At 36.9% G+C, this 57,269-nt stretch carries 47 protein-coding genes; 37 read left to right on the top strand and 10 right to left on the bottom strand.

The genetic code is table 11. The features are described 5' to 3' along the window. Positions 1-44: 44 nt before the first annotated feature. The 6 genes from HMPREF2810_RS09300 (at position 45) to HMPREF2810_RS09275 (ending at position 7,133) form a co-directional block, all read left to right on the top strand. Positions 45-1,055, top strand: coding sequence for a sugar kinase (locus tag HMPREF2810_RS09300; RefSeq protein ID WP_002379155.1), 1,011 nt, complete (start codon positions 45-47; stop codon positions 1,053-1,055). 93 nt (positions 1,056-1,148) lie between these two features. Beyond that, positions 1,149-2,177: a DNA topoisomerase IV subunit B family protein gene (locus tag HMPREF2810_RS09295; protein ID WP_002363239.1), complete on the top strand. Its 1,029-nt coding sequence runs from the start codon at positions 1,149-1,151 to the stop codon at positions 2,175-2,177. Beyond that, complete coding sequence (locus HMPREF2810_RS09290) at positions 2,174-2,620, top strand: YaiI/YqxD family protein (protein WP_002379156.1); 447 nt, start codon at positions 2,174-2,176, stop codon at positions 2,618-2,620. Before HMPREF2810_RS09295 ends, HMPREF2810_RS09290 begins: the two co-directional genes overlap by 4 nt. A gap of 140 nt (positions 2,621-2,760) precedes the next feature. Beyond that, entirely contained in the window at positions 2,761-3,831 is a 1,071-nt protein-coding gene (locus HMPREF2810_RS09285; protein WP_002379157.1) for a D-alanine--D-alanine ligase, read from the top strand. A 78-nt stretch (positions 3,832-3,909) separates the two neighbouring features. Further along, the gene (murF, locus tag HMPREF2810_RS09280) at positions 3,910-5,283 is read left to right on the top strand and encodes a UDP-N-acetylmuramoyl-tripeptide--D-alanyl-D-alanine ligase (RefSeq protein ID WP_002355722.1); all 1,374 of its coding nucleotides are present in this window, start codon (positions 3,910-3,912) and stop codon (positions 5,281-5,283) included. Between the two features lie 302 nt (positions 5,284-5,585). Beyond that, on the top strand, positions 5,586-7,133 hold the full coding sequence (locus HMPREF2810_RS09275) for a degradosome RNA helicase CshA (protein ID WP_002355724.1): 1,548 nt from the start codon (positions 5,586-5,588) through the stop codon (positions 7,131-7,133). A 60-nt stretch (positions 7,134-7,193) separates the two neighbouring features. Here HMPREF2810_RS09275 and HMPREF2810_RS16245 read toward each other — a convergent pair whose 3' ends face one another. Further along, positions 7,194-7,460 carry a hypothetical protein gene (locus HMPREF2810_RS16245; RefSeq protein WP_002379158.1) on the bottom strand — a complete coding sequence of 89 codons (267 nt, stop codon included), beginning with the start codon at positions 7,458-7,460 and terminating at the stop codon, positions 7,194-7,196. Positions 7,461-7,764: 304 nt separating this feature from the next. Between HMPREF2810_RS16245 and acpS the strand changes: the two genes are divergently transcribed. From acpS to lepB, 7 genes are all read left to right on the top strand, one after another. Further along, entirely contained in the window at positions 7,765-8,118 is a 354-nt protein-coding gene (gene acpS, locus HMPREF2810_RS09265) for a holo-ACP synthase (RefSeq protein ID WP_002379159.1), read from the top strand. Between the two features lie 29 nt (positions 8,119-8,147). After that, positions 8,148-9,263: an alanine racemase gene (gene alr / locus HMPREF2810_RS09260; protein WP_002355728.1), complete on the top strand. Its 1,116-nt coding sequence runs from the start codon at positions 8,148-8,150 to the stop codon at positions 9,261-9,263. A 15-nt stretch (positions 9,264-9,278) separates the two neighbouring features. After that, positions 9,279-9,656: a type II toxin-antitoxin system PemK/MazF family toxin gene (locus tag HMPREF2810_RS09255; protein ID WP_002355729.1), complete on the top strand. Its 378-nt coding sequence runs from the start codon at positions 9,279-9,281 to the stop codon at positions 9,654-9,656. A 319-nt stretch (positions 9,657-9,975) separates the two neighbouring features. After that, on the top strand, positions 9,976-10,671 hold the full coding sequence (locus tag HMPREF2810_RS09250) for a hypothetical protein (protein WP_002378072.1): 696 nt from the start codon (positions 9,976-9,978) through the stop codon (positions 10,669-10,671). 24 nt (positions 10,672-10,695) lie between these two features. Next, a complete protein-coding gene (locus tag HMPREF2810_RS09245) occupies positions 10,696-11,991 on the top strand; it encodes a coiled-coil domain-containing protein (RefSeq protein ID WP_002386995.1) in 1,296 nt (431 codons plus the stop codon). After that, positions 11,972-12,298 (top strand): hypothetical protein, encoded by a 327-nt coding sequence (locus HMPREF2810_RS16240; RefSeq protein ID WP_002364740.1) that lies wholly within the window; start codon positions 11,972-11,974, stop codon positions 12,296-12,298. The genes HMPREF2810_RS09245 and HMPREF2810_RS16240 overlap by 20 nt, the downstream gene beginning before the upstream one ends. 57 nt (positions 12,299-12,355) lie before the next feature. Beyond that, positions 12,356-13,105: a signal peptidase I gene (lepB, locus tag HMPREF2810_RS09235; RefSeq protein ID WP_002385011.1), complete on the top strand. Its 750-nt coding sequence runs from the start codon at positions 12,356-12,358 to the stop codon at positions 13,103-13,105. A gap of 54 nt (positions 13,106-13,159) precedes the next feature. Here the strand turns inward: lepB and HMPREF2810_RS09230 are convergent, their stop codons facing one another. Continuing rightward, a complete protein-coding gene (locus HMPREF2810_RS09230) occupies positions 13,160-14,638 on the bottom strand; it encodes a helix-turn-helix domain-containing protein (RefSeq protein WP_002386996.1) in 1,479 nt (492 codons plus the stop codon). A 173-nt stretch (positions 14,639-14,811) separates the two neighbouring features. On the opposite strand from HMPREF2810_RS09230, the gene HMPREF2810_RS09225 reads away from it, so the two are divergent. The 5 genes from HMPREF2810_RS09225 to HMPREF2810_RS09205 all read left to right on the top strand — a co-directional run bounded on the left by HMPREF2810_RS09225 (position 14,812) and on the right by HMPREF2810_RS09205 (position 22,171). After that, positions 14,812-15,564: a tyrosine-protein phosphatase gene (locus HMPREF2810_RS09225; protein WP_002386997.1), complete on the top strand. Its 753-nt coding sequence runs from the start codon at positions 14,812-14,814 to the stop codon at positions 15,562-15,564. A 78-nt stretch (positions 15,565-15,642) separates the two neighbouring features. Continuing rightward, a complete protein-coding gene (locus HMPREF2810_RS09220) occupies positions 15,643-15,873 on the top strand; it encodes a hypothetical protein (protein WP_002355737.1) in 231 nt (76 codons plus the stop codon). A gap of 120 nt (positions 15,874-15,993) precedes the next feature. Beyond that, positions 15,994-18,660, top strand: a complete 2,667-nt coding sequence (locus HMPREF2810_RS09215) for a YhgE/Pip domain-containing protein (RefSeq protein ID WP_002379165.1) — start codon at positions 15,994-15,996, stop codon at positions 18,658-18,660. A gap of 220 nt (positions 18,661-18,880) precedes the next feature. Beyond that, positions 18,881-20,050, top strand: a complete 1,170-nt coding sequence (locus tag HMPREF2810_RS09210) for a cation diffusion facilitator family transporter (protein WP_002386999.1) — start codon at positions 18,881-18,883, stop codon at positions 20,048-20,050. Between the two features lie 297 nt (positions 20,051-20,347). After that, complete coding sequence (locus HMPREF2810_RS09205; protein WP_002379167.1) at positions 20,348-22,171, top strand: APC family permease; 1,824 nt, start codon at positions 20,348-20,350, stop codon at positions 22,169-22,171. Between the two features lie 36 nt (positions 22,172-22,207). On the opposite strand, the gene HMPREF2810_RS09200 is transcribed toward HMPREF2810_RS09205, so the two are convergent. The 6 genes from HMPREF2810_RS09200 to HMPREF2810_RS09175 form a co-directional block, all read right to left on the bottom strand. Further along, on the bottom strand, positions 22,208-22,672 hold the full coding sequence (locus tag HMPREF2810_RS09200; RefSeq protein ID WP_002361333.1) for a GNAT family N-acetyltransferase: 465 nt from the start codon (positions 22,670-22,672) through the stop codon (positions 22,208-22,210). A gap of 71 nt (positions 22,673-22,743) precedes the next feature. Beyond that, positions 22,744-23,406: an ABC transporter permease gene (locus HMPREF2810_RS09195; RefSeq protein ID WP_002363261.1), complete on the bottom strand. Its 663-nt coding sequence runs from the start codon at positions 23,404-23,406 to the stop codon at positions 22,744-22,746. A gap of 3 nt (positions 23,407-23,409) precedes the next feature. Further along, positions 23,410-24,330, bottom strand: a complete 921-nt coding sequence (locus HMPREF2810_RS09190; RefSeq protein WP_002355743.1) for an osmoprotectant ABC transporter substrate-binding protein — start codon at positions 24,328-24,330, stop codon at positions 23,410-23,412. Between the two features lie 2 nt (positions 24,331-24,332). Beyond that, positions 24,333-24,968 carry an ABC transporter permease gene (locus HMPREF2810_RS09185; RefSeq protein WP_048942140.1) on the bottom strand — a complete coding sequence of 212 codons (636 nt, stop codon included), beginning with the start codon at positions 24,966-24,968 and terminating at the stop codon, positions 24,333-24,335. Positions 24,969-24,971: 3 nt separating this feature from the next. Then, entirely contained in the window at positions 24,972-26,165 is a 1,194-nt protein-coding gene (locus HMPREF2810_RS09180) for a betaine/proline/choline family ABC transporter ATP-binding protein (protein ID WP_002355745.1), read from the bottom strand. Between the two features lie 626 nt (positions 26,166-26,791). Beyond that, entirely contained in the window at positions 26,792-27,682 is an 891-nt protein-coding gene (locus HMPREF2810_RS09175) for a ring-cleaving dioxygenase (RefSeq protein ID WP_002355746.1), read from the bottom strand. A gap of 165 nt (positions 27,683-27,847) precedes the next feature. Between HMPREF2810_RS09175 and queA the strand changes: the two genes are divergently transcribed. Then, positions 27,848-28,879, top strand: coding sequence for a tRNA preQ1(34) S-adenosylmethionine ribosyltransferase-isomerase QueA (queA, locus tag HMPREF2810_RS09170; RefSeq protein ID WP_002355747.1), 1,032 nt, complete (start codon positions 27,848-27,850; stop codon positions 28,877-28,879). Between the two features lie 343 nt (positions 28,880-29,222). On the opposite strand, the gene HMPREF2810_RS09165 is transcribed toward queA, so the two are convergent. After that, complete coding sequence (locus tag HMPREF2810_RS09165; protein ID WP_002355748.1) at positions 29,223-29,528, bottom strand: helix-turn-helix transcriptional regulator; 306 nt, start codon at positions 29,526-29,528, stop codon at positions 29,223-29,225. Positions 29,529-30,350: 822 nt separating this feature from the next. On the opposite strand from HMPREF2810_RS09165, the gene HMPREF2810_RS09160 reads away from it, so the two are divergent. Both HMPREF2810_RS09160 and HMPREF2810_RS09155 read left to right on the top strand, forming a co-directional pair. Further along, on the top strand, positions 30,351-32,996 hold the full coding sequence (locus HMPREF2810_RS09160) for a calcium-translocating P-type ATPase, PMCA-type (protein WP_002355749.1): 2,646 nt from the start codon (positions 30,351-30,353) through the stop codon (positions 32,994-32,996). A gap of 333 nt (positions 32,997-33,329) precedes the next feature. Continuing rightward, positions 33,330-35,336: a KUP/HAK/KT family potassium transporter gene (locus tag HMPREF2810_RS09155; protein WP_002387003.1), complete on the top strand. Its 2,007-nt coding sequence runs from the start codon at positions 33,330-33,332 to the stop codon at positions 35,334-35,336. A gap of 69 nt (positions 35,337-35,405) precedes the next feature. On the opposite strand, the gene HMPREF2810_RS09150 is transcribed toward HMPREF2810_RS09155, so the two are convergent. Then, entirely contained in the window at positions 35,406-36,104 is a 699-nt protein-coding gene (locus tag HMPREF2810_RS09150) for a helix-turn-helix domain-containing protein (protein ID WP_002381295.1), read from the bottom strand. A 124-nt stretch (positions 36,105-36,228) separates the two neighbouring features. Here HMPREF2810_RS09150 and HMPREF2810_RS09145 point away from each other — a divergent pair, with 124 nt between their 5' ends. The 16 genes from HMPREF2810_RS09145 (at position 36,229) to HMPREF2810_RS09070 (ending at position 57,205) form a co-directional block, all read left to right on the top strand. After that, on the top strand, positions 36,229-38,373 hold the full coding sequence (locus HMPREF2810_RS09145; RefSeq protein ID WP_002379171.1) for a heavy metal translocating P-type ATPase: 2,145 nt from the start codon (positions 36,229-36,231) through the stop codon (positions 38,371-38,373). 123 nt (positions 38,374-38,496) lie between these two features. Next, the gene (locus HMPREF2810_RS09140) at positions 38,497-39,921 is read left to right on the top strand and encodes a helix-turn-helix domain-containing protein (protein WP_002399733.1); all 1,425 of its coding nucleotides are present in this window, start codon (positions 38,497-38,499) and stop codon (positions 39,919-39,921) included. Positions 39,922-39,989: 68 nt separating this feature from the next. Continuing rightward, on the top strand, positions 39,990-40,901 hold the full coding sequence (locus HMPREF2810_RS09135; RefSeq protein ID WP_002355754.1) for an aldo/keto reductase: 912 nt from the start codon (positions 39,990-39,992) through the stop codon (positions 40,899-40,901). A 187-nt stretch (positions 40,902-41,088) separates the two neighbouring features. Further along, the gene (polA, locus tag HMPREF2810_RS09130; protein WP_002355755.1) at positions 41,089-43,737 is read left to right on the top strand and encodes a DNA polymerase I; all 2,649 of its coding nucleotides are present in this window, start codon (positions 41,089-41,091) and stop codon (positions 43,735-43,737) included. Positions 43,738-43,836: 99 nt separating this feature from the next. Next, on the top strand, positions 43,837-44,679 hold the full coding sequence (gene mutM / locus HMPREF2810_RS09125; RefSeq protein ID WP_010715060.1) for a DNA-formamidopyrimidine glycosylase: 843 nt from the start codon (positions 43,837-43,839) through the stop codon (positions 44,677-44,679). Beyond that, positions 44,676-45,275: a dephospho-CoA kinase gene (coaE, locus tag HMPREF2810_RS09120; protein WP_048942139.1), complete on the top strand. Its 600-nt coding sequence runs from the start codon at positions 44,676-44,678 to the stop codon at positions 45,273-45,275. Before mutM ends, coaE begins: the two co-directional genes overlap by 4 nt. 179 nt (positions 45,276-45,454) lie before the next feature. Then, a complete protein-coding gene (gene nrdR / locus HMPREF2810_RS09115) occupies positions 45,455-45,937 on the top strand; it encodes a transcriptional regulator NrdR (RefSeq protein WP_002381296.1) in 483 nt (160 codons plus the stop codon). Between the two features lie 15 nt (positions 45,938-45,952). Further along, positions 45,953-47,362 carry a replication initiation and membrane attachment family protein gene (locus HMPREF2810_RS09110; protein WP_002415915.1) on the top strand — a complete coding sequence of 470 codons (1,410 nt, stop codon included), beginning with the start codon at positions 45,953-45,955 and terminating at the stop codon, positions 47,360-47,362. Beyond that, on the top strand, positions 47,362-48,291 hold the full coding sequence (gene dnaI / locus HMPREF2810_RS09105) for a primosomal protein DnaI (protein WP_002355760.1): 930 nt from the start codon (positions 47,362-47,364) through the stop codon (positions 48,289-48,291). Before HMPREF2810_RS09110 ends, dnaI begins: the two co-directional genes overlap by 1 nt. Positions 48,292-48,372: 81 nt before the next feature. Further along, positions 48,373-49,581, top strand: coding sequence for a hypothetical protein (locus HMPREF2810_RS09100; RefSeq protein WP_002415916.1), 1,209 nt, complete (start codon positions 48,373-48,375; stop codon positions 49,579-49,581). A 13-nt stretch (positions 49,582-49,594) separates the two neighbouring features. Further along, complete coding sequence (locus HMPREF2810_RS09095) at positions 49,595-51,115, top strand: glycan biosynthesis hexose transferase WsfD (RefSeq protein ID WP_002415917.1); 1,521 nt, start codon at positions 49,595-49,597, stop codon at positions 51,113-51,115. Beyond that, positions 51,105-52,688: a hypothetical protein gene (locus HMPREF2810_RS09090; RefSeq protein ID WP_002415918.1), complete on the top strand. Its 1,584-nt coding sequence runs from the start codon at positions 51,105-51,107 to the stop codon at positions 52,686-52,688. Before HMPREF2810_RS09095 ends, HMPREF2810_RS09090 begins: the two co-directional genes overlap by 11 nt. Next, positions 52,685-53,947: a glycosyltransferase family 2 protein gene (locus tag HMPREF2810_RS09085; RefSeq protein WP_002415919.1), complete on the top strand. Its 1,263-nt coding sequence runs from the start codon at positions 52,685-52,687 to the stop codon at positions 53,945-53,947. The genes HMPREF2810_RS09090 and HMPREF2810_RS09085 overlap by 4 nt, the downstream gene beginning before the upstream one ends. 14 nt (positions 53,948-53,961) lie before the next feature. Beyond that, complete coding sequence (locus HMPREF2810_RS09080) at positions 53,962-56,028, top strand: cellulose biosynthesis cyclic di-GMP-binding regulatory protein BcsB (RefSeq protein ID WP_002355765.1); 2,067 nt, start codon at positions 53,962-53,964, stop codon at positions 56,026-56,028. After that, positions 56,018-56,878, top strand: a complete 861-nt coding sequence (locus HMPREF2810_RS09075; protein ID WP_002415921.1) for a hypothetical protein — start codon at positions 56,018-56,020, stop codon at positions 56,876-56,878. Before HMPREF2810_RS09080 ends, HMPREF2810_RS09075 begins: the two co-directional genes overlap by 11 nt. Before the next feature lie 15 nt (positions 56,879-56,893). Continuing rightward, positions 56,894-57,205 (top strand): hypothetical protein, encoded by a 312-nt coding sequence (locus HMPREF2810_RS09070; RefSeq protein WP_002366283.1) that lies wholly within the window; start codon positions 56,894-56,896, stop codon positions 57,203-57,205. The last annotated feature ends 64 nt before the right edge of the window (positions 57,206-57,269 follow it).

Here is a 57,269-nt window from a genome sequence, read left to right as displayed (position 1 = left end):
TACTAACCATGATGAAAAACACATTGAATAAGTAGGTGGCAAAGATGAAAATTGCTGCGTTTGGTGAAGTCATGCTTCGTTTCACTCCGCCAGAGTATCTAATGTTAGAACAAACAGAGCAGTTAAGAATGAACTTTGTAGGGACTGGCGTAAATCTCTTAGCAAATTTGGCTCATTTTCAACTAGAAACAGCATTGATTACGAAATTACCTGCCAATCGTCTTGGTGAAGCTGGCAAAGCAGCGCTAAGGAAGTTAGGAATTTCAGATCAATGGGTAGGAGAAAAGGGCGATCATATTGGTAGTTTTTTTGCAGAAATGGGTTATGGAATCCGCCCCACACAAGTAACTTATCAAAATCGCCATCAGAGTGCTTTTGGCATCAGCGAGGCGAAGGACTACGATTTTGAGGCCTTTTTAGCGGAAGTAGATATGGTGCATATTTGTGGTATTTCGTTAAGTTTAACTGAAAAAACTCGTGATGCTGCTTTGATACTTGCTCAAAAGGCGCATGCCTATCAAAAGAAAGTTTGTTTTGACTTTAATTATCGACCTAGTTTGAATACAGCAAATAGCGCACTCTTTATGCGTCAACAGTACGAACGCATTTTACCTTATTGTGATATTGTTTTTGGCAGTCGACGTGATTTGGTCGAGCTATTGGGTTTCATTCCGCGAGAAGATTTAGAAGGTGAGGCACAAGAAACTGAACTGATTCAGCGTTTCATGTCTCAATACAATTTGGAATGGTTTGCTGGGACAACGAGAAGTCATTCCCAAAATCAAAACTACTTAAGTGGGTATTTATATACCCAAAATGAGTACCAACAGAGTGAAAAAAGACCGCTTCTTAATCTTGATCGAATTGGTGCTGGTGATGCTTATGCGGCGGGGATTTTATATGGCTATAGCCAAAATTGGTCGTTAGAAAAGGCAGTTACCTTTGCCACAGTCAATGGGGTCCTTGCACATACGATTCAAGGAGATATTCCTTTGACAACGGTCAAACAAGTGAATCACGTTCTTGAGCATCCGAATATTGATTTAATTCGTTAAAGAAGAAAACCAGAAGAAAAGTCGTGTGTGGCTTTTCTTCTGGTCTTTTTTTCATTATAATTAAAAGAAACAGATTGCAAAGGAGGCAGCAGGATGAGTGTTGCACATCTTTTAACAGTTTTAGAAAATGATGAATTTATTGAACGGATTCAAAAACGACCAGAAGCGTTCATTGGAACGACTGGCTTAGTCGGCTTAGAGAATTTACTTGTTCAGACAATTAACGGTTTATTAGAGTTTTTCATTGAAAAGAATCAAGGGAAAATTGCTATACAGTTATCGCGTCAACAAATCTCTTTTCAGGTATCTTCCACACGACCGCTTGTTTTTGAACAAAAGCAAGTCGATTTAGAACCACCTTTTCTGTATTTATCTGTTTTACAAGCCTTCTCAAAACAAGTAGGGATCAGTATCGATCAAGAAAAACAGCGAACTATTTTTATTTACCATCAAGGGCAATTGAAAAAACGATTATTATTACCTATTGAAGAAACCCAGGAACGAATTGAAGTCTTGTTTTGGCCAGATACGCAAATTTTTGGTACAGAATCACTTTCTTATATGCGTGTTTTACAACAATGTCAACAGATTGCCATGTTGAATCCAGGCTTAAAGATTCTCTTAACACAAGAAGAGGAACAAAAAAATCTTTGTTATTACCCTAAAGGTTTAAGTAATTATTTATTTGAAAAAGATAACCCATTAACTAGAAAAGCTGCACCGATTATTCAAGCCAAGCAAACAGAATTGGCCCTTGTTCAATTTATTTTGAGTAAAAATCATGCGCCGCAAGTGCAAAAAACATTTGTTAATGGGCATTATCCCAGTCTTGGTGGAACCCACTATGAGGGCTTTCTTGATGGTGTAGTGGCCGCCTTTAATCAATTTTTAGAGGAGCAACATTATTCATTATCTGTGACAGCAGATAGTTTTTTAGCAGAATTTGATTTTGTTTTAGCCATTACGATACCAAAGCCCCGCTACACTGATGCAACGAAAACCATTTTAAGAAATACAGAGTTATATGAAGTGGTTAAAGAAGTCGTTTTTGACGAATTACAACACTATTTTCAACGTCATCCCAAATGGTTAGAGCAAGGAAGAATCGAGGGAAATGAATGAAAATTTTTGTCGATGGCGATGGTTCACCTGTGAAAGAGACGGTTATTGAAGTCGCTGTAGAGAAAGCTTTGGATGTGGTGATTGTTACTAGTGTAGATCATTATTCCTTAAAAGATTATCCAGAAAATGTCTCTTTTGTGTATGTTGATAAAGGAGCGGATGCTGCTGATTTTAAAATTGTGCAGTTAATAAAAAAAGGGGATCTTTTAATTACACAAGATTATGGCTTAGCTTCCTTGGTTTTGCCAAAAGGAGTGTTGGTTTTACATCAACTGGGTTATCAATATACGAAAGAAAATATTGATGGCTTGTTAGAACAACGCTATTTTAGTGGCCAAATTCGGCGAAAAGGTGGCCGAACGAAAGGACCTAAACCTTTTACAGACCAAGATAGAACAACGTTTAAACAAGCCCTTATTGAGCTGGTGAAACGGAGTCTTTAGCAAGGAAAAGGCAAGCAAAGAATTTTTCCTTCACTAAATTTGCTTCTATTATGAAACTGGGTTTTATGCTAAAATAAGTAAGGATAATTTGAAAAATAATTTTTTCTAAAAGACAGGAAAGAAACTAGGAGGACAAGCATTTGAAGATTATTTTGTTGTATGGCGGCAGAAGTGAAGAGCACGATGTGTCTGTTTTGTCTGCATATTCCGTTTTAAATGCAATCTATTATAAATATTATCAAGTACAGTTAGTCTTTATTAGTAAAGACGGTCAATGGGTAAAAGGCCCTCTTTTATCTGAACGACCACAAAATAAAGAAGTTTTACATTTAACTTGGGCACAAACACCTGAAGAAACAGGCGAATTTTCAGGAAAACGAATCAGTCCTTCGGAAATTTATGAAGAAGAAGCGATTGTTTTCCCTGTTTTACATGGGCCAAATGGTGAAGATGGAACAATTCAAGGATTCATGGAAACCATTAATATGCCTTATGTAGGCGCGGGTGTCTTAGCTAGTGCTAACGCAATGGACAAAATCATGACGAAATATCTTTTACAAACTGTTGGCATTCCACAAGTACCATTCGTGCCAGTTTTAAGAAGTGACTGGAAAGGAAATCCAAAAGAAGTCTTTGAAAAATGTGAAGGTTCTTTAATTTATCCGGTCTTTGTTAAACCTGCCAATATGGGTTCTAGTGTCGGAATTAGCAAAGTGGAAAATCGTGAAGAATTGCAAGAAGCATTGGAAGAAGCTTTCCGTTATGATGCCCGAGCAATTGTTGAACAAGGGATCGAAGCACGTGAAATTGAAGTAGCCATTTTAGGAAATGAAGATGTCCGTACGACTTTACCTGGTGAAGTGGTGAAAGATGTCGCTTTCTATGATTATGATGCAAAATACATCAATAACACGATTGAAATGCAAATCCCAGCGCATGTTCCAGAAGAAGTAGCTCATCAAGCGCAAGAATACGCTAAAAAAGCGTATATTATGTTAGATGGAAGTGGCTTAAGTCGCTGTGATTTCTTCTTAACAAGCAAAAACGAATTATTCCTGAATGAATTGAACACCATGCCTGGTTTTACTGACTTTAGTATGTATCCTTTACTGTGGGAAAATATGGGCTTGAAATACAGTGATTTAATTGAGGAACTGATTCAGTTAGCTTTGAATCGTTTTAAACAACGCCAAGAATTTTATAATAACTAAGAAGAAAAAATCACACAAGACTGGGACATGACAAGACTTTGGCATGTCCCAGTCCCTGTGTCAGAGGAGCAAAACATAATGAAATTAACCTTCTGGGAAGTAGCGCAAGCGGTTGAAGCCAGTAATGATTGGCAACAATGGCCTGATTTTCCTTTAACAGGCATTGAATTTGATAGTCGTAAAATTGTGAAAGGAAATCTCTTTGTTCCTTTACAAGGTGAAAATGATGGTCATCGTTTTATTGAGAGTGCCATGGCTAATGGCTGTCAGGCCGCTTTTTGGGGACAGGATTTAGTCGATGCGCCGCAACAATTGCCTGTTTTGCATGTTACTGATCCACTGGTTGCTATGCAAAAATTAGCTACCTATTATTTAAATAAAATGCAACCGAATGTCATCGCTGTGACTGGCAGTAATGGAAAAACTACCACTAAAGATTTAATTGCTGCTGTGTTATCTGAAAAGTTTGTGACTTACAAAACGCAAGGCAATTACAATAATCAAATTGGCTTACCCTATACTATTTTACACATGCCTGATGAAACAGAAAAACTGATTTTAGAAATGGGCATGGATCATGCTCAGGAAATTTCTTTCCTTTCCAATCTGGCTCAGCCAGAAGTTGCTGCCATCACAATGATTGGCGAAGCCCATGTGGAAAATTTAGGCTCACGAGCAGGCATTGCACAAGCAAAAATGGAAATCGTAGATGGTTTAGCCAAAGACGGTAGTTTATTTGTGCCAAGCGATGAACCTTTGCTAGAACCATTGGTGGAAAAAGTCACGCAACAAGTGATTACTTTTGGTTTTAGCCAGGAAAGTCAACTTCAAGGAATCGTCACAAATGAAGCCAAAGAGCAAACCTCATTCAAAATCAGTGATACACAAATGACGTTTACGATTCCAGTGCCAGGAACCTATAATGTCACCAATGCATTAATCGCAATTGGCATTGGTCGTTATTTCCAATTAACGGATAGTGAGATTCAAAAAGGCTTGGCTACAGCGGAACTAACAAAGAATCGGACAGAATGGCTGAAAGCAGCGAATGGTGCCGAAATTTTAAGTGATGTGTACAATGCCAATCCGACAGCTATGGGTCTTGTTCTGGACAGTTTTAGCAAAATGTCCAAAGTAGGAAAACGAATTGCTGTTTTAGGAGACATGCTGGAATTAGGTCCTGATTCTGCTGCCATGCATCAAGCAATGGCGCAGCATTTAGCCCCAGATGCGATTGAAGAAGTCTTTTTATATGGTTCTGAAATGGCTTATTTAGCTGATAAATTGCAAGAAACCTATGCACCAGCTAACATTCATTCTTTTAAAAAAGAAGAAAAAAATGAGTTGATTGAAGCTGTCAAAAAAGTCTTACAGCCAGAAGACATGGTGGTTTTAAAGGGAAGTAACGGGATGGGACTTCGTGAAGTCATCGATGCACTTTTGGAAAAGTAAATAAGTTTCATAAAACTTGCTGAAAATGGGATTCTATGATAGAATGACCTATTGCCGGAAGATGACGAGAAAAATTGAATCGTAGTAAATAAAATAGATCTATTTCTATGTTTAATAATAAATGTGAAGCTGAACGACCACGTTTGGCTTTTCTAATGCCATAAGGTGAATTTTTCGGTGAAATCAGGAAAGAAGAAATAGTTGGCACACTATAATGGATTTCTTTTTAACAACTGAAAGTGAAGACACCTGAAACTAGGAAGAAATCGTTCTTTCCGAAACAAAATCTAGGAGGATATCATTTGAAATTTAAAGAACTTGGTTTAGCGCCAGAATTATTATCAGCGGTAGAACGCGCAGGCTTCGAGGAAGCAACCCCTATTCAATCAGAAACAATTCCGTTAGCGTTAGCAGGAAAAGACGTAATCGGACAAGCACAAACAGGAACAGGGAAAACCGCTGCTTTTGGCTTACCAATGCTTAACAAAATTGACGCAGACAATCGCGTTATTCAAGGATTAGTCATTGCACCAACCCGTGAGTTGGCTATCCAAACACAAGAAGAGTTATTCCGTTTAGGCCGCGATAAAAAGATTCGCGTCCAAGCCGTTTACGGTGGGGCTGATATCGGTCGCCAAATCCGTGGACTAAAAGATCGTCCACATATCGTTGTAGGTACACCAGGACGTTTACTAGATCATATTAATCGTCGTACCTTGAAATTAGAAACTGTTGAAACATTAGTTTTAGACGAAGCAGATGAAATGTTAAACATGGGCTTCTTGGAAGACATTGAAAAAATCATCTCACAAGTGCCAGAACAACGTCAAACACTTCTATTTTCAGCAACTATGCCGCCAGCAATCAAGAATATTGGCGTGAAATTCATGAAACAACCAGAACATGTGAAGATTAAAGCCAAAGAAATGACGGCTGATTTAATTGATCAATATTATGTACGTTCAAAAGACTTTGAAAAATTTGACATTATGACACGTTTACTAGACGTGCAAACCCCAGAATTGACCATTGTCTTTGGTCGGACAAAACGCCGTGTTGATGAACTTGCCCGCGGGTTAGAAGCGCGTGGTTACAAAGCAGAAGGCATCCATGGCGACCTATCACAACAAAAACGGATGAGCGTTTTACGTTCATTCAAAAATGGTAACTTAGATATCTTAGTGGCAACAGATGTAGCAGCACGTGGGTTAGATATTTCAGGTGTCACTCATGTCTATAACTACGATATTCCACAAGATCCAGAAAGTTATGTTCACCGTATTGGTCGGACAGGTCGTGCTGGTAAAGGCGGTATGTCTGTGACGTTTGTAACACCAAACGAAATGGGTTACTTACATGTCATCGAAAACCTAACGAAAAAACGGATGACACCATTACGTCCACCAACCGAAAAAGAAGCATTTAAAGGACAATTAAGTGCAGCTGTTGAAACCATCGAAAGTGATCTAGAAGAAAATGGTTTAGACAAATATCTAGAATCTGCTGAAGCGTTATTAGAAAAATATTCAGCGACAGACTTAGCTGCGTTATTATTAAAAACAGTAGCGAAAGATCCAGCAGATGCGGTTCCTGTAAAAATTACCCCAGAACGACCATTGCCTTCAAATAAAAAAGGCTTTAACAAAAATGGCCGTGGTGGTGGCGGTGGGAACAACCGTAATCGCAACCGTGGTGGCAATGGTAAAGGTGGCAGCTATCGTGGCAACAAAAACCATAAAGATGGCGACCGTAATTACAAAAATAGCGACCGCAAAAATAAAGATCAACGTGGCGGCAAACGTCATAACGATAAAAAACGTGGTTTCGTCATTCGCGAAAACGCCAAATAATCAAAAGAGCGAGTGTTCCGTCTATGAACGGAACACTCGCTCTTTTTTGGTAGATAATCGTTAAATAGAAAAACTTAAAAAAAGTAAAAAAGGCATCAAAATGATATAGAAAAAGAAAAACGCCAAAATTATCCAAGTTTTCAACGGGGAAGTTAGATTGAAAAGCTTCAGTTTTTGTTGTAGCAAATGAATGGTTAGAATCCAAACCAGTTGCAAGAGAAAAAATAGGCTGGGATTTTTAAAGAAGATTGGAAATATGTAGAGCAACAAAGTAAAAATAAATAGGGCGCAACGAAGTAACTTTTTTTGCCGAGAAGTTAAAGTCATACATTTTTCTCCTTTTTCTTTTTATTCTCCCATAAGTAGCCAAAATTTGCTATAAAATATCAGAACATCCGCTTAGTTTCCTGATTTTTTTCCGATACTTCTTAGTTGTTGTCTTACTTTTATAAAAATTCAGAAAAATTTTATAAAAATGTAAATAGGAAGAAAACGTATGGTACTTCAATTTGTGTGAGGATCTTGTAAAACATTCTTTATTTTTTTAGCGAATCAGTGGAAAAATTTTGAAATTTTGTTAAAATGAAAGGTAATTCGGAGTAACTATATTAAATAGGAAGTAAGGCGGAAAATGATAAAGGGAATTGGTATTGACGCAGTAGAATTAAGTCGGATAAAACCGATTGTTGAAAAACAAGGATCGTTTATTCAACGGGTTTTAACACCTAACGAATTGACCCTTTTTGAAAAGTTATCTACAAAACGTCAAATAGAATTTTTAGCTGGTCGTTTTGCTTGTAAAGAAGCGTTTTCTAAAGCATGGGGCACAGGGATTGGCAAGGTTGGTTTACAAGATATTGAGGTGCTGACTGAAAAAACAGGTGCACCATACGTAGCAAACTCGCCCCATAATGGTAAAGTGTTTGTCTCGATTACGCACACAGAAACTATGGCGATTGCACAAATTGTTTTAGAAAGCGAATAATAGAAGCAACGAAGAAAGAAGGATGTACAATGGTCGTTGGATGGCATCGTCCTACACGGTTACATATCGATACGCAAGCAATTACTGAAAATGTCCAAAAGGAATGTCAACGTTTGCCAGAAGGAACCGCTTTATTTGCGGTTGTAAAAGCGAACGGCTATGGGCATGGCGCCGTAGAATCCGCCAAAGCGGCGAAAAAAGGTGGCGCGACAGGTTTTTGTGTCGCCTTATTGGATGAAGCAATTGAATTGAGAGAAGCAGGTGTTCAGGACCCCATTTTAATTTTGAGTGTGGTAGACTTAGCTTATGTGCCTTTGTTGATTCAATATGATTTGTCTGTAACGGTAGCTACACAAGAATGGTTAGAAGCTGCTCTTCAACAACTAACGCCTGAGAGTAACACGCCATTACGTGTTCACTTAAAAGTCGATACTGGCATGGGACGGATTGGTTTTTTAACCCCGGAAGAGACTAAGCAAGCAGTGCGGTTTGTTCAATCCCACAAAGAATTTTTATGGGAAGGGATTTTTACTCATTTTTCAACAGCTGATGAAATCGATACAAGCTATTTTGAAAAACAAGCAGGGCGTTTTAAGGCTGTTCTAGCAGTTTTAGAAGAGTTACCTCGGTATGTCCATGTTAGCAATAGTGCGACAGCGTTATGGCATCCTGATGTGCCAGGAAACATGATTCGCTATGGGGTAGCCATGTATGGATTGAACCCTTCAGGTAATAAGCTGGCCCCAAGCTATGCGTTAAAGCCGGCCTTACGGTTGACCAGTGAACTCATCCATGTAAAACGCTTAGCGGCTGGTGAAGGGATTGGCTATGGCGAAACCTACGTAACTGAAGCTGAAGAATGGATTGGGACAGTGCCAATCGGCTATGCAGATGGCTGGTTGCGTCATCTCCAAGGATTTACAGTGCTCGTGAATGGTAAGCGTTGCGAAATCGTCGGACGAGTGTGTATGGATCAATGTATGATTCGTTTAGCAGAAGAAGTTCCTGTCGGCTCAGTCGTTACATTAGTTGGAAAAGATGGCAATGAAGAAAATACGTTACAAATGGTAGCCGAAAAATTAGAAACCATTCATTATGAAGTTGCATGTACTTTCTCACAAAGAATCCCCAGAGAATATAACTAGATAGGAGGTTCCACTATGGTCAAACGCGGAGATATTTATTTTGCAGACCTTTCCCCAGTAGTGGGCTCGGAACAAGGTGGCGTCAGACCTGTCCTTGTTGTCCAAAATAACTTAGGTAATCATTTTAGCCCAACGATTATCGTTGCGGCGATCACAGCCAAAATGGCAAAGCCAAAATTGCCAACACATATCGGGATTAATTCTGATGAAACAGGCATTGAAAAAGATTCAGTGATTCTTTTAGAGCAGATTCGAACAATCGATAAGGGCCGCTTGAAAGAAAAAGTTTGTCATTTGAGACTTGATATTATGGAAGAAGTTGATCGTGCCTTAGGCATCAGTGTTGGACTTAGTAGCGATTCAGCCCCAGCAAAAGCAAATTCAGCTACATAAAGAACGATAGCTACTATGAAATCAACAAAGACTAATTGGATTTTTTAAAAAGCGACTGATCTAGTTCGGTTCGCTAAACATAGTTTGAGTAAAAGCGAGAGAGATGGCCAAGTGGCATCTCTCTTTTTTTTGTTTTATATTTTAAAAATTAAAATATAAATATAAAATATAAAATTTTATCACTGTATTTTAAATAAAGTTGTTGGCAAGGCTCAAACGGAATGTTACAATCAATACTATATAGAGTTTTTAAAGAGCGTAACAGGTGATTTTACAAGTTTTGATTGTCGAGCGATGACATAAAGGAGATTATATTTGTATGATGATTGTTGTACTTTTAATGAGTAGTTGCTTATTTTTATTTGTAAGCTATCAATTGTATTTGCGATTACTTGTCGAAAAACTGGATTCAGAGGACCGGACATTAAAGAGGAAAATAAATTTCTATAAGTATCAGAAAAATAGTCGTTTAATGATTTATTTATTGTTTAGTGTTTGTCTACTTAGCGTATTATTGTTAGGAATTGTTTATACATATTATCAATTAAATCAACGAAATATCCGCATGGAACAACGGATCGAGCGTTTGGCACAGGGCCAAGCTACTCAAGGTGACAAAATAAAAAAACAAGCGATTAAAAAAACAGCCTTAAATCAGTTTCCCTGGAAGCAAGCTGTTTCGGCAGAATCGGCCGCTGTCTTGACTAATTATGAATTACAATTAGCGCGTGAATGGCGTCCTTACCTCGGAGAGACGAGTATCACAATGATTAGAAGTGAAAAAACACAAACCTTGACACTGTCTGTTTTTTCAGTTGGCTTAAGTTACCATGAATTTCAAACAGGCCAAGACAATATTGTAGCACTTATTGCAGCGTTGAATTCAGTTAAAGAAATTACCATGATTGATTTTAATTTTACTTATCGAGATCAAGAGCAAACCCTTGTCAAATCCATTGATACGTATGCTCGTGAGACGTTGGAAACAAATTTGGAGCCTGTCGTGATTAGTTAAAAGGACGAGAGAAAGGACATATAAATGACAAAAAGACGTTTAATCAAAAAAATTAAAGATATTTCGGATGATACGCTTGAAAAAGAAGTCTTTTTTCAGCCAGGATTCGAACCAGAAAAAATAATTAGCGGAATCAAACCAGAACAACAGGAAAAAGAAATGGCGACGTTAAGAGAAAGGCTCACCTACTATCAGAAAAAAGAAACAGCCTTTAAAAAACTTCAAGAAGAAAATGAGCAATTAAAGAACCAACAAGAAACGGAAAAACAAGCGTTAGAAGAAAAAAATCAGGCATTACTTGAAACACTAAATCAAAAGGAACATGAAATTTTTGAATTGGAAGAGCAACTGGAAACGAACAGTGAAACCACGACAGAGGCTACCACTCTTCAAACAAATCTGCAAAATGCAGAAAAACAATTAACCACTGTACATAATCAAATGGAACGTTTAGAAAGTGAATTAACGCAGCAAGTGGCAGAATTAGAAAAAGAATCGGCTGAACAGCAACAACATATCCAGACATTACACAACCAGTTAGCAGAAGAAAAAGGAAAGTTGGAGAAAAAAGGAGATATTACAGGAATGGAAAAGCAAGTAGAAACGTTAACGACAGAATTAGAAGAAAGCACAACGACTCAACAAGCATTGCAGGAACAAATTGAAAAACTAACTGTACAATTACAAAAAGTAGAAGCCGAAAAACAAACCTTACAAGAGGCTGTCCAACAAGAAGTGATTGTGAAACAGCGCATGGAGGAGTTAAAGAATGAGCTTCAAAATAGTTTACAGCAAAAAAATGAAGCAGAAGTAAAACTAGGTCGACTACAAGGTGTCAATGACAAACATCTTGCTGAAAAGCAAGTTTACGAAGGAGAATTAGCTGCTCTAAGAAAAGAAGTAGAGGCCAAAGAAGACAATTTAGAACAAGTTCAAAAAGAATTGAAGACACTACAAGCCGTTTCAAAAAATATTGAACCGAGTAGTGAGCAGTTAACAGAACTGCTACGCGCAAAACAGCAAATTAACGATTTATTAATGAAAAATCAGCAATTACAAGAAGAGGCTTTAAAATCGCAACAAGAAATTGGCGAAGTGATGGTTTCTGCCAAAAAAGAAGCCAATCGGATTGTTAATGAAGCGAAAGTAGAAGCAAAACATCTAATCAATTCTGCAGAATTAGAAATGTTAAATATTGGTAACCGAGCGAAAAGTATTTCGAATGAAGTCGAAGCATCAAAAGTAGAAGTACTTGAGATTTATCGCGAATTAGAGGAACGCTTAACTAAACTGACACGTCTTGAACAAGATAACTATTAATAAAATGGTCAGTAAAAAGTTAACGGGAGCAAGGAAACTACATTGTCTTGGGGTCCTTTTTTTAGCTGTTACATTAAGTAGCTCCGCAGAAAGATTACAGGCTGCTGCTGTCTCAAAGGAAGAGCAGTCGCTAAGGCAACCGCTTATCAGGAAAAACATAGTAACAGAGAAGAGCGAATATCTTGTAGAAGCAAATCAAAGTATTTGGGAGCTGGCACAAGATGCGCAGAAACCATTGAATCAGTTTATGAAGGAAAACCAGTTACGTAGTAGTTATATAAAAAAAGGAACGCAATTAGTTAAATAGAAAAAAGGAGCAAGAAAGGAAAAGTTTATTTAAGAAGCTTTTCCTTTTAAGAAAACGATGGAAGAATGGATAAAGCCCGTTATGCGAACAATTCGCCACATTAAGCGCGCCTTCTTGAAGCAAAAGTTGCCTGCGACATATCAGCTAAAAAAGCAAAAGGCTAACACAGCAATGGAATATTTGCTTGAGCAAACAGATAACCATCAATCAATAAGAGGACCGAAAAGAAAAATGACCGCTGAAGAGATTAAAAAAAAGCGGCAAGCCTACCAAAAGAAACAACGCGTCCAAGTCGTTAAATTTTTTATGCCAGCTATTCTTTTCGCCATTTTTGTGTTCTTTTTTGTGTTAAAGACATCTAGCTACCCAATTGCTGGGCAATCCATGAAGCCGACACTTAACGCAGGGGAACGAGTCTTAGTACAACGGACGAAGCAAGTAGCAAGGTACGATGTGATTGCATTTAAAGCACCGCTAGCTAGCAAAGGTACGTACGTCAAGCGAATCATCGGGGTTCCTGGTGATCGAATTTGGGTAAACGAGGGAAAACTTTATCTTTCAGAAGAACCTATAGCAAGCGATAATGAGGCACTGCCTGAGAATGCCAGTCGTTTTGACTTATCAGAAGAAGCGGCAGCCCAACTTCGCCTGTTTCAGAAGATTCCAGCTGGTCATTACTTTGTCTTAGGGGACAATCGTACGCATTCAAGTGATAGTCGTACGTTCGGCTTTGTCGAGATACAAGCGATTGAAGGAATCGTGGTATTTAAAATGGCGCCGTTTAAGGAAATAGGGAAAGTAAAATAAAAAGCTTAAGTCAGCCATCTGAGAGTAGGGCACTTAAGCTTTTTTTATTAGAGATTATTTGCCCAATAACAATTGAATGATTTTTTCAATTGATTGTAGGTCGTAACGATTACTAATATCCGAAAAAATATAGTAATGGTCATACTGGGCAACGAGCTGTTCATTATTGGTATTCATTAAAAGCAAATCATAATGGTTTTCTGCGTTGTAAGGCTCAATTTTCAGCGGATATTTTCCAGCGATACTCTGTTGTATTTTTTGTGCTACCAACTCGCTATAAGCACTGCTCAGTGAGTGATAAACACCAATCGTTATTTTTTTTTCATTTAATTCAGCAATGTGATTCAAAATAAGTGTATAATTAATTTCAGTAAATTGATTTTGGTACTTAGAAGCAGTGGCTTTTGTGGCAAAGTTCGTTGTAGCGATCTCCACTAATTCGTAAACTTCACTTTCGCTAAAAGGATGACGTAAGACTTTCAAAAGTGACTGAATTGTCCAATAATCAAAGGGTAAAATAAATCCTGAAAAATAATAGAGTTGCGCATGTAATTGGAAAAGTAAATTTTCAATATAAAGTAGCCGAATAGGCAGCACGTAATGGGATAAATAACCACGTGCTTTAAGGTACGTTAAAATGACCCGGTTCATTTCGTTAAGATACGTTTTTTCAATTCGTTGTTGTTTTGCTAAACGAAAGGCGAAAGCAGCATTCGCAGAATAATTATGCATGGAACAAAAAAAGTCATAAAACATATAGGCTTCGTTGATTGTATATGGACGGTCGATTCTTTTCATATATGTATGTATAGATAAATTAATTTCTTCAAATAAAGGTCGATCGAGTTGGACATCATGTGGACTAATCGTTGGCAGGGGTTCTAAAACCATGCGACGAAAAGAAATTTTCATCCAAAGTTTAATTTGGAGAATTTCTGTATGGTCAAAGGTAATTCTGGGGATTTCTTGTAGTATCTCGATTAATCCTAGGTATTGATTGGCCAGTTCTTTTTCTAAATCTGTTTTTTCTTCAAAGATAAACCAGAAAAAATTAAAAAAGAAAAAGCGAATTTGTTTTTCTTCGCCGACAAGTTTTCCTCGTTTGATACGTAAATTAAACTCATTGAGTAAGTCATTTAATTCAACAATTTTTCGATAATAGGTAGCAGAGCTAATGGCATAATTCTGTTGGAAATACCCGCCATTTATTTCATTTTTATGGAAGAGTTGCTGGACCATGTGAAACTTAATAGATTTATCTAAGAACAACATGATCATTGCTTTCATGGAAAAGGTAGGCGCTTTATTTAGATATAGAGTGTCACCTAATACTGTTAAGGTGAGGTTTTCTTGAAGTTGCTCTTCTTTCAAAAATTGCTCTAAAAAAGAAAGATACTCATTCAATGTTGGTAAACTAATATTGAAAAAATCTACTAATTCATTTCGTGTCGCTTGACCTTTATTATTATATAGGAACAATAGAATATCATTCATATAATCATAAGGCTTTTCTAAAAAATCTCGTTTTAGCATCGTTACTCACCTCTCTTTTAAGAATACTGTATCTATGATAAAATGGCAATAAACAACTGATAAAAAGATTGTTTTTTGAGGTGTTTTTTATTATCGTTGAGAAAAAGAAATAAAAAGAAAAAACAAAGTATTTAAATGATAACAAAATAATTAAAATGAAGGAGCGATAGAACATGAACAGCGTGGTGAACTTTAGAGATATTGGAGGATTTCCAACGCAACAAGGCACAGTTGTCAAGACAGGGTATTTTTTTCGGAGTGGTGAACTCGTCAATGTTGCACAAGCGGATCAACAGAAACTGGTAGAGGACTATCAAATTAAACGAATCTATGATTTTAGAAGTGCAGCGGAAACGCAAGAACGACCAGATGATTCAATTCAAGGAACCAACTATCTACATATAGATATTTTGGCCGATATTCAGGCGCAGACTGCTTCATTAGAAGGAATGCTTAAAACGGTTGGTTCACCCGATGAAGCAATGGACATGGCTTATAAAGAAATGGTTCTTTCCAATTCGGGGCGCAAAGGTTATCAAACATTTTTTGAAAACTTTTTAAGTTATCCACAGGAAGCTATTTTATTTCATTGTTTCGCAGGAAAAGATCGAACAGGAATCGGCGCAGCCTTGATATTAAGTGCTTTAGGTGTGGAACATTCTTATATTTTAGAAGATTATTTAAAGACGAACGAGCAAAGAAAAACCGCTAACGAGCAAATTATTGCGCAATATCAAGCAAATGGAACGCCTCTAGCAGAAATTCAACAATTAGAAACGCTGCTTTATGTGAAAAAAGAGTACTTAGCGACCGCTTTACAGGCGATTGAAAAAGAATTTGGTTCGGTAGAGGGCTATTTAAAAGAGGGACTCGGCTTACCTTTATCCGCCAAAAAAGACATGCTAAGTCTGTACACAAAATCATAGATCCTAAAAAAAGGACTATCCTTTCTAAAAAAGAAGTTTTATAATAGAAAAGAATCTGTTTGTAAGGAGGGATAGGGAATGAAAGAAGGACAAGAACAATTCTTAACGTTCATACTAGATCGAACAAAAGAAGATAAAAAAGAAAAAATGCAAGCGCTACTTGCAGAAATGTTTGAACGCCAACAAACAGGCAAATTAGATAAAATGTACTTGATGACAAAAGCACCAAAACTTTTGGCTTATTTAAAACCAGAAGCCATTGATGAAGTTAAACAAGTCGTTTCGGAATTTTCTAAAAATATGAAATAAACAAACTTAGCTTGAACTTACGACATTTTAAAAATGTGTCGTAACATTCAAGCTTTTGTTTGTTATTCTCTTGTATTTTATGCTAAAGTTATTCAGGCACAAAAAAAAGCAGGTGATTTTATGAAACATATAAAAAATACATGGGAACTATTTATTTTAGATTGGAAAAGAATTTTTAAAAACCCAGTAGCAACATTTTTGATTGTTGCCTTAATGATTATTCCATCATTATATGCATGGTTTAACATTAAAGCACTATGGGATCCGTATTCAAATACAGGAGAGTTACCAATAGCGGTCTATAGTGATGACCAAACAGCAACTTTTCAAGATAAATCGGTCAATATTGGTGATGAAGTCTTGAAAAACTTGAAGAAAAACAAGCAATTAGGTTGGCGTTTTGTTGATTCGAAAAAGGAATTAGACAAAGGGGTCCAATCAGGAAAATATTTTGCCGGGATTTATTTACCTAAAGATTTTTCCAAAGATTTGCTAAGTTTTACTTCTGGTGATATCAATAAACCTAAAATTGAATACTCAATTAACGAAAAAATTAATGCAATTGCGCCGAAAATTACGTCAAAAGGCGCTTCTTCCATTCAGTCACAAATTTCGGAAGAATTCATTAAAACGGCAAGTAGTACGTTAATCAAAACATTCAATGATATTGGCTATGATATTGATAAAAACATGGTTAGCATTCAAAAAGTTAAGAGCATGATTTTAGATACAGATGCCAACATTGGAACCATTGATACGTACGCAAAACAAGTCACAGACTTACATGGTAAGATGCCTGAGCTAAAAGAAAAATTAGCGAAAGCCAACGATGCGATGAAATATTTACCTGAAGTTGATGCTTTAGGAGAGAAGATTGTTGAGCTAAATGGTAAAATGCCAAGCATCAAAGAACAAGCTAGTGTTATTTTGACGTTACAAGAAAAAATTCCAGAAATTCAAAACGCTGGCCGACAAATTGCTATGATTGATGAAGACTTTGCCTCTGTGGAACAAACAATGAGCGAAGGAATCCAAGAAGCAAAACAAGGATTAGAAATCATTCAACAAGTTCAAACGGCGTTACCAGATATTCGTAAACTAGGTGATCAAGCCAATGATTTAGGGAATGTCACATTAGATGGCGCCACTCAATTGGAAAAGGCGTTACCTGGAATTACTCAAAGTGTGGGGACGATTTTAAAAGCAATTGGAACAATTAGCGCTGGTGTAAATACAGCACTAGAAGATTTAAAAAATCATCGTTTACCAGTTGAAGAAAGAGAAGCAATTAAGCAACAACTGTCTGAAAGCCTAGGAAAACAACATGAAAATATCCAACAGCTGATTCAACTGTTTACGCAAATACAAGAAGCCACAGGTAACACTGATTTACAAGACACAATAAATAGATTGAATACGATTGATGGTATTGTAGTTAGATTAAAAACTGATGTTGATAACATTGATGTGAATGCGGTAACTGATGCAGATTTAAATGCTATTCAAGCAGAAGCTCAACAAGTAGAAGCAACCGTCAATAGTATTAACCCTGATGCAATTGAAAACACAGTAAAAACGATTTTAGACAAATTAATTGCTACCATCCAAAACGCTCAAGGTCAACTAAACAAAGCGCAACAAATTGACTTTGAAGGTTTATTGAGCTCAACAAGTCAAACGGTCACTAATGCGATTTCTTTATTAGAAAAATATCAAGCCGAAATGCCGGCAATTAAACAAGAAATTCATGATGCGAATACGATGTTGAATGGCAATATGGAAACCATTGTCAATGGCATTAATCGTGGTGCTGATTTGTATAAAAACGATTTACCAGTCATTCAAGATAAAGTCAGCAAAGCGGCAGCTTTTATGCAAAATGACTATCCAGGTATCCGAAAAGATTTAACGAATACCTTGAAAACAGTCAATGAGAAAATGCCAGATGTTGAAGCGGCCTTGGACAAAGCCAACGAGCTAATTATTAATGATTGGCCAAATATCAAAACAGGATTACACAAAGCAGCGAATGCAATCCGTAAAGGTGAAAAAGAAGTTGATTTAGGCGAAATTCTTAAATTACTAAAATTAGATGCCAATAAAGAAAGTGACTTCTTTACACAACCAGTTGAAGTCAAAGAACATGCTGTTTATCCGATTGCTAATAATGGTTCGGCAAGTACGCCATTCTATACAGCTTTGTGTTTATGGGTTGGTGCTGTATTATTCTCAAGTGTTGCGACAACGGATGTTTATCTTGAAGGAAAAGATAAAAAACGCTTCTCTAAACGGGAACAATTTTCAGCACGGATGTTTACCTTCATTGTCATGGGGATTGGTCAAGCACTGATTGTAACCTTAGGTAATTATTTTGCGTTAGGCGTAGATGTTCGTAATCCAGCGTATAGCGTCTGGTTTGCGGTATTGATTGCCATTACGTTTATGATAATGGTTTATGTGCTTGTTGCTCTCTTTGGCAATGTAGGGAAAGGAATTGCGATAATAATCTTGGTACTGTCCATCTCTGGTGGGGGTGGGAACTACCCAATTCAAGTCTCAGGTAAATTCTTCCAAATGATTAATCCGTTCTTGCCGTTTACGCATGCCGTGAACTTGCTAAGGGAATCAGCAGGAGGCATTTACTGGCCAAATGCTTGGTTTGCCATTTGGATTATGGTGGGGATTTCAGTCGTCTTTAGTATTGGCGGTGCAATTCTTTATCCACATCTGGAACACAGATCGAAAAAATTTGCGGCTTTAGCACAAAAGAGCCATTTATTCCATTAAAAAACAAAAAGCTGAAAACGTCTTTAGCGTTTTCGGCTTTTTGTTTTTCTTTATTTTCAAGGCAACCCTAACAAAGAAGTTTTGGGGGCTCTTGCTTTTGACTTTTTGGCAATGCTAAATAATAAAATCTCCCTCAGAAAGTGAGGTTTTTTGTGTACAAATGTATAAAAAGGTTTTATAGTATTTTTTTAAGAAATAAAAAGTGGGTAGGGGTTGTAAAATGATTCAAGCATTGCTTCAACGATATGAGAAAAAAATTGAACGTCGTAAATTGGAAAAACGAACAGCATTCGGTGCTTTTGCCGGGCGGATTGGGCTTGTTTCTAATTTATTTTTATTCGTTAGTAAATTTATGATTGGCTTGCTTTCAGGTAGTGTTTCAATCATGGCAGATGCCATTAATAGCTTGTCCGATACTATTTCTTCAGTTTTAACATTAGTCGGTTTTTATATTGCTGGTAAGCCAGCGGATAAAGAACATCCCTATGGCCATGAACGTTTTGAATATATTAGTGGAATGCTTGTATCATTAGTGATTACGTTTATTGGGTTTGAGTTTCTAACGACCTCCGTGGATCGCATCCTGCATCCAGAATCAATCAAGGTGACACCCATTTTATTTGCTGTTTTAGCTTTATCAATTGGGATTAAAATTTGGCAAGGGCTGTTTTACAAAAAAGTATCAGCAAAAATTGATTCTCAAGCATTAGTTGCTTCTGCTAAGGATAGCTTTAATGATGTTTATACTACATTAGCTGTTTTGATTTCTGCATTTATTGAAGGCGTCACTGGTTTGCGAATTGATGGATATATTGGTTTTTTAATTGCTGCATATATTATTTATAGTGGCTTGCAGTTAATTCGCGAATTTATTAATGAGTTGATGGGCATGCGTCCGAGCCAAACAGAAATTGATGAAATGAAGAATGTCTTATCAAAAATGGAAACAATTGTAGGGTATCACGATTTACTGATTCATAATTATGGTCCCAGCCAAACGTTTGCGTCTGTTCACATTGAAATTGATGATCGCTGGGATTTAAATAAAGCCCATCAGACAATCGATGCGATTGAAGCGAAGTTTAAAGAAGAGTTGGATGTTAATCTTGTTTGTCATATTGATCCAGTGAATTTGTATGACCCAACACAACAATTTGTTCATCAAACAATCAAAAAGATTATTCGTTCTTTTGACGCGTCTTTAAAAGTCCATGATATCCGCTTAGTTACCCATGGCGAAGAGCCGAAGATTTTGTTCGACTTGGTTTTGCCTACAGAATCAAAATTATCTGAATTTGAACTGGGTGTGGAAATTCAACGGCAAGTTTATGAAAAAATTGGTCGTTATAAAGTGGAAATTACCTTCGATCATACGTACTTGTTACAATAAAAGGGAATAATTAACTAAGTTTTCAAGCGTGAGCCAAAAGGTCAAATAGACTTTTAGCTCTCGCTTTTTTGTTTAGAGAATGCAAATCCTTTTGTTATCTGGATTCTCTTGATAAGATAAAGGAAGCGGGGGACTGTAAATGAGTGTCTGATTAAAAAAAGATGGTGATTTTTTTATCTTTTTCAGTAACAAAAATCAATTGACTTTTCATTGTGAGAAGCGTAGCATATGGATTTGTTTGATAAAAAATAATGAAAAAAGTGAGCGGGTCACTCTAGAGAAAAGGAGTAGAAAAAAATGGCGGATTTAAAACGACTGTTCATTGGGAAACCATTGAAATCAGCCGAAAATGATGAACATAAATTAAGCAGATTTGCAGCGCTTGCGTTGTTATCTTCTGATGCACTTTCATCCATTGCGTATGGTACAGAACAAATAGTGGTGGTTCTGGTTACTTTGTCGGCGGCTGCGATTTGGTATTCATTGCCAATTGCTGCATTTGTTATTATTTTACTTATTTCTTTAACATTGTCGTACCGACAAATTATTCATGCGTATCCGCATGGCGGCGGCGCATACGTTGTTAGTAGTGAAAACCTCGGCAGAAATGCAGGTTTATTGGCTGGTGGTTCGTTGTTAGTCGATTATATGCTAACAGTAGCCGTTTCAGTTTCAGCGGGTGCAGAGGCGATTATATCGGCGATTCCAGCGTTATATGGTCATCAAGTAGCAATTTCTATTGGGATTGTGATATTGATTACCTTAATGAACTTGAGGGGCCTGAGAGAATCAGCTTCGTTCTTAATGTTGCCAGTGTATAGTTTTATCGCAATTATTACCTTACTGATTGTTGTTGGGCTATTTAAAATTGTGACTGGCGCACAGCCATTGAATGCGACAGCTTTACCAGGAGCCGTGGTTCCAGGAATTTCTATTGCCTTGGTTTTACGGGCTTTTTCATCTGGTTCTTCTTCCTTAACAGGGGTCGAAGCAATCAGTAATGCAGTGCCATTCTTTAAGAAACCACGAGCAAAAAATGCTGCTGGGACGTTAGCGTTAATGGCAACGATTTTAGGGTTCTTCTTCGTGGGGATTACGTTTATTAACTATTGGTATGGGATTGTGCCAAAAGAAGAAGTGACAGTTCTTTCACAAATTGGGAAAGCGGTCTTTGGTCAAAATATTTTATATTATTTATTACAGTTTGCGACAGCCTTAATTTTAGCGGTTGCCGCTAACACAGGATTCTCAGCCTTTCCAGTTTTGGCTTATAACTTAGCCAAAGATAAGTTTATGCCGCATATGTATATGGATCGTGGCGACCGTTTGGGCTATTCAAATGGTATTTTAACTTTAGCTGCTGGTTCCATTGTTTTATTATTGATTTTCCAAGGTTCCACAGAACGTTTAATCCCATTGTATTCCATTGGTGTGTTTATTCCGTTTGCTTTGTCTCAATCGGGGATGGTTGTAAAATGGCGAAAAGAAACTAAAAATTGGTTGCCAAAATCAATTGCTAATATTGTCGGCGCCTTTATCTCTTTCGCGATTATCGCCATTTTGTTTATTTATCGATTAGGGGACATCTGGCCGTTCTTTATTATTATGCCAGTGTTGATTTATGCATTTTATCGGGTCAATACTCACTATAAAAATGTGGCGGAACAGCTACGTTTAGAAGATGGGGCACAGTTACATGAGTTTGACGGGAATACAGTTATTGTTTTAGTAGGGAACGTAACCAAGGCAAATGTCGGCGCCTTGAATTATGCGCGTTCCATTGGCGATTATGTCGTTGCCATGCATGTCTCAATGGATGAAAATGTTGAGAAGGAAAAAGAAATTCAGGAAGAGTTTAAAAAACACTTCCCGGACGTTCGTCTATCAATTGTCCATTCTTCGTATCGTTCACTGCAAAATCCTATCTTACGTTATGTTGATTTGGTTAGTAAAAATGCCACGAAGCATAACTACAGTACAACGGTTTTAGTGCCACAATTTGTACCAAATAAACGTTGGCAAAATATTTTGCATAACCAAACAAGTTTACGCTTGCGGATTCGTCTAGCGTGGCGGGAAAATATCATCGTGGCTACCTATAGTTATCACTTGAAAAAATAAATAAAAAAATCTGCCATCTTTTGATGGCAGATTTTTTTATTGACGTAATTGTTTTTGATAAATTCTAGCGCAAGACTGCTCTTCGGTGGTTACCATTGTCAAAAATTCCCAGTCATATCTTTCATAAAAAGTAGTATGGTCTGTGAGCAAATAAAGCTTTTTAAATCCAGAATTAGCTAGAAAATCACCAACTGTTGTTAAAAGAATTCCTGCTAAGCCTTGGTGACGAAATGTTGGTTCGACATACAATGCACAAAGGTTTGGCGTAAGGTCTGCACGATTGTGGAAGTCATTATCAATTACGCCCACGCCTGCAACGATGTCCTGCTGTTTATTCAAGCAGACCCACCAATGTGGTACGTGGTTTTCGCTAGTTAGCATTTCCTGCATACTTGCTTGATACGCTTCAGCGGGGATTTGCCACTTTTGGCTAAACCATTGAGCAGCTGACGGAATTAAGTGTGGTTGTTGGTTTAAATCGATAATAGTATAGTTAGACATTATTGATCTCCTAGATAAAAAAACAGATCCCATTGAAAAGAAACAATGTTGGATCTGCTCTGTATTTTTTATTAATTGGAATGTTTGCTAGCTGGGTCTAAACGCCGTTCAATAATCCCTAGAACCCAATCTGTGATAATCGCCATAAAGGCCGTTGGTAAGGCACCGACTAAAATGATAGAAGCACCATCTGTGGCATTGGTTCCACGAATAATAATATCCCCTAAACCACCAGCACCAACGAAAGCACCAATCGCAGTAATCCCGATTGCGACGACTAACGCATTTCGAATACCTGCCATGATTACTGAAACAGATAAAGGTAACTCGACCATATAAAGAAGTTGTACTTTTGTCATACCCATTCCTTTACCAACATCTAAAATATTGCGATCCACTTGAATCATGCCAGTGTACGTATTCTTGATGATTGGTAGGAGAGAATAAAGGAAGACCGTTACAACCACCGTGTTGACGCCTAAGCCCATTCCCAACATTAAAATCGAAAGCATTGCCAAAGCTGGTACTGTTTGGATAATGTTCGCTAAACGGATAATCCAGTTGGCTAAGCTACGTTTACGTGAAATCATAATCCCAATAGGAATCCCGACAATTGCAGCAAAGATTACGCCATAAATCGAAATTAAAAAGTGACGTAAAAATTGTTGAAAGACGTAGCCGCCATTTTGTTGGAAATAGTAGATAAATTGTTGGAATAAATTCATATTATTCATCTGTTACTCCCCCTCAAAATAGTTATTTTCTTTTAAGAAACGTTCGGCTACGACAGCAGGTTCAATTAAATCATTATCTGCTTGATAGTTCAATTCTTGCATTTTTTTGGTAGAAATTTTACCATCTAAGCGATTTAAGACATCTTTAATTTCCGGCGTTTCTTTTAATAATTTGTCACTAACCACAGGAGCGGCATCATAAGGCGGGAAGAAGCGCTTGTCATCTTTTAACATGACTAAATCGTAACTACCAATCCGGCCATCTGTTGAGTAACCTAAGATGACGTCCATTTTTCCAGCGTTGACTGCATCGTACACCAAGCCAATTTGCATTGGTAAAATAGATTTAAATTGGAAGTTGTATTCCTTTTTAAAGCCTTCATAACCGTCGCCTTCACGTGTGATCCACGCAGTATCGACACCAGCAACTAATTTGTCTGCGACTTTCCCTAAATCACTGACTGTTTTTAAATTGTATTTCTCAGCCGTTTCTTTTGTAACTAAGAATACATAAGTATTTTCAAAACCATATGAAGGGAACCAAGTTTGTTGATAACGTTTTTCAAATTCTGATTGAACTAGATTGAACGCTTTTTTAGGGTCTTTTTCCGCTGGTAAGCCAAGCGTAGTAGTCACGTCAGTACCAGTATAACGAGCTGCAGAAATTGAGGCATCTCCGTTTAACATTGCTTGGTGATTGATGGTAGTAGTGGCTAAGTTGTTAATCACATTTGTTTTTTTATCTGTGTAATGCTCCACCATATCCGCTACAATGCTCCCTAAAATCTGCGCTTCTGAAGTAATCCCACCTGTAATGGCAACAGTGTTATCATCAGAAGTTGAAGCGAGACCAGGTAAAGAACAACCTGCCAATAAAAGTAAACTGCTTAAGAAGAGTAAGCTTAACTTGAGTTTCTTTTTCATCATTATTCGCCCTCCCTTAAAGCTTTTGGCGTTAAACGATTTTCTAATAATCCAAGAAGAACATCTGCTAAAAGCGCTAAAATAGTTACCGGAATAGTCCCGCCAAAGATTAATTCTGGCTGATAGTTATTTAATCCACTGAAAATCATATCACCAAGACCCCCTGCACCAATATAAGAAGCCAGTGTAGCCCAAGCAATGACATAGACAGCAGCTAAACGAATGCCGGCCATAATTGTTGGCATGGCAATGGGTAATTCAACACTAAAAATAGACTGTAAATTGGTCATGCCCATACCTTTAGCAACATCTCGGTAATTTTCATCGACATTTTTCATTCCGATATACGTGTTTCTTAAAATAGGTAGAAGGGAATAGATGAATAGCGCGATAATAGCGGGTGTTTTGCCGACACCAAAAATTGGAATCATCAAAGCTAATAAAGCCAACGAAGGAACCGTTTGTAAGGCACTTGTTAAACCAATGACAATATTGGCTACTTTGGGCAAACGTGTTAACCAAACGCCAACGGGCACAGCGATAGCGACCCCTAATAAAAGTGCAAAGAATGAAATATAAATATGTTCAATACTTTTTGAAGTCATTTCTGATCCATATTCTTGAAAGAAGCTACTCATTGCTTACGCCTCCTCTTTATCAGTTTCGGACTCGCTTTGTTTTGCTTCTACAGCTTCACTAATCGTTGTTTCATCGCCCCAGATAACATCATAAACAATGTCAACAAGGGAAGCACGTGTTAAGATGCCCACCACTCGTTTTTGTTCATCAACGACTGGCACATATTTTAAGCCGCGTTTTAAGATTCTTTGTAAAGCATCACGTAAAAGAGCGGTTTTTTGAACAAAGAAGACATCTTTATTCAAGATATCACCGACACTAGAAGCTTTGCCACGTTGCTGATCTAATGTTTCAACATCGATAAAGCCTTTAAGCACATGGGAATTATCAACAACTAATAAGGTATCAACCCGTTTTTCACGCATCAATTTAATCGCTTCTTGTAAAGATTTTTCCGGCGTGATAGTAATAGCTGAATTTAACATGACTTCATCAACAGTGGTGAAATCAGGTTTGGCTTGTAATAGGCGATCTTCTCCGATGAGTTCTTCTACAAATTCATTGGCTGGATGACGTAAGATATTATCTGGTGTGTCAAATTGAATTACTTTGCCTTCGCTCATAATGGCAATTTTATTTGCTAATTTCAACGCTTCATCCATATCATGGGTAACAAAGACAATCGTTTTTCCTAAACGTTCTTGCAAATCTTTCACTAAATCTTGTAATGAATCACGGGTGATAGGATCTAAAGCACCAAAAGGTTCATCCATTAGAATAATATCTTGATTGGCAGCTAAAGCCCGCACAACGCCGATTCTTTGTTGTTGTCCGCCAGAAAGTTCATTGGGATAGCGGTCCAACATTTCTCGTGGTAACTCAACCAAATCAATCATTTTTTCGGCTATCTTATTGCGTTCTTCCACAGGTACTTTTAATAATTTAGGCACTAAAACGATATTTTCACGAATGGTCATGTGAGGCATCAAGCCGATATTTTGAATGACATAGCCAATTTGGCGACGTAGCTCTACAGGATTGATTTTTTGAATATCTTGGCCATCAATTAAAATTTTTCCTTTTGAAGGGTCGGTCATGCGGTTAAGCATCCGCATTGATGTTGTTTTTCCACTACCACTTGTTCCGATGAAGCAGATAAATTCACCTTTATCGAAAGACAAATTAATGTCATCAACGGCGACTTTTCCGCCTTTATAAAATTTTGATACATGCTGAAATTCTATCAACTTACTCACCTCAACTAAATATTTTGAAAATGTATCTTATTACTAGTATGCTATAAAAATGCGATTTCGACAAATGTAATCTATTTTTAATGGGAAAAAGAAGGCGGTAAAATTTTTTTAATTCGTTCTAAAAAAAAGAAAAGATAACTATTGTTTAGTAAAAGTTATCTGAACGAAACAAGATGTTAAAAAGAGTATTCTGAGAAGGAAGAAAAGCCGCTATAACAAAGAAAAGTGTCCTTTGTAGCAAGTTGACGGGAGCTGAGTTTTTCATTAGAATGGAAAGAGAACAAGGGAATAAAATAAAAAAAGGCGCTTCATGATTTAGCGGCAACTAAATCACGAAGCCTTGAATAGTCACCTGTGCAAGTGGACCATCAAGTTGCCCGTTCAATCAATGGAAACCATTGATCACTTTTATTTTACTGAATTTTTGAAAAAATTACCAGTTTTTTTAAGAAGTAAGAAGTGGAAGAACGAAGGATGCTTTTTATGGAATGTGCAATGACGTTTAGAAAAATCTGAAGGTCATTTTTTATTCTCTTGTTCAAACATTCAAACATAGGGGAAGAGAGACGGACGTAATTTTGTCACCGATTATTACGTCCGTCTTCCGTTGTTTTCTAAAGCGTTGGTTACATGTCTTTGTAGAGGTTGGCTTCAATTGCAGTCCGTTTTGGTTCTAAAAAAGGCGGTAAAGCCAATGTTTCTCCTAAATGTTCCAGAGGCTCATCCAATGTAAAACCAGGAGTCAAAGTAGCAAATTCAACCCGATTCCCGCCTGGTTCACGAATGTATAAACTTTTAAAATATCCACGACTTACATACATTTCAATTTCCCAGCCTTGTGCTAAAGCGCGCGTGTGTAGTTCTTGTAATGCTTCATCATCAGCCACAGAAAAAGCAATATGATCCATACTGCCACGCCCCATTCGGCTTGTTTTATCCGACGTTGTTTGATGAACAGAAAAGCTTTCCGTCTCACTTAAAATAATCGTATTGCCAACTGCTTGCCAACCAAGAAATGTTTCAAAAAAGGCCAAGGTTTTTTCAGAATCTGGCACATGAAATTCAGTAGAGGCCAAACCGATAATTTGAACCGCTGCTGGAATGTCGTTAGAAACAACGAGTGTTTCTTTTAATGGATTTTCAGGAACTTCTGTCAGGATAATATGCGTATCATCTGGATCACTGAAATGTAGGCTCTTTTCTTTTTTGTTAAATGGAATTTTGTTTTCTGTTAAACGTTGTTCCCAAAAGGAAAGGCTGTTTTGGGGAATTTTTAAGCCAATCGTGGCTAAATAATTTTTTTCTTCATAGCGGTTGCCTAATAAGGGCACGATAAAAAAAGTTACTAAGCTTCCCGGCGTGCCTTGATAATCGCCATAAAAATAATGAGGCATGCGATTGTTGTCTTGATTTACGGTATTTTTGACAAAACGTAAGCCTAACAATTTTGTATAGAATGATTGGTTTTCTTGACCATGACGCGCTAATAGTGAAACATGATGAAATTGAGCATGCATTTTGAGTTCCTCCTCTAAATAACTATGTATACTTACTTAAAGTAAGTATAGTGCTTCTGACATTTTTTGACAACTATTTAGTTTGATTCAGAAGGCTGACATAGCCAGAAACAAGAAAAAGTGTTAGAATAACCAAGATAAAAACTAGTAGAAAGAGTGACGGAAATGCTAAGTACAGAAGATTTTGATTTTGATTTACCAGAAGAATTAATTGCTCAAACCCCACTAAAAGATCGCGCTAGTTCACGATTATTAGTTGTAAATAAAGAAACAGGGGACATGGAGGATAAACATTTCCATGATATTCTTGATGAATTACAGCCTGGGGATGCATTAGTCATGAATAATACACGGGTACTGCCGGCCCGTTTATATGGAGAAAAACCTGAAACAGGCGGTCATTTGGAAGTTTTACTTTTAACAAATACAGAAGGCGATACATGGGAAACCTTGATTAAACCCGCGAAACGTGCAAAAGTCGGCACGGAAATTCAATTTGGCGATGGTCGCCTAAAAGCGGTGGTTAAAGAAGAGTTGGAACATGGTGGTCGAATCATTGAATTTAAATATGATGGTATTTTCTTAGAAATTTTAGAATCGTTAGGAGAAATGCCATTGCCGCCATATATCAAAGAACGTCTAGATGACCCAGATCGTTATCAAACGGTTTATGCTGAAGAAAATGGTTCAGCTGCAGCACCAACAGCGGGTTTGCATTTTACAAAAGAACTATTAGAAGAGATCAAAGCAAAAGGTGTTCATCTCGTTTATTTAACTTTACATGTCGGTTTAGGAACATTCCGTCCCGTGAGCGTTGATAATATAGAAGAACATCATATGCATAGCGAATTCTATCGTTTAACTGAAGAAGCGGCTAAGCAATTAAATGAAGTACGCCAAGCAGGCGGTCGGATTGTTGCGGTTGGAACAACTTCTATTCGTACGTTGGAAACAATTGGCACAAAATTTAATGGTGAAATTCAGGCTGACAGTGGCTGGACCGATATTTTTATCACACCAGGGTATCAATTTAAAGTCGTAGAGGCTTTTTCAACGAACTTCCATTTACCAAAATCTACGTTAGTGATGCTTGTGAGTGCTTTTGCAGGAAAAGACTTAACATTGGCTGCTTACCAACATGCTATTGAGGAAAAATATCGTTTCTTTAGTTTTGGCGATGCAATGTTTATTAAATAAGCGACACTTTGTGAGCAGAATACTTGGGATTGAAACAAAAATATATTATGATAAACACGTGATTTTTGGAATCACAGTAAAGGTGTGCTTTATTTTTTCTTCCCCTGTAAATAATAAAGTTAGAAACCAAAACGCTACTAGGACAAAAGTGCTTAGTAGACAATCTTAGAATAAAAAGAACGGCGCAACCACGGTTGCGCCGTTCTTTTTTATGTAAGCAAAGATTAATTATTGAAACAACAATACGAAGAAGGGCTTTCTTCGTATTGCCGGTACTAAGTTGTACCTCGGCAACTCCAAGTACAATCAGAAAAATTGTCTTGTTAAGTACAGCTTATACTGTTCAGGCTTCTTGTTCTACATCGTCATTCAGTGTTTCTTTGAAGGTGAACACATCATCAATGGTTACGCCAAAGACGTTCGCGATGTCATGCGCAAGAAGTAATGAAGGATTGTACTTGTTTCGTTCCAGTTGAATAATTGTTTGTCGAGAGACACCGACTCGATTGGCCAAATCTTGCTGGGTCATACGAGCCATAGCACGATAAACATGAATTGAACTTTCAAACGAAGATTTTTTCTTTTTTCGCATAGCATTCCCTCCTTTAAAAGAAGATAAAATAGAATGTGCACCTTGAATATAACACATATGATTATTTGATACAAATATATTTTATTGCTTAAAAGAAAAAACCGAGCTTAAATTTAAGCTCGGCCTTGTTAACGGGAAGACATCAATTGGTTGAATAAGTGTTTACATTTCGCGATACATGTAAAGCAAAAGGTGAACGTGATGTGGTGAAACTAAAACCTTGTTTTCATACAGTTTCGACGCTTGGATGGTGGATAACTTGCGTTAGGTGATAACAGATAGGGTAAATGCTTTATAGAAACTCCATCCTTCTATAACCTTTCCCTATTTTCCGATACGAGTTATCACTAACAATTACTCTACACGTATTGTTTACAGGTGAATCTTGCAATTCTAACAACTTTGAGTTTACCGATTTTTATCTACTGAGAAAATCTTCAACCAATTGATTTGCATGTCCTCCTTACACTTAAAGAATAGCACTTTTTGGAAACGTTTGCAAATTATAACACTTATTAATAAGATTAAATATAATATTTTTCTGGTTATTTTATAACATGTAAAATAAATAATTGTGCGAACTAAATAACATTGTATTTTTTGTTGTTTTTGTGTTGAATATATAGAAATAAACTATTTTTTTATCAGACAAAATGAAAAAAATGTCCATTGCTTTTTGGCTGAATTCGTTTCCTTTTTCATAAAATTCCCATAATTAAATAGAAACATTGCTGTAGCAACAACGAAAATACCAGTTTTTTTCATACATATGAGAGAACGCTAAGCCAAAGATGAAAAAAGTTGCGTGTTCAAAAAAAATCATGTTATATTTAATAGAGACACTATTATATAGGAAGAAAAAATTAGAGGGGGAATAGGATGGAAGCTTACAAGCAATCTGTCGATACTGTCACAAAAGAAGTTTCAGTCAATACTGAAACTGGTTTAACACAACAAGAGGCCCAACAACGGCTGAAAGAAAATGGCCGCAATCAATTTGAAGAGGCTAAGAAGGATTCTGTGTTAAAGAAATTTATTCACAGTTTATCTGATTTTACAACGATTATTTTATTAGTTGCTGCGGCAATTTCGTTTTATACAGCAATCGTAACAGAACATGGCGAATATTTTGAAGGAATCTTAATTATTGCAATTGTGATTATCAATGCTGTTTTAGCCATTGTTCAAGAAGGAAATGCTGAAAAATCTCTGGCGGCTTTACAAGACATGAACAAGCAAAGTAGTGCAGTCTTACGAGATGGCAAGGTAATCGAAGTCGATGCTGAAGAACTAGTAGTAGGAGATGTTCTAGTTCTTGAAGCTGGTTCTATGATTACAGCCGATGCACGACTTATTCAAGCTTCTCAAATGCGCGTAGAAGAGTCAGCACTAACAGGTGAAAGTGAACCTGTTGAAAAAGATCCTACATACGTGGGGCATGACGATGATGGCTTAGGAGATCAAATAAATATGATTTTCAAAGGCTGTACCGTTGTGAATGGCCGCGGACGAGCAGTAGTAACTGCAACAGGAATGAATACGGAAATGGGTAAAATTGCTGGGTTACTGAATAACAGCGATCAGCAAAAAACACCATTACAAAAACGCTTGAATCAATTAGGCAAACGTATTAGTTTGTTAGCCTTAGGGGCTGCAGCAATTGTTTTCATTATTGGTGAACTGCAAGGAGAACCGCTTCTTGAAATGTTTATGACAGCCGTTTCCTTAGCGGTGGCAGCTGTACCAGAAACACTAACCGTGATTGTAACGTTAACCTTAGCATATGGTGTTCAAAAAATGGCTAAGAAACATGCGATTATTCGTCGATTGCCAGCAGTAGAAACGCTAGGAACTGCGAATGTTATCTGTTCTGATAAGACAGGAACACTGACACAAAATAAAATGCGCGTCCGCCGAGTATGGCATCGTGGTGATGAAGTAACGGATACGGAAGATGCCATGACCGATGAAGCCATGGAAGTACTGAAAATGGCTGCTTTATGTACAGATGTCATTGTGGAAAAAGAAGGCGATGAATTAACTGTTACAGGGAATCCGACAGAAGCGGCAATTGTTCGTGCTGTCGAAGAAAATTATCATACTAAAGAAGAACTTGAAGAAAAATATCCTCGTATTGGTGAAATTCCCTTTGATTCAGAACGAAAAATGATGACTACGGTCCATCAATGGGGGAAAAAGTACATCTCAATTACTAAAGGAGCCTTTGATGTGTTACTACCTCGTTTTGGTTTCGGAGATGTCGATCAAGCGGCTATTGTTAATGATCGTTTCGGAAAACGAGCGTTACGAGTTATTGCTGTCGGTTATGCCGTATATGATGAACCACCCAAGGAAATTACATCAGAGGCTTTAGAAAAAAATCTTCGCTTGTTAGGCTTAATTGGCATGATTGATCCACCACGTCCAGAAAGTAAGGGCGCCATTGCTCGTGCGAAAAAAGCTGGAATTAAAACAGTCATGATTACTGGTGATCACGTGGTAACAGCCAGTGCAATTGCTAAAGAATTAGGAATTTTAAAAGATAAAAGTGAAGCCTTATCTGGTTCAGAACTGAAAAAAATGAGTGATGAAGAATTAGATAAACGTGTTAAAGATTTATCCGTTTATGCACGTGTAACCCCTGAAGATAAAATTCGAATTGTTCAATCATGGCAACGTTCTGGCGCTGTTGTAGCAATGACCGGAGATGGCGTGAATGATGCGCCAGCCTTGAAAGCTAGTGATGTCGGTTGCGCAATGGGGATTACTGGAACAGATGTGGCCCAAGGTGCTTCAGATATGATTTTGACGGACGATAACTTTGCAACTATTGTTGATGCAGTGGCGCAAGGACGTGCCGTGTACCGAAATATTCGTAAAGCCATTAACTTCTTATTAAGCTGTAATATTTCTGAGATTTTTATTGTTTTAATTGCCATGTTACTTGGTTGGGGTGCGCCATTTACTGCAGTTCAACTGTTGTTTGTTAACGTGGTCGCGGATGGGTTACCTGGTTTTGCATTAGGAAAAGAACCAGCGGAAAAAGGAATTATGGATGAGGCACCAATCCCTAAAAACGAAGGGATTTTTGCACGAGGCTTATGGCAAAAGATTGGGATTAATGCAGCAGTGTTCACAGTCATTACTTTGTTTGGTTTTTACCTAGGTGCCTTTGTACCAGGTGTTTCAGCCTATGTTTCAAACAGCTATGAAGTTGGACAAACAGTGGCATTTTTAATCTTAGCTTATTCCTCTATCTTACATGTCTTTAATGTTCGTAGTGCGAACTCTGTTTTCCGTGTAAAATTATCAAGCAACAAGTCGCTCTTTGAAATGGTCGTTTTAGCATTACTAATTACCACAACCATTGCTTTATTACCATTCACACAAGAACTATTTGGATTAGTGCATATTAGTTTAAATCATTGGATGTTAGCAATTTTCCTATCCTTTGTGCCAATTTTCGTCAATGAAATGATTAAGTTCCATTTCTCTGAAGTCGAAGAGGAAGAAGAAGTGATTTAAATTTAACAGGAATAAAAGGAGCTACTTTTGTTCAGGGAATTATCTTAATAGTTAGCAAGTGGGGCAGCAGTCGTTTCGACTGCTGCCCCACTTATTTTTGATTTTCCTTTTTTCAAAATAGGTGGGTTTCTTATCTAAGATGAACATTCTCTAATAAAAAGACTTGCTAAACGATTTAAAACGTATTATAGTGAGTAGCATCGTTAGTCAAAAAGCGCTTTTTGACTAATGAAAAAGATATATAAAACGTTATATAATAAAGAGTTTTAAAAGTTTTTATGGAGCTGTTGGTTAAACTAAACGAAGTCATTTCTTTTGTAGGAGGAAAGTATTGTGTTACACAAAGCAGAGGGGTTTGATCGTCGGAAATTTACGATGGCAGGGATCTTAGTTGCCATGGGCGTTGTCTATGGAGATATTGGAACGAGCCCTTTATATGTAATGAAAGCCATTGTAGGAGATAATGGTGGCTTGGCACGGGTCTCTGAATCGTTTATTTTAGGTTCGGTCTCATTAATTTTTTGGACATTGACTATCTTAACCACGATTAAATATGTAGTTATTGCTTTAAATGCTGATAACCATGGAGAAGGTGGGATTTTCTCTCTTTATACATTGGTTCGTAAAAAAAGTAAGTATTTGATTATTCCCGCAATGATTGGCGGTGCCGCTTTACTGGCTGATGGCGTTTTGACCCCAGCTGTGACAGTGACGACAGCGATCGAAGGCTTACGGGGGATTCCAGCATTTTTTGAACGTTTTGGCAATGACCAAACGATTATAGTGGTTATTACGTTGACGATTATTTTAATTCTTTTTTCTGTTCAACGATTTGGAACAGAATTGGTCGGGAAAGCTTTTGGGCCGATTATGTTCTTGTGGTTTACTTTTTTAGGCATCATTGGTTTAATGAATTTTAGCCAAGATTGGACGGTTATTCGTGCATTAAATCCATATTATGCTTTGCAATTACTAGTCAGTCCAGAAAATAAATTAGGTCTATTTATTTTAGGGAATATTTTCTTGGCTACAACTGGTGCTGAAGCTTTATATTCTGATTTAGGGCATGTAGGAAAAATGAATATCCGCATTAGCTGGCCGTATATTAAGATTTGTTTGATTCTTAATTATTTAGGGCAAGCTGCGTGGTTGTTAACGGTCAAAGAAAACCCTGAAATGCAGGCATTAGCTGAAATTAACCCATTTTTCCAAATGATTCCACGAGGTATTCTCGTATTTGGCGTTGTTTTTGCAACAATCGCCGCAGTGATTGCTTCGCAAGCGTTAATATCAGGTTCGTATACTTTAGTTTCTGAAGCGATTAAATTGAAGTTATTACCAAGACTTAAAATTATTTATCCTGGGAGCAATATCGGTCAAATGTATATTCCAGCGGTAAATTTAATTTTGTGGTTAGCTTGTTCAGCAATCGTGCTGGCTTTTAGAACATCGACACACATGGAAGCTGCGTATGGTCTATCGATTACGATTACGATGTTAATGACAACCATTTTATTGTTGTTTTATCTTTTGGATAAAATTCCAGCTTGGTCTGCGTATCTAATTTCCTTGTTCTTTGCTGCCATTGAAGTTGTCTTTTTCTTTTCAAGTGCTGCGAAGTTTTTCCATGGTGGATATGTTGCTGTGGGAATGGCAGTCTTCTTGTTATGCATCATGATTATTTGGGAACGCGGCAACGAGATTAAGGAAGCGACGGCGGAACAAGTGTCGTTGAAAAAATATGTACCACAACTTAAAGCTTTGAAAGAAGATACATCTGTACCTATGTATCAAACCAACGTGGTCTTTTTAACCTCCGATCGAGTGGATGGCGAAATTAATCGTAATATTATTTATTCGATTTTGGACAAACAGCCAAAACGAGCGAACGTTTATTGGTTTGTTAATGTTCAGGTAACAGATGAACCCTTTACTCAAGAGTATTCTGTTGACATGCTAGGAACTGATTTTATTGTGCAAGTTCAGCTATATTTAGGCTTCCATATTTCTCAAGAAGTGAATGTATATTTAAGACAAATTGTTCATGACTTGATGAAAACAGGCCGCTTGCCAAAACAGCCACAACGTTATTCATTAACGCCAGGAAGAGAAGTTGGCGATTTCCAATTTGTATTAATTCAAGAAGAATTATCTAACGTTTCTGAACTGAAAAAATGGGATCGACAAATTATGCAGGCAAAATTAGCTATCAAAAACTTAACTACCTCTCCTGAAAGTTGGTTTGGCTTGGAATACAGTGAAGTCAAATATGAATCCGTTCCTTTAATCATTGGCCCACAACGGAAAACGCACTTAGTCGAACGAAAGAATCGTTCATAAATAGAAGAAATTTAACTAAAAGATTGAGCCTAAGTCCTTGAGATACATGGCTCAATCTTTTTTGTAGAATCAGAGTAAATACTGTAATTCCACAAAGAATTCATTTAAAAGCGTTTGGTCTTTAAAGGAATTCATCCGCTTAAAGATGGCCAGTAAGACTTCTTTTTGAGGTTCAGTTAATTGATCTACTTTTAACAAAGGAAGAAAAGCGATAATCAGAGAATAATCCAATTCTGGATTTTGAGAATGTGTAAATAATTCATGGAGTTCTGACAAAATAAACGGATGATAATAAGATTGGTCAGACTGTTCTTCTGCAGTTGTTGGTTCATAAATAGAAATACTCTCTTGGGAATGAGAGGGGGCTTCTACTGTTAAAGGAAAAGCATAAAAGGACTGCTGTAACTTTTGCGCTTGAATCATAATTTTTAAGGAATCGTGATAGGATAGCTGTTCTTCAGATAAACGTCCCATCAACTGAGTAAAAAAAGGTGGTTTTAGCAGTTGTTTATTTTGAAAATTTTCTTTTAATAGCTGGCGCACAAATCGATCGAAATCACCATAAAGTAGCCAATCTACTGTTGTGTCACAGGCTTTAGCGATTTTTTTTAAGTATCGTTTATTGGGTAAATTCAAACCTAGTTCCCAGTTACTAATTGTACTTCCACTAGATAAACCAATTTTATTGGCTAAATAACGTAAAGTGTACTTCTTCTTTTTTCGAGCTTCACGCATGCGTGCCCCGACTTGCTTTGTAGTAATTTTCATTGAAACACTCCTTTTGTAATAAATATGAGGATAAGGTGTTCTTAAAATATACATACGCAAAATTCGGCTCTTTTTTTTCTAAACTAAAAAAAGTAATTATTTCTAACAATTTTCATCTTGTGCTATGCTTAAGATGAAAATACTTAAGAAGAGAAGGGATCATATGTCAGCAAAACATAATCATGAACAACACCAGGAAAAACAGCCAACAATGTCCCACGATAAAATGAATCACATGAATCATGATATGGCGCATGAACAAATGGCTATGTCACACCAACATGAAGGAATGAAGGGAATGGATCATTCAATGCATATGGGGAATTTTAAACAAAAATTCTGGCTGTCATTGATTTTAGCTATTCCGATTATTGTTCTTTCACCAATGATGGGTTTTCAATTACCTTTTCAATTTACTTTTCCAGGTTCTGATTGGTTGGTCTTAATTTTAGCAACTGTGCTATTTTTTTATGGTGGGCAACCATTTTTAAGTGGCGCTAGAATGGAATTACAGCAAAAGAGTCCAGCAATGATGACGTTAATTGCGATGGGGATTTCGGTATCATATTTTTACAGCTTATATGCGTTTTACATGAATCATTTTACGAATCAGGCCCACGTGATGGACTTTTTCTGGGAATTAGCCACTCTGATTGTTATTATGCTTTTAGGCCATTGGATTGAAATGAATGCTATTTCTAATGCTGGTGATGCCTTGAAAAAAATGGCTGAACTGTTGCCTGACACAGTCAAGCGAATGACTGAACATGGGGAAGAAGAAATTCCTTTGCAAGATGTCCAAGAAGGTGATCGCTTGATTGTTCGTTCGGGAGATAAAATTCCGACAGATGGTAAAATTTTGAAAGGAAGCACAACAGTCGACGAATCGATGGTTACAGGGGAATCAAAAACAGTAGAAAAAAACATTGGTGACTCCGTGATTGGTGGAGCTGTCAATGGCAACGGAATGATTGAAATTTCGGTAACTGGCACGGGTGAAAATAGTTACCTGTCAAAAGTTATGGAGATGGTTAAACAAGCGCAATCGGAAAAATCAAAACTAGAATCCATTTCAGACCGTGTAGCCAAGTGGTTATTCTATATTGCCTTATTCGTAGGTGTGTTAGCATTTATCGGTTGGTTAATGGCGACGAAAGATTTGTCGCTAGCATTTGAACGAATGGTTACAGTTTTTATTATTGCCTGTCCCCATGCGTTAGGCTTAGCAATTCCTTTAGTGATTGCTAGAAGTACCTCCATTGCTGCTAAAAATGGCTTACTTTTAAAAAATCGGAATGCATTAGAACAAGCCAATAAGGTTGAATATGTGTTGCTGGATAAAACTGGAACTTTAACAGAAGGACAATTTACAGTTACTGGCTTAGAATTAATGAGTAAGCAGTTTACTAGAGAAGAAGCACTTAAATATATTGGGGCATTGGAAAAAAATGCAAATCATCCGTTGGCAATTGGGATCATGAACTATTTAAATAAACAAGCCGTTCAACCTTATGAAGCCCATAATCTGCAAGCTTTATCAGGCGTAGGACTGGTTGCTACTGTTCAAAACCAAGAAGTCAAAATAGTCAATGAAAAAGAAGTTGCACGGTTACAGTTAACCTTCGATGAAACAATTAAAACAAACTATCAAGAGCAAGGAAATACCTTGAGCTATTTAATCATCGCTGGTCAATTAGTCGCACTGCTTGCTTTAGGAGATAAAGTCAAACCAGAAGCTAAAACATTTATTGCAGAGTTACAAGCGCAAGGAATTACGCCAGTCATGTTAACAGGGGATAATCAAACAGCCGCCAGTGCAGTTGCTAATTATTTAGGAATGAAGGAATACTACGCAGAGCTCTTACCAGAAGATAAAGAAAAAATTGTGCAACAATATCTTACTGAGGGACATCAGGTCATGATGGTAGGAGACGGTATTAATGATGCACCAAGTTTAGCCCGTGCTTCAATCGGCATTGCGATAGGCGCTGGTACAGATGTAGCGATTGATTCGGCAGATGTTGTACTGACGGATAGTGATCCTAAAGATATTTTAAGGTTCTTAGATTTAGCCAAACAAACACGACGTAAAATGATCCAAAATCTTTGGTGGGGAGCTGGGTACAATATTGTCGCCATTCCTTTAGCGGCTGGGGTTCTTGCACCAATTGGGATTGTTTTAAATCCAGCTGTAGGTGCTGTCTTGATGTCATTAAGTACAATTATTGTAGCAGCAAATGCTATGACACTGCATATTTCAAAAAAATAATTCGATATAATTGTAGAGAGCGGAAAGTAATCAATACTTTTTGTTCTCTATTTTTTTCTTCTTAAAAAAATTTTTGCCTTATTTGACGTATTCTTATAACAAGGGAGTGAAAGGGGACGATATATGGATTTCAAGGAATTATTGTCTTTTGAACATAAAAATATGTTGGAATTGTTGGATTTACTGCAACAAGAGCAGACATTTTCTGTTTTGATGGCTGCAGAAAAACTAAAGGTGAGCGACAAAACCATCCATTGTTACATTCAACGTTTTGAAAAAAAGCAGGAAACGTTTAAGATAGAAGGGCTTTGTAAGATTTATACAACGACCAAAGGAATTGTAAAATATCGTGAATTATGCGTTTGTGGCTTGGCTCGATTTAGACAAAAATTTTGTTATTTTATTCCCGAATTTTATATTTTACGTTGTCTAATTGAAGAGCGAATCAATTATGCACAATTGACCCAGGTATTGGAATTACAGGAATCAACTCTTCGGAAGAAATTTTCTAATATTCGACGTTGGCTAGTTAATTTTGATATTATTGTACGTCAAAAACATTACGATTTAACTGGTAATGAATGGCAAATTCGACAGTTAATCCTTTGTTTTTATTTGTTTTTCCAAGAAAGCTGTCTGGAAGAAAACAGAGAAATGACTCGGAAAATCATTACCTTTTTTGAGTTGGATTTAAATGTAGCACAACAGAATCATCTTAGTTGGCTAATTTATATTTGGGAGAAACGATATAGAGGCGGGCATGAAATTTCAGTGCCAAATGCTAATTTATTTCAACAAACAAGTGCTTTTTTTTATTTATTTCGTGTGGAAGTGTTGAGCACTTCTTTTATGTCTCTTAAAGAACAAAAAGCGTTATTTGTGATTCTTGAAGCACATTTTGGTGGTTGTTTTGGCAAGAGAGCGCGAAAGTATTTTATTCATGAGCAAATGAAAATAGAAAGTTTATGCTTAAAAACAGCTATTTTTATTATGAAAGAAATTAGGAGAAATTTTACACAACATCATTTTAATTATCAAGAAATTCATTTATGTCGATTTTTAAGTACGCATATGAATAGTTTATTAGACGGACAAGCATGGTTGCCAGCTCATAAACAGGAACAAACACTCGCTGCTCGTTATCAACAAACCTGGCACAGATTACAAAAACTTATTAGGCTTTTAAAACGCCTATATCCAGTCTTTACTTCAGTAAAAGAACGGGAATTGACGAGTTGCTATTTTTATCACATCCTAGATTTATTTAACCCGATTTTATATGAAAAAAAATATATTATTTGCCTATTGACGGACTTTCCTCCAGAAAAGGAACAAGCGTTGGGGCAATCTATAAAAAGCTATTTCAGTGAAAAAAAGAATATTACAATTATTCATGGAAAACCAACGTATCAACTTCACCAAGTACACCTCTTAATTGTCAATCATTTGTTTCAGATGAACGTAGCGCTTTCTTCTAAGACAGTGGTTTATTTGCCAGAGGAATTATCTCCTGCTTTTTTTGAAAAAGTCGAAGCGAATCTATCGTAAGAAGTCCAATTTTGTCTAAATAGTGTTAAAATGAAGAAGTAAGAGGAATGGATGAGGAGGATATTAAAATGAAACAACTGCAATTTGGTACAAGTGACGAAACAGTTTCTTCGGTTATCTTAGGATGTATGCGCTTAAATGGTGCTGAAAATCCTCAACAGGTAATTGAAACTGCTTATGATCATGGCATTACATTTTTTGATCACGCCGACATTTATGGTGGCGGCGACTGCGAAACCATTTTTGGTAAGGCCTTAAAAGAAAGTACCATTCGTCGTGAAGATATTTTTATACAAACGAAATGTGGGATTCGTCAGGGCTTTTTTGACTTTTCAAAAGCACATATTTTAGAAGCGGTCGAAGGGAGTTTACAGCGTTTAGGTGTAGATTCAGTCGATGCATTATTGTTGCATCGTCCAGATACTTTAGTGGAACCAGAAGAAGTAGCTGAAGCTTTTCATTTATTAGAAAAACAAGGGAAAGTTCGCTATTTTGGTGTAAGTAACCAAACGCCAGGACAAATTGAACTTTTAAAAACAGCTGTTAAACAACCGTTATTAGCCAATCAATTACAATTTGGCATCAAGCATACTGGTATGGTAGATCAAGGCTTACAAACAAATATGGAAATATCAGGAAGCATTGATTATGATCATGGTATTTTAGATTATTCACGGTTGAAACAAATGACTATTCAAGCATGGTCACCGTACCAATATGGTTATTTTGAAGGTGTCTTTATTGGAAATGAAAAATTCCCTGAGTTAAATCAAAAATTAAGCGAATTGGCTGAAAAATATCAAACAACGCCAACTGGTTTAGCCAGCAGCTGGATTCTGCGCCACCCTGCTAATATGCAAGTCATCGCAGGAAGTATGAATCTTGGTAGAATTGAAGAAATTGCTAAAGCAGCAGACATTGTGATTAGTCGCGAAGATTGGTACGATATTTATCGTGCAGCGGGAAATGTTTTGCCGTAAAAAGATTCTCATACTTGTGAAGATCCAGCGTGTATTGCTGATTGATTTTGGTATTTGATATAGTTGTCACTAAGGAACTATGTCAAATACCTTTTTCTTTCATTCTGCAATCGCCGTCTACTGCAAATTCTGTAGTTTTTTGTTAAAATAGAAAGGAAACTAGTTTGCTAAAGATGAGGGGAAAAAAATGACCAAAAAAAAATTATTACTCGTTGATGGAAACAGTGTAGCCTTTCGTGCATTTTTTGCGCTACATAACTCATTAGAACGATTCAAAAATAAGAACGGCTTGCATACAAATGCTATTTATGCATTTAACAATATGTTTGAAAATGTAATGCAAAAAGAAATGCCTACTCATGTTTTAGTCGCTTTTGATGCAGGGAAAACCACATTCAGAACAGAATTTTATTCAGAATATAAAGCCGGACGTTCAAAAACACCGGGGGAATTTAAAGAACAAATGCCGTATATTCGTGAACTTTTAGAAGGTTTAGGCGTAAAATATTATGAACTACCTAACTATGAAGCAGATGATATTATTGGTACATTAGCCAACAAAGTTGATAAAGATGAATTTGATGTTGTCGTGTTATCAGGGGACCGAGATTTGACGCAATTAGCGACGGACACTGTCAAAGTAGATATCACTGTTAAAGGAGTTAGCGATATTGAATCATATACGCCTGAGCATATTGCTGAAAAATATGATGGGTTAACGCCTAAGCAAATTATTGATATGAAAGGGTTGGCTGGCGACACGTCGGATAACATTCCAGGTGTAACGAAAATCGGTGAGAAAACCGCGATTAAGCTGTTAAAACAATATGGCTCAGTTGAAGGGGTTTATGAGAATATCGATGAAATGAAAAAAAGCAAAATGAAAGAAAACTTGATTAATGATAAAGAGCAAGCCTTTCTTTCTAAACGTTTAGCGACAATTGAAGTCAATGCACCAGTCGAAGTCAATGTGGAAGACTTGGCATATGAAGGGAAAAACTTAGAAAAATTGGTTCCTTTTTATAAAGAAATGGACTTTAAACAATTTTTAGCTAAGTTGGACATTACAGAAGAACCTGTTGAAATGGAAGATATTTTATTTGAAGTAGTCGAAGATCAGTTAACCAATGAAATGTTTACAGACGATATGGCTCTTTATGTTGAGATGATGGAAGATAACTATCATACGTCACCGATTGTCGGCCTTGCTTGGGGCAACAACAAGAAGATTTATACCACGAATAATTTAGCTGTTTTTGAAAGTCAGCCATTTATTGACTGGTTGATGGATGAGACACGTAAAAAAAATGTCTACGATGCAAAACGGACGTACGTTGCACTAAATCGCTATGTAGGAAAAATGACAGGGATTGCCTTTGATGTTTTATTGGCTGCTTATTTACTTGATACCAATGACAATAACGCTGATATTGAAGGTGTAGCACAACATTACGGATATGATGCGATTCAATCTGATGAAGCCATTTATGGAAAAGGGGCCAAAAAAGGCTTGCCAGAGGACGAAGAAGTTTTCTTTGGTCATTTAGCACGTAAGATTAAAGCAATTCAATTTTTAACAAGCAAATTAGATAGCGAATTAACAGAAAAGAATCAAGCTGATTTATTCTATAAAATGGAATTACCACTTTCTCGTATTTTAGGCGATATGGAAATAACTGGGATCCGTGTTGATGCCACGCGCTTAAAAGAAATGCAAGTAGAATTTTCAGAACGCTTGAAAGAAATCGAAGAAAAAATCTATGCAGAAGCTGGCGAAGAATTTAATTTGAATTCACCTAAACAATTAGGCGTTATTTTATTTGAAAAAATGGGCTTACCTGTGATCAAAAAGACGAAAACTGGTTATTCAACAGCGGTGGATGTTTTAGAACAACTAAAAGAACAAGCACCAATTGTGGCAGATATTTTAACTTATCGTCAAATTGCCAAAATTCAATCAACCTATGTTGAAGGACTCTTAAAAGTAATTCAGCCAGATAATAAAATTCATACTCGGTATGTACAAACACTGACACAAACAGGACGACTAAGCTCAGTAGATCCTAATTTACAAAACATTCCTATCCGTTTAGAAGAAGGCCGAAAAATTAGAGAAGCCTTCGTACCAAGAGAGGATAATTGGTTGATTTTTTCTTCTGATTACTCTCAAATTGAGTTACGTGTGCTCGCGCATATTTCTAATGATGAGCATTTAAAAGAAGCGTTTGTGGAAGGACAAGATATCCATGCCAGCACTGCAATGCGAGTTTTCGGTGTTGAAAAAGCAGAAGATGTCACACCTAACATGCGTCGTCAAGCTAAAGCGGTGAATTTTGGAATTGTCTATGGTATCAGTGATTATGGCTTGTCTCAAAACTTAGGCATTACTAGAAAGCAAGCGCAACAATATATTGACACCTATTTTGAAAAATATCCAGGCGTGAAACAGTACATGGAAGAGATTGTCCGCGATGCCAAAGACAAAGGATATGTGGAAACATTGTATCATCGCCGTCGTTATTTAAGTGATATTAATTCAAGAAACTTTAATCTACGTTCGTTCGCTGAACGTACAGCGATTAATACACCGATTCAGGGAAGTGCCGCAGATATTTTAAAAATTGCGATGATTGAAATGGCGCGTCGTTTAAAAGAAGAAAAATTACAAGCGACAATGTTATTACAAGTGCACGATGAATTAGTTTTTGAAGTACCAGAATCAGAATTAGAACAATTAAATCAACTCGTCAAAGAAGTGATGGAGCACGCAGTTTCCTTACATGTGCCACTTATCACCGATAGCAGTTGGGGAAAAACATGGTATGAAGCAAAATAATAGCTTACCCATTAAGAACGATGAATAAAATAAGGATAAGTAGGATCTGGACGTTGGTATCTAAGCGTTCAGACCTCTTTATATAAAGGAGCAAAAATAATGCCAGAATTACCAGAAGTAGAAACAGTGCGAAAAGGACTTGAAAAACTTGTTGTAGGAAAAACCATTCAAGAAGTCATTGTTTTTTGGCCAAGAATTATTGAATCACCAGAAGTTGATGTATTTCAAGGTCAATTAGCTGGTCAAACGATTGAAGGGATTGAGCGAAGAGGAAAATTTCTGATTTTTAAATTGTCTGATAATGATATGATTTCTCACTTACGAATGGAAGGTAAATATGAGTTTCATCAGGCTGATGATGAAATTGCCAAACATACCCATGTAATGTTTACTTTTACAGATGGCACGCAATTACGTTATTTAGATGTACGGAAATTTGGGCGTATGACATTGGTTCCTAAGAATCAAGGTCATCAATATAAAGGGATTTTAGCTTTGGGCCCAGAGCCAACACCAGATGTTTTCCAATTAGCTACTTTTCAACAAGGCTTGAAAAAGCATCATAAGGCAATTAAGCCATTGCTGTTAGATCAAAAGCTAGTGACGGGCTTGGGGAATATTTATGTAGATGAAGCACTTTGGCAAGCGCAAATCCATCCAGAACAACCAGCAGATTCCTTAAAACCTGTGGAAGTTGCTACGTTGTATCAAGCAATCATTGACGTCTTGGCACGCGCTGTTGAAGCAGGTGGAACCACCATCCGCACCTATCTAAACGCGTTAGGAGAAGCAGGGACTTTTCAAGTAGCGTTGAATGTCTATGGGCAAACAGGCTTACCTTGCAATCGTTGTGGTACGCCAATTGTTAAAACAAAAGTAGCACAACGTGGTACGCATTATTGTCCACAATGCCAACAATTGAAAGGTCGTCGATTGAAATGACAAAAGTTTTAGGCATTACAGGAGGAATTGCGACAGGTAAAAGTACGGTTGTTGCTCTTTTTAAAAAAGCAGGCTATCCAATTGTTGACGGCGACATTATCGCCCGCGAAATTGTTGCAAAAGGGCAACCAGCCTTAGCCGCAATCGTTGAAACTTTCGGACCAGAAATAGTATTAACAACTGGTGAATTGGATCGGAAAAAATTAGGACAATTAATTTTCGCTAATCCTCAAAAAAGAGAGCTATTAAATGAAATGTTGAAACCTTTTTTAAGAAAAGAAATTTTACGTCAAATTGAAGAAGCTAAAAAGAAAGCCGCCCTGGTTATTGTTGATATTCCTCTGCTTTATGAAGCTCATTATGAGGCGATTATGGATCAAGTTGCTGTGGTATATGTACCAGAAAAGATTCAAAAAGAGCGTCTGATGGCCCGAAACCAATTAACAGAAGAAGAAGCACAACAACGAATTGCTAGCCAATGGCCGATTGAAATGAAAAAAGAACGAGCAGATATCGTGTTTGATAATCAAGGAACTAGAGAAGAAACGGAACAACAAGTGAAGAAGTGGCTAGAGGAACAAACTGAAGAGAAGTGAATATTTTTTTAATGGCGTAAAATATTTTGAAAATTTCAGAAAAAACAGTGAAAGTCTTTGTTTTTATTAAAAAATGGCAAAGATTCAACGAAGAACCAGTTCTAAAGACCTAGTAATAGCGCAATTTCATGTTATAATATAGGCAACAAAAATTATACAGAATAGAAGAGGTGAACGTTATGCGTTGTCCAAGATGTCATCATAATAATTCCCGTGTTATTGATAGCCGTCAAGCAGATGATGGACGTGCAATTCGCCGTCGTCGTGAATGTGAAAATTGCAGTTATCGGTTCACTACATTTGAAAGAATTGAAGCGGCGCCATTACTTGTGATCAAGAAAAATGGGGATCGTGAAGAATTTAATCGTGATAAAATTTTGCGGGGGCTCATTCGCTCTGCGGAAAAAAGACCCGTTGCTATGGAACAAATGGTTCAAATTGTCGATAATGTTGAAAATCGAGTGCGTAGTTTAGGGGAAAATGAAGTCTCTACAACGCTTATCGGTGAATATGTGATGGAAGATTTAGTCAATCTAGATGAAATTGCCTACATCCGCTTTGCGAGTGTTTATCGACAATTCAAAGATATGAGCGTGTTTTTGAAAGAGTTACAGGACATTGTCGACAAAGCAAAATCTTCTTCTCCTGACTCAGAAAATTAAAAAGGAGGTCTTTCTTTGAAAGGAAATCGGCAAAGAATCCAACCAAAAAATATTTTTCAAGCGGTTATTGATTCACCGCTTTCTGATCAAGAGAAAGAGGTTTTAACCTTTTTATATCAACCAATTGTCGGCGCCAATGCGTTTAGTTTATATTGGCTTTTGTTATCTGAAACAACAGACTCAGAGGAGAATGGCTCGCTGTTTCATGCAGATTTAATTAGTTTGCTGGACTTGAGTTGCCAACAATTAGAAGAAGCTTGCTACAAATTAGAAGGCATTGGGTTGCTAGAAACGTATAAAAAAACAGATCGGGAATTAGGAGATTGTTATTTATATTATTTAAAAGCACCTGAAACAGCCGCTCGTTTTTTTAAAGATGAAGTGTTAGCTTTAGTGTTATTTAATCGGGTTGGACAACGGAAATTTGATCAATTAGTGCAAAAGTTCCAACCGCATCCTACTAAAACAGAGGGCTATCAAAATGTTTCCGCTAGCTTTCAAGAGGTTTATGCCTTTAAAGAAGAACAAATTGTTTCCGAAGCGAACCGATTGACAACGATTCAAGAAACTTTTTCTCAACAAGAAAAATCGAAGAAAATTTCTGTATCAACGGATTCTTTTGATTGGCACTATTTTGTGGAAGGTTTGCACCGTTTAGGTTTACAACTGCCTGAAGATGAGGCTAGTTTTCAAGAAGAAGTCTATGTTTTTCATCAATTATATGGCATCAATGAGTTAGATATGGTAGACTTTGCTTCGAAATCATTTGACTATTATACAAGTCGAATTTTGCCTAAGGAATTAGTGCGAACGATTCATCAAGCGTTTGATCCTGATAAAAAACCACAATCAACAAACGTAGTGACAAACAAGGAAGCACAATTGACGGTGGAAGAGCAACAAACGTATCGATATAACGCATTAAAAATGAATGGTTTTTCTGAACTGGATATTCAAATGATTATGGATAGTGAAAAGAATCCGCCTATTCAATATTTAGAAGCTTTAAAAAATAGTCGAGGCGGCTATACGACACCACAAGAACGTTCATTAGTGAAATATTTGGTTGCCAAATCAGGCTTACCGACTAGTGTGATTAATATTTTGATTAACTATGTTTACAACATTCAACAACAACCGACTTTAAAAGCGGAGTATGTGAATCGAATTGCGAATGAATGGGGACAAAGTGGCATTCATTCACCAGAAAAAGCAATTGAACATGTCAGAGAATTGGCAAAACAAAGCCAAACCAAACAAAAACAGCGACAACAAAATTATTCAGGGAAACGCCAAACTGTTCGACAAGAGCGATTGCCAGAATGGGCCGATCAGCCAAACGATGAAACAAAACTTTCCCCAGAAGAACAAGCCGAGTTAGATCGCCAAATTCAAGAATTTTTAAACCAAGGAGGTGACCAATGATGGAAGACGTAGGAAAAGAAATGTCAAAAATTATCCAGAAGCGTGACATCAATGAACGATATGAAGAGCTGGTTAACGAAGTATTGAAAGATCAAGATGTTCAAGCCTTTATACAAGCAAACCGAGAGCGTTTAACCGATGAAGATATTCGTAAAAGTTATGCTAAGCTGTATGAATTTGTTCAAGAAAAAAAGAAATTTCAATTAAACGATCCGGCAATGATTGCCCCCGGCTATGAGCCAAGATTAATGTTGAATTTTCATTACATTGATGTAACATATGTCCCAACGGCTGATTTAATCGCCCGTCAGAAGGAAGAAGAAATTCGCAATCGAGTAAGGGCAATGGACATGCCAAAAGATGTCCGAGAAGCAAATTTACGAGATTTCGATCCATCTTCTCAAGGTCGAGCCAAAGCGTTAGCAGAAGCAATGCAATTTTTAAGAGAATATCCTGCGACACCAAAAGAGTTTCATAAAGGGCTCTATTTACAAGGCCCCTTCGGTGTAGGAAAATCTTTCTTATTAGGTGCGATGGCTAATGCTTTAGCAGAACGTGGATTTACTACGACAATTGTTCATTTTCCAACATTTACAGTAGAAATGAAACAAGCCATTGGTCGCGATCAAGTTGGTGAAAAGCTCGATGCAGTAAAAAAATCCCCTATATTAATGATTGATGACATTGGTGCGGAATCCATGACTAGTTGGATTCGTGACGACGTTTTAAGCGTAATCTTGCAATACCGAATGCAAGAACAATTAGTTACTTTTTTCTCTTCCAATCTAGATTTAAAAGCTTTAGAAGAGCATTTAACCGTGACGCAACGAGGAGAACAAGAGCCGCTAAAAGCCAGACGAATTATGGAACGTGTGCGTTATCTGTCAAAAGAGATTACGATGACAGGAAATGATCGACGAAACGGTTAAAGCAATCCTTTTATTTTTATGGATTGCTTTTTTTCTTGCGCTTGAAGAGGTAGCGTAAGTTTCGCAAAAACAAGTACTTTTGTGTACACTGACAATAAAGAAGTGAGGAAAAGAGGCGTAACAATGAAGAGAAAACTTTGGATTTTTATTGGGGTATTCGTGGTGCTTCTGGGAGGATATTTTCTTTTGTTTAGAGAAAAATCCTATAAAGTAGAGGTGGAAAAAGTGAATCCAAAAATTCAACGCTTAATGTCGACAGACAAACAACATTTTTTAACAAAACATGAATTTCACACAAAAGAAACAGCTGAGCGCAAAGATTTGTTGAAGTTTTTTATTGAAACCCGGCTCAAAACAGACGGCGGTTTTTTAACCAATTATTTACCAGATGCTGAACGCAAAGATGTCGCTACAGGACATGAGTTGCTAAGTGAGTCTTCTGGTCTATATTTGCGGGATTTAGCTTTTGATACGCAGGGACGTTTTGATAACTTTTATAAGCAGACGAAAGACACTTTTTATGACGGCGTCCAATTTAGTTACCGAATTGACGAGCAAGGCAATAAGTACAATGTCAATGCCTCGATTGATGATTTACGGATCATTCGTTCGTTGATTGAAGCAGGTGGGCATTTTAACACAGATCAGTATGATCAAGAAATTAAAAAATTAGGTAAGAGTTTTATGAAAACCTCTATGAAAGATAATATTCTAATTGATTTTTACGATAGTAAATCAAAACAACAGTCTTCAGAAACTTCTTTGTTTTATATTGACTTAATTACGCTGGGTTATCTATACAAAGAATTTGGGATTTCAGCAGACTACTTGCAGTATCATTACCAATTAATAGACGATGGCTATATTTCTGATGATTTACCTCTTTATCAAACGAAGTTTAATCATCAAACAAATAAATACGAAAACAACGGAACACTTAATATTATTGAATCTTTATTAACGATTGTCCATTTAAGTGAAGTGGGTATGGCGAAGCAGACTAGTATTGATTTTGTGCGAAAACAAGTTCAGCAAGGAACGCTTTTTAACTCGTATGATTTAAATGGATCGCCTGTGGATAAAAATCAATCTGCAGCCAGTTATGCGATAGCGGCTTTAATTGGTGTTGCCGAAAATGACAAAGAGTTGTATCGTGCGGCAATTACAGTACTTAATAATTTTCAAATTATGGATTCAAGCAGCCCGATTTATGGAGGGTTTGGTGATAAAGTTACGAAACAAGTCTATTCCTATAATAACTTAATGGCTCTTTTGGCCTATGATTTCTAGATGAGGTGAAAGCATGGAAAAGATCAAAAAACACATGAACTCAGCTTTTGAATGGTTGAGTCGTTATATTTCTCCAAGTCTTTTGGCCGTTTTAGGGATTGGGTTAGTGACAAGCATTTTGTTATTTGTTTATCCGATTAATGGCTTGGGAGATAATGGCGAGTATTTTCGTGTGTTAAATTCAAATAGTCTTTATCGTGTCAATGGTGATAGCTACGACAATGTGGCCTATTTTGTTAAGGACTTTTCAATTATGCGTTATTTTAATGAAACAACGACGCACTTTGTTTCCACTCAACAATTTTTCATTACCGTTGCCATTTGGCTTAATAAACTTTTTTATAGTCAAACACTTTTCGATATTCGTTTCTTAGGTTTCGTTTATCTTAGTTGTTTTTTAGTGTCAATTTATATTCTGGTACGAGGCTTAACCGAAGACGTATCTTTGAAAAAAAGTTATCTTATCTCCTTGTTGGTTATTTTCATCTTAGGGGATACCTCCTATACGATTTATTTTAATTCCTTTTATACAGAAGCGACGAGTTTTTTACTTTCTGTGAGTGTCTTAGCATTTTCTGTCTATTTTTATCGGGTGACGAAACCACGAACTTGGCTCAGAAGAATAATCTTAGTTATCTTGGCACAAGCAGTAGTACTTTTAATAGGAACAACACGCCAAGAATATTTGCTTATTATTGGTGTAATTATTGCTGGATTAGGATTTTTTGTCTACTTGTCACAACGTTATCAACGATTGTCAATGACGGCCTTTTTAATTGCACTGATTGGTTTTACAACGTTAGCAGCTTTTATTGTCCCTAACGATATCTATGAACGTGATGTCTACCACAGTATGACGCGCGGTGTAATGAAGGATAGTAAGGTTCCAGATAAACGGATGTCAGAGGGCGGAATTAACCCGCAATATGGGTTGCAAAAGGGACGTTCCTACTTTGAAGAATACAGTCCTGTATCACCAACTTCTGAACAAATGAAAAAAGATTTTTTTGATAAAACGAGTTTTGGATGGGTGTTATTGAATTATTTAAATTATCCATCTGAATTATGGCAAGGACTGAATTCAGCGGTCCCAAATGTTTACTTAGTAAAGCCTAATAATGTGGGGAATTTTGAGAAAACGACGGGGCGTGCACCGCTGGAACAATCTAAATTTTTTATGGTGTATAACCGTATTAAAGCCAGCTTTTTTCCTAAAAACTTTGCTTTCTATCTATTATTAGGCGTGATCCTGTTTGGTTTATATGGCGTTGGTTTATACAGAGGACTCAAGAGAAACGAACCGAGATTAGTTTTTCGCTTCTTTTTAATGACAGGGATTTATCTAAATTTATTAGTTGTTTTCATTTCAACAATTATTATTGATGGGGATAGTGACTTAGTACGTCATTTGTTTTTAGTCTCAGTATTTTTAGATTTTCTCTTGTTACAAATTGTTTCTGATGTTATTGGTAAACGAATGTGGCAAGATACAACACCACAAGTCATTGGGGAGGTAAAGAAAATTGAAAAATAAACAATATCTTATTGGCTGGGTGTGTTTCTTACTCTTTTTCGTTTTTTGCGGCTTTGCTAAACCGGCGCTGGCTGCACCAAGTAAACATGTCTTACTTGTCTATGACAGCTTGAATATTGCTGGAAAAAAAGAAAATGATGTGGATGCTTTACAACGAGTGTTGACGAGTTTTGGAGTAGAAGTTCAGAGTGTGGCGGTGTCAGATTATGTGCCTGGCGAATTGCTAAATGATGGCTATGACAGTTTGATTTCTATGGTGAATTGGCCTGAACAAGCCGGCGTTATTGCCTCTGATTTTCTAGCAGATCGAGTTCATTTTAAAGGTAAACAATTACACATTGGTCGAAACATGCGTGACGATGAAAAACAATATTTTAGCGGTACGTGGAAAGAATTAAGTCATCGTCAATATCGGTTAGAAGATGAAAAAAAACGCTTTTCTCAAGTATTGCCTTTTCAAGATCAATCAGTTGTGCTGGAAAATACGCAAGGTCAGACAGTTGGTCGATTAAAAACACAAGAATTAGCACCAGAAGAATATCCATTTGGTGTAATTGAGAATGGGCATGCTTTTCTACCAATGTTTGAACGCAAAGGCGCTGTTTTTTTAGAAAGCTTGGACGTGATTAGTCAATGGCTGGAAAGTGAAAAAATGTCACGGCCGTTTTTGACGATTTCTGATTTTAACCCGTTAAGAGATATGTCTGTGGCAACCTATTTGCAAGAAGAATTAGTTAAAACCACGTATCCTTATATTTTATCCAGTACGAGCGTTTCACAAAACAATACGATTTTACCTTATAAACTATTTACGAATGCGTTACGTGCATTTGCTTCGACGGGGGTTATTTTCTTAGAAACACCGGTCGTTAATAATGTTGATTTAAATGACCAACGTGCCTTGAAACAATTGATGGCGCAGCAGATTAGTTTATTGGTCGACAGACATGTCTATCCAGTAGGCATTTCTGCTCCAGGATATTGGAATCAAGACCTTCAATACCAAGAGGATGGTCTAGCAATTAGTGATACAGTGATTCTAAGAGAAAATCCGCCGATTGAACGTGTTTTTTATCGGAACCAAACGGGAGAATCAATCACTTATAAGAATGCTTTGTTTGATTTACCGTATGATTATTTATCGGGGATTGAATGGACGGATAAAGATAATCCGAATGACTATCGATTTCCAATGCCGACCACCATTAGTTTTTCATTTCCAAATTCTAAAAAAGAAGTGGATCATCTAATTCAAGAAGTCAAAGAAGCACCAATAGTGTTTAGTGTTTCAGAAGCGGATCAACATTTCACTGTTCAAACACAAACGCAGAAAATCGAATTTCGGAATAATCGGTTCTTCTTAAACAATCAAATTGTCAATGGTTTGGCTGATACAGGGGCCTCAACAGTTGAAAAACAACGATTTACAGGGTTATTTTCATTCTTTTTCAGTATCACAAACAATATTTTGATTGGCGTTGTTACACTGACTTTAATCATCCTGATTATTTTGTTTATGATTGGACGAAAGAATTATCGGTCGAAATATATTAATAAGGAGGAAGACAAATGACCATTGCTGACATTGTAATGTTAACAGCAACTATCATTATTTGGAGTTTACTAATTGTAAATATTCTCTTAGTTATTTTTGGCTATGTTTATTATTTAAAAACAGATCCTGTCGCACCGCCACCTGTAGAGGACGAAGATGCACCGTTTGTTTCAATTATGGTGCCGGCCCATAATGAAGGAATTGTCATTGTGCGGACAGTTGAAGCGTTATTAAATTTTAATTATCCGCAAGATCGCTATGAAATTATTGTGATTAATGACAACTCAAGTGATAATAGTGCCGAGCTTTTAGCGAATGTCAAAAAAAAGGCGGTTAATCGAAATTTGCAGATTATTAATACAGACAATATAACAGGTGGGAAAGGTAAGTCTAATGCCTTAAACATTGGTTTCAAGCAAGCCAAGGGGGACGTGATTGCCATTTATGATGCGGACAATACACCTGAACCGAATGCACTCCGTTATTTAGTTGGAGAGTTAATTGCTAGTGAGGAATACGGCGCGGTTATTGGTAAATTTAGAACGAGAAATCGCAATGCAAGCCTGTTGACACGCTTTATTAATATCGAAACACTTGCCTTTCAATGGATGGCACAAGCCGGTCGTTTTCAATTATTTAAGTTATGCACGATTCCTGGCACAAATTTCATTGTTCGTCGTAGTATTATTGAAGCCATTGGCGGCTGGGATGACAAAGCGTTAGCCGAAGATACAGAAATCAGCTTTCGCATCTATATGATGGGCTATAAAATTAAGTTTCAACCAAAAGCAGTGACGTGGGAGCAAGAGCCGCAAACTTTGTCTGTTTGGTTCCGACAACGGACGCGATGGGTCAAAGGCAATATTTATGTCATTGTTAAAAATGCTAAATTATTGTTTAATCCTAAAGCGAGTCGGATCCGTTTTGATATTTTATATTTCTTGTCCATTTATTTTCTCTTAATGACATCGCTCGTTTTGTCAGACATCATGTTAGTTTTATCAATGTCTGGTTACTTAACAACGACCCTGCAAGGATTTAGCAATTCCTTATGGTTGTTAGCGATTTTGTTATTTATTTTCAGTACTTTTGTCAGTATTACAACCGAAAAAGGCGAAATGACTTTAGAGAATATCTTAATTATTGCCTTGATGTATATTACATACAGTCAGATGTGGCTAGTAGTCGCCGCTTATGGCATGGTGATGTATATTAAAGAAAATGTTTTTCATAAACAAACACAAACAAAATGGTACAAAACTGAACGATTTAAATAAGGAGGAAACGTGCAATGAAACAAAAAACAGTCACTTTAATAGGGTTGTTCTTTCTGGCAATTCTAATTGGTGTCGCAAGTCCGACCGTATACGCCGAAAACAAAGAACAAGACAACCATACCTTTACACAACCTTTTCAAAATAAAACAATCTCTTTAACAGGTACTTCTGTCCGTAGCACCATGTATTTTACAAAAATTGATTATTGGGATGTAAAAAAAGCATCATTCAATATGACCTACCAAATCACACAATTAAAAAATAATCAGACCTCAGATTTAACTGTGGCGGTGAATGGTGTGAAGTTTTATTCTTGGCGTCCTGAAAATACGACTGGTATTCAACAAAAGACGATTGAAATCCCTTTGGAACTGATTAAAGAGACAAATACATTGACTGTTGAGGGCCAAATTATTAATCAGGCAGGAAACGACATGTATAATTTAATTGAAACTCCGGCAAATTGGTTAACGATGTATGAAGGATCTAACGTAAACTTCCAATACGATTTACAATTACCAGAGAATACGATTCATTCTTTTTATAATCATTTTGTGGGAGCAGACACGATTGCGAATAAACACAGTGTTATTTTGACACCAGAAAATGCATCGGAAAAAGAATTAGCTGCAGCGACCCATGCGTTAGCTGGTGCTGCTCGTTTGATTACTACCTCAGAAGAATTGTTACCAATGGCTTCTTTGAACAAAGAACAGTCAGCACCCTATCAGTTGATTATTGCCAGCTATGATAAATTACCAGATCAGTATAAAAGTCAAATCGATAGCAAACGTGTGGAGGACCAGGCTGTCTTAAAATTTTTCAATCAACCAGATAAGCATGTTTTAGTAGCTACTTCTAAAGATGAGGACTTACTTGTTCGTGCGGGACGTTATTTAGCAAACTATGAATTAATGACCCAAACAGATAAAGAAGAGACAACAGTTGATGAGAATACCGATACGTTTAGTTCAACTTTAGAATTTGATGGAAATTATCCATTAACCTCAACGGGGGATAAGCTAGAAGGGGCCTATCACCAAGAACAAACGTACTTTGTCAATTTACCAGTGGATCGAAACAATGCCAATGGAAGTCGCGTGCATTTACATTTTAAATACGCTGAAAACTTAGATTTTGATTCTTCTTTAGTGACGGTCTATGCCAATGATAAACCAATTGGCAGCAAGAAATTAAGCGCTGCTCGTGCGAACGGTGATGAATTAAATCTCGAATTTCCAAAGAACTTAGAAATTGCTGATAGTTTTGTTTTAAAAGTTGCTTTTGATTTGAATGTTAAATCACCAGAAGTTTTGCGAAATGGTCAGACTCCATGGGCCTTTATTGAAAATAATTCAAATGCGTTTATTCAAACAGAAGAACTGAATGACATATTATTTAACAACTATCCGAACATTTTTATCAGAAGCCGTTCTTTTGCTGATTTAGCGATTTTATTACCAGAAAAAATGGACGACAACTATTTTAAAGTGTTGACTAATTTATTTAACTTAATTGGTAATTATGCCGAAAGTAATGTCGGTGAGATTACGTATTATAAAAAAGCGCCTAAAAATGCGGCATTAGAAAATCATAACTTGATTATTTTTGGTACGCCTAAGGATAATCCGATGATTCGTAAGTTAAACGATCAGTTATATTTCCATTATGATAAGGACTTCACACGTTTTGTTTCAAACGAGAAACTGAGCATTGAAAAAGATTATGGCAAACAAATCGGTACGGCGCAGTTAATGTTTTCTCCATATAATGCGAAAGCCGCGGCGTTAATCTTAACGGGAGCTAAATCACAAGGTGTCTTTTTAGCCTCTACACAAGTGAATACAGAGAAGAATACTTCTATGTACAAAGGAGATGCCATTGTGGTCGATCCGAACTATCGTCGCTATGATTATCGTTTCAAAAAACGTGTAAGCAACGTTAGCAACGAATCATTAGGTAAACGAATTGTCAATAATCATAAATTAATGATTTATCTATTTGTCTTCTTAATTGGTATGACCATTATTGGATTAAGTGCGTTCTTCATCGTGAAGAAGAATTTGAAAGGTGGGGAATAGAGTGAATCAAAAACGAGTGACCTTACTTTTGGATTTAACTTTGTTGGTAGGAATTGTTTTGGTTGTCGGCACAACCATCTTTATGGCCTTAGGAACGAATGATTTCTTTGTGGACTTAAGTTGTCTATTAATTTCAGTTATCTTAATTATTGTTACCTATTTTGTAGGGATTACAGCGGGGTTAACATTTTCGCTTATATTTATTTTTCTACAATTGACTTATGTTGTATATCAGTATGTCTATCATGATTTGTTTAGCTATGGCTCATTATTTTGGCTAATCATGCCGCCGCTCTACTGTTTAACAATCTATGCAGTGACTTATCAAATTCGTACGATTGAAGAAGAAAATATTCGCTTACGTAAAGAAACTTCTCAGTTAAATGCGTTAGATGCAGTAACCAATTTAAGAACAGCAAAAATGTACGAAGAAGGATTCGATTTATTTTCTGACATTTCTACACGTTATGAAGCGCCGTTATATTTAGTCGTGATCCGAGTGGCCTATTGGGAAAGTATTCGTAACTTATTAAGTCCTGAACAAAAAAATGAATTGCTACAAATCGTGACAGCGGCGATTAAAGAGACAACGGATGATCGCTTCTTACCATACTTTATCGACGGCACACCGCCAACTTGGGCGTTATTAATTTTCCGCGATGGGGATGACGGATACACTACTAGAAAAGAATTCAAACAACAAGCTCAAGAGAAATTTGCCCATTCTGAAACCTTAAGGAATATTACTTTGACATTACAAGTTTCCTATACCAAATATGATCCTGCCGAATTTAACAACGCTTCAGAATTTTTAGGGGATGGAATTAATTCTCTTCAATATGATGTTTAAAAAGGAGGCAAACAAATGACTGAAAAAATTGCTGTTTTTACAGGGAAATTAGCAGAGGCTGGTGTGTTAAATGAGACGCAGCCATTGTCAATGCGATTACATTTAGAAAATATCCAAGCAGAAAGTGATCCAGAATCCATTGTGCCCTTATTTTCTCATGGGGTAATTTTAAACATACTTGTTGAACAGTTAGAGGAAAGTATCCCACTGTCTCACTTGAAAAAAGGGACCAAAGTCCGTTTCACAGTCGTGGGCTTGCCACCGATGACTATGTCGATTCCACCGCATGTTGGTGGGCAAGCGATTGAATTGATAGAAGAAATCTAAAAATAAAAAAACGACAACCATTGTAATATGTGAGCCGACCCCCAAAAGTTAGACCTAGAAATCT

Source organism: Enterococcus sp. HMSC078F03 (assembly GCF_001811595.1).
GTDB classification, from domain to species: Bacteria; Bacillota; Bacilli; order Lactobacillales; family Enterococcaceae; genus Enterococcus; species Enterococcus faecalis.
This window is presented reverse-complemented; position numbering and strand designations above follow the sequence as displayed.

Coding starts and splice junctions, on each gene's coding strand:
- HMPREF2810_RS09085 (WP_002415919.1), top strand. CDS start 52,685: ATGACCATTGCTGACATTGTAATGTTAACAGCAACTATCATTATTTGG.
- mutM (WP_010715060.1), top strand. CDS start 43,837: ATGCCAGAATTACCAGAAGTAGAAACAGTGCGAAAAGGACTTGAAAAA.
- HMPREF2810_RS09140 (WP_002399733.1), top strand. CDS start 38,497: ATGGATTTCAAGGAATTATTGTCTTTTGAACATAAAAATATGTTGGAA.
- HMPREF2810_RS09295 (WP_002363239.1), top strand. CDS start 1,149: ATGAGTGTTGCACATCTTTTAACAGTTTTAGAAAATGATGAATTTATT.
- HMPREF2810_RS09250 (WP_002378072.1), top strand. CDS start 9,976: ATGATGATTGTTGTACTTTTAATGAGTAGTTGCTTATTTTTATTTGTA.
- HMPREF2810_RS09160 (WP_002355749.1), top strand. CDS start 30,351: ATGGAAGCTTACAAGCAATCTGTCGATACTGTCACAAAAGAAGTTTCA.
- HMPREF2810_RS09205 (WP_002379167.1), top strand. CDS start 20,348: ATGGCGGATTTAAAACGACTGTTCATTGGGAAACCATTGAAATCAGCC.
- HMPREF2810_RS09215 (WP_002379165.1), top strand. CDS start 15,994: ATGAAACATATAAAAAATACATGGGAACTATTTATTTTAGATTGGAAA.
- HMPREF2810_RS09165 (WP_002355748.1), bottom strand. CDS start 29,528: ATGTGTTATATTCAAGGTGCACATTCTATTTTATCTTCTTTTAAAGGA.
- queA (WP_002355747.1), top strand. CDS start 27,848: ATGCTAAGTACAGAAGATTTTGATTTTGATTTACCAGAAGAATTAATT.
- HMPREF2810_RS09245 (WP_002386995.1), top strand. CDS start 10,696: ATGACAAAAAGACGTTTAATCAAAAAAATTAAAGATATTTCGGATGAT.
- HMPREF2810_RS09070 (WP_002366283.1), top strand. CDS start 56,894: ATGACTGAAAAAATTGCTGTTTTTACAGGGAAATTAGCAGAGGCTGGT.
- HMPREF2810_RS09220 (WP_002355737.1), top strand. CDS start 15,643: ATGAAAGAAGGACAAGAACAATTCTTAACGTTCATACTAGATCGAACA.
- HMPREF2810_RS09145 (WP_002379171.1), top strand. CDS start 36,229: ATGCTTAAGATGAAAATACTTAAGAAGAGAAGGGATCATATGTCAGCA.
- HMPREF2810_RS09255 (WP_002355729.1), top strand. CDS start 9,279: ATGGTCAAACGCGGAGATATTTATTTTGCAGACCTTTCCCCAGTAGTG.
- HMPREF2810_RS09175 (WP_002355746.1), bottom strand. CDS start 27,682: ATGCATGCTCAATTTCATCATGTTTCACTATTAGCGCGTCATGGTCAA.
- dnaI (WP_002355760.1), top strand. CDS start 47,362: ATGGAAGACGTAGGAAAAGAAATGTCAAAAATTATCCAGAAGCGTGAC.
- HMPREF2810_RS09095 (WP_002415917.1), top strand. CDS start 49,595: ATGGAAAAGATCAAAAAACACATGAACTCAGCTTTTGAATGGTTGAGT.
- lepB (WP_002385011.1), top strand. CDS start 12,356: ATGGAAGAATGGATAAAGCCCGTTATGCGAACAATTCGCCACATTAAG.
- HMPREF2810_RS09230 (WP_002386996.1), bottom strand. CDS start 14,638: ATGCTAAAACGAGATTTTTTAGAAAAGCCTTATGATTATATGAATGAT.
- HMPREF2810_RS09210 (WP_002386999.1), top strand. CDS start 18,881: ATGATTCAAGCATTGCTTCAACGATATGAGAAAAAAATTGAACGTCGT.
- HMPREF2810_RS16245 (WP_002379158.1), bottom strand. CDS start 7,460: ATGACTTTAACTTCTCGGCAAAAAAAGTTACTTCGTTGCGCCCTATTT.
- HMPREF2810_RS09080 (WP_002355765.1), top strand. CDS start 53,962: ATGAAACAAAAAACAGTCACTTTAATAGGGTTGTTCTTTCTGGCAATT.
- HMPREF2810_RS09290 (WP_002379156.1), top strand. CDS start 2,174: ATGAAAATTTTTGTCGATGGCGATGGTTCACCTGTGAAAGAGACGGTT.
- HMPREF2810_RS09185 (WP_048942140.1), bottom strand. CDS start 24,968: ATGAGTAGCTTCTTTCAAGAATATGGATCAGAAATGACTTCAAAAAGT.
- polA (WP_002355755.1), top strand. CDS start 41,089: ATGACCAAAAAAAAATTATTACTCGTTGATGGAAACAGTGTAGCCTTT.
- HMPREF2810_RS09200 (WP_002361333.1), bottom strand. CDS start 22,672: ATGTCTAACTATACTATTATCGATTTAAACCAACAACCACACTTAATT.
- HMPREF2810_RS09150 (WP_002381295.1), bottom strand. CDS start 36,104: ATGAAAATTACTACAAAGCAAGTCGGGGCACGCATGCGTGAAGCTCGA.
- acpS (WP_002379159.1), top strand. CDS start 7,765: ATGATAAAGGGAATTGGTATTGACGCAGTAGAATTAAGTCGGATAAAA.
- HMPREF2810_RS09300 (WP_002379155.1), top strand. CDS start 45: ATGAAAATTGCTGCGTTTGGTGAAGTCATGCTTCGTTTCACTCCGCCA.
- nrdR (WP_002381296.1), top strand. CDS start 45,455: ATGCGTTGTCCAAGATGTCATCATAATAATTCCCGTGTTATTGATAGC.
- HMPREF2810_RS09225 (WP_002386997.1), top strand. CDS start 14,812: ATGAACAGCGTGGTGAACTTTAGAGATATTGGAGGATTTCCAACGCAA.
- HMPREF2810_RS09195 (WP_002363261.1), bottom strand. CDS start 23,406: ATGAATAATATGAATTTATTCCAACAATTTATCTACTATTTCCAACAA.
- murF (WP_002355722.1), top strand. CDS start 3,910: ATGAAATTAACCTTCTGGGAAGTAGCGCAAGCGGTTGAAGCCAGTAAT.
- HMPREF2810_RS09135 (WP_002355754.1), top strand. CDS start 39,990: ATGAAACAACTGCAATTTGGTACAAGTGACGAAACAGTTTCTTCGGTT.
- HMPREF2810_RS09190 (WP_002355743.1), bottom strand. CDS start 24,330: ATGAAAAAGAAACTCAAGTTAAGCTTACTCTTCTTAAGCAGTTTACTT.
- alr (WP_002355728.1), top strand. CDS start 8,148: ATGGTCGTTGGATGGCATCGTCCTACACGGTTACATATCGATACGCAA.
- coaE (WP_048942139.1), top strand. CDS start 44,676: ATGACAAAAGTTTTAGGCATTACAGGAGGAATTGCGACAGGTAAAAGT.